Genomic DNA, 56,526 nt, shown 5'->3' with positions numbered 1-56,526 from the left:
CGCCGCGGGTGAAGCCCGCGGCAGCCGCGATCGCCTCGATGCTGGCGCCGCCGATGCCGTCCTCCTCGAACACGCGCGCGGCCGCCTCGAACAGTTTGTCGCGCGTGTCGTCCCTGGTCGGTCTCGTTCTCACCCTTGACATCGGCGCAGGTTAGGGCAGACTGCAACTCGATACAACAATGTATCGAGTTGATAATTTCAGGGATGGTTGCGCCAGGCAAATGGGGCAGCCTTGCGTGTGTCATGCGGCAACCGATCTGAGGTCACCATGAATGAGCACGTGCAAGGCGCCGGCGGACCGCTGTTCAACCCGCTCTCGCCGGATTTCATCCGCGATCCCTATCCGCACTATGAACGACTGCGCACCCTCGACCCGATCCATGTGACGCCGTTCGGCCAGTTCGTCACCAGCCGTCATGCCGAGGTGAGTCTCGTGATGCGTGACAAGCGCTTCGGCAAGGATTTCGTCGAACGCACCACGCGCCGCTACGGTCCGAACATCATGGAGGAGCCGGTCTTCCGGAATTTGGGCCACACGATGCTCCAGGCCGATCCGCCCGATCACACTCGCCTGCGCGGTCTCGTGGTGAAGGCCTTCACCGCCCGCCGCGTCGAGGACATGCGGCCGCGGATCCAGGAAATCGTCGATCAGACGCTCAACGCGATGATGGATCGCGGCAAGATGGACCTGATCGGGGATTTCGCCTTCCGTCTGCCGGTCACCATCATCTGCGACATGCTTGGCATCCCGGAAGAGCACCGCGAGGGATTTCACAAGGGCTCGAGCGATGGCGTGCGAATCCTGGATCCCGTCCCCTTGACGCCGGACGAAATCAAGCAGAGCAACGCGCGCAACTTGATGGCGCAGATGTACTTCCAGCAATTGTTCGAACTGCGCCGCCGCTATCCGGGAGACGACCTCACGACCCAGCTGGTGCTGGCCGAGGAAGACGGCAAGAAGCTCACCAATGAGGAATTGACCGCGAACATCATGTTGCTGTTCGTGGCCGGCCATGAGACCACCGTCAATCTGATCGGCAACGGCCTCCTGGCTCTGCACCGCAATCCGGACCAGCTCGCGCTGCTCAAGGCGCGGCCTGAGCTGATGGTGGGCGCGATCGAGGAATTCCTGCGCTACGATTCCTCGGTGCAGATGACCGGGCGCGTCACACTGGAGGATATCGACGATCTCGGCGGCGTGAAGATTCCCAAGGGCGAGACCGTGCTGTGCCTGCTCGGCTCGGCCAACCGCGATCCCGCGGTCTATCCTGATCGGCCCGACCGGCTGGACGTCACCCGGGCGAACGTCAAGCCGCTGTCGTTCGGCGGCGGCATCCATTTCTGCCTGGGCGCCCAGCTGGCGCGCATCGAGGCCGAGATTGCCATCGCCACGCTGCTGCGGCGGCTGCCGGACTTGCGCATCGATGACGCCGAAAACCCGGAATGGCGGTCGACCTTCGTGCTGCGCGGGCTGAAGCGGCTGCCGGCGAGCTGGTGAGGGGCGCGCGTTAACCTCCGCGCGCAACAGTCGCTGTGACTTCGCCACACTTCCCCCTATATAAGGGGCTGTTCCGGCGCGCCTGAGGCCCTCAGGTTCGGCCCGGGCCGGTTTGGCCGAGGGGAGACCCGTGCAGACGACGCTGCTCGGATTGGCGATTGCCTTCATCATTGCGCTGCTGGCCGCGCTGATCGGGCCTTACTACATCGACTGGAACCAGTTCAGGCCCCAGTTCGAGGCGGAGGCCGGCAAGATCATCGGCGTGCCGGTGCGGGTGGCGGGTCAGCTCGACGCGCGGCTGTTGCCGACGCCGACGCTGCGGCTGCGCTCCGTCACCTTCGGCGGCAACAACGATCTCGGCCGCCTGCGCGCCGACAAGCTCGATGTCGAGTTCAGCCTGGGCTCCCTGATGCGCGGCGAATGGCGCGCCACCGAGCTTTCGGTGGGCGGCATGGCGCTGGATCTTGGCTTGGACGCGCGCGGGCGGGTCGATTTGCCGTCCACCGCGAGCGGCACCTTCAATCTGGCGTCCCTCGCCATCGAGCGGCTGAACCTCACCGGCCGCATCGCCTTGCACGACGCCGCCAGCCGCTCCACGCTGGAATTGAACGACATCGCCTTCTCCGGCGACGTGCGCTCGCTCGCAGGCTCGGTGCGGGGCGACGGCAGCTTCACCGCGAGCGGAGTGCGCTACCCATTCCGTGTCTCCTCCGGCCCCAGCGCCGACGGCAGCGCGACCCGTCTCCACCTCAACATCGATCCCGGCGAGCGCGCCATCCTCGCCGATCTCGAAGGCGTGCTCGCCTTCGACAATCGCCAGCCGAAATTCGAGGGCGCGCTGACGTTTGCTGTGCCCGCAACCAAGAAGGCGGGCGAGGTGGGGCCGACGCCCTGGAAGCTCGCGACCAGGTTCAAGGCCGATCCGGCCGGCGCGAAATTCGACCAGATCGATGCGAGCTTCGGCACGGAGGATACCGCGCTGAAGCTCGGCGGTGTCGGCGATCTCAGGTTCGGCAGCTCGCCGCTGCTGCGCGCGGTGCTGTCGGCGCGGCAGGTCGATGCCGACAGGCTGACCGCCAGGGACGATGCCGATCCGCAGCGCGTCATGCCGGCGCTACGCGCGGGGCTGGCGGCGATCCCGCAGGTGCCGATCCCGGCGCAGATCGAGTTCAATGCCGATCAGATCATGTTTGGTGGCCGTCCGCTCCAGAACATCGCGACCGAGCTTGCGACCGACGGCAGGTCCTGGACCTTCCGGCGGCTCGAGCTGCGCGCGCCTGGCATGACGCAGCTCTCGCTCAATGGCGCGGCTCCCGGCGCCGACAGTTTCAGCGGCCGGCTCAGCGTAGAGTCCTCGGACCCCGACACGCTGGTGGCCTGGCTGCAGGGCCGCAGCGAGATCAACCGCCGCAGCACGCGGCCGCTGCGCCTCGCCGGCGACGTGACGATCGCCGCCAATCATCTCGCCATCGACAGGCTGAAGGCCGATATCGAAGGCGGCGCGGTGGAGGGCCGCATCGCCTTCGTGCAGACAGGCGCGAGCAAGGGCTCGCGGATCGATGCGGAGCTTAGGGCCGACCGGCTCGATCTCGATGCCGCCGCGAGCTTCGTGCGCGCGCTCGCAGGGCCGCAAGGCGAGTGGCCGGAGGAAGCAAAGCTCTCGCTCGATATCGGCCGCGCGATCTCCGCCAGCCAGGAGCTGCGGCCGTTCGCAGCCAGGCTCGCATACAGCCCCGCATCGCTGTCGCTGGAGCAGTTGCGCTTCGGCCAGGCCGGCGGCGTGACCACGGAGGCGAGCGGCAGCTTCGACCGCACCAACGCCACCGGCAAGCTCGCGCTGAAATCCTCCGCCAATTCGTTGCGTGAGCTCACCGCGCTGATCGAGCCGTTTGCGCCCGCGGTGCGTGCGCGCGTCGACGCCATCCCGGCGTTGCCGGGCGCGACGCGGCTGAAGCTCGATCTCAGTCTCGACAAGAGCGCCGAGCATGCCGACCGCAGCAATGCCCGCGCCGTGCTCGACCTCGACGCACCGCAGCTCAAGGCGACCGCGAAGCTGGCTGCCCAGACGCCAGTGACCGCCGTCAGCGGCATCGACATCGACCGCCTGCGCAACAGCGACTTCACGCTCGACTCCAAAGTATCAACGCCGCAGGCCGGCGCGCTGCTGGCGCTGCTCGGTCTCGATCGCATGGTGGCGGCAGGCGAGGGCGCCTCGCAGTTCGAAGGCAAGGTGACCGGCACCTGGCAGAAGCCGCTGCAATTCAGCGCAAAGCTTTCGGGCGTCCTGGATGCGGAGGCCCAGGGCAACTTTGACGGGTCGGCATCCAAGGGCAGCGCAAGCCTGCGCGTCCGCAACGTCAATCTGGCGCCGCTGTTCGGGATCAGTGCGACCGACAAATCAGCGCAGAAGGTCAGCCTGTCCGCCCGCGTCGGGCTTTCAGGCAACCGCCTGACCTTCGACGATCTCGACAGCAACGCGGCCGGCTCGCATCTGCGCGGCCATCTGACGGTGGCACTCGATCAGGACAAGAGCATCGACGGTGAAGTCGGCCTCGATACGCTCGATCTTGCGCCGGCGCTCGCGATGGCGATCGGCGCGGCGGGGCACGATTCCGGCGAGCCGCTGAGCCCCGGGCTCGTTAGCGGCTGGCGTGGCCGCATCGTCTTCCAGGCGCTGCGCGGCACATTGCCGGGCGGCATCGAGCTGCGCCCCTTCGCGGGCACCATCCGGAGTGACGGCCAGTCGCTCGCGCTCGATGCGCTCAAGGGCGGCATCGGCGGCGGGGAGATGTCTGCGAGCCTCGACGCGCGCAATGGCGCGGGCGGTCTTGCACTGAACGCGCGCGTCGAGCTCAGCAAAGTCGAGGCGGCGGCGCTGCGCTATCGCGACCTCGCGCTGCCCAAGGGGCGGGCTTCGGTGCAGATGGCGCTGACCAGCCAGGGCCGCAGCGTCGCGGCCTTGACCGGCGCGCTCGCCGGCAACGGCACGGTGACGCTCGAGTCAGCCGAGATCGCCGGCCTTAATCCCCGCGCGTTCGAGATCGCCATCCGCGCCAGCGACGGCGGCCAGGTCAATGACGACAACCGGCTGCGGCAGCTCGTCGAGCCCGCGCTGGCGGCGGGTCCCATTGCGGTGGCCTCGGCGCAGATCCCGTTCACGATCCGCGACGGTCGCCTGCGCGTCGGCGCAACGCCGCTGGAAGCGAAGAACGCCCGCGCCATCGTCTCCGGCGGCTACGACATTCCCGCCGACCAGGCCGACATCCGCGCCAGCCTGACGCCGATCATGACCGGGCTCTCCGGCGCCCCGCCGGAGATCCAGCTGTTCGCGGCAGGCCCTCCCGACAGGCTGAGCCGCACCATCGACCTCGCGCCGCTGTCGTCATGGCTTGCGGTGCGCACGATCGATCGCGAGACGCGACGGTTAGACGCCATCGAGCGCGGCGAGCCGCCGCCGGCAACGGCCGCGCTTCCGACGCTGGTCTCGCCCGATCCGGAGCCGCCGCTGCTCGATGTGCCGCTGCCCGGCCGTGATCCGCGCCGCGCGCCGGCAAAGCCGAAGGTCGAGAAGGCCGCGCCGACGCCGAAGGCGCCGCAAGCAGCTCCCGCCGCGCCAAGCCCTCCACTCACAAGCCCGCCGCTCGCAAGCCAGCAGGCCGCGCCGCTGCCGCCGCCGATCGACGTGAAGCCCGCCCCCGGCCCGCCGCCTCCCAAGCCCAGGCCGAAGCCGCCGCTGGTGCTGACGCCGCAGAATCCGTAGGGCGAACTTGGACTGGAGAGATCTGTCCGCGGGCTCCCTGCACCTCTCCCGCTTGCGGGAGAGGTCGGCATAGGCGGCCTCTGGCCGCCGTTCTGTAAGACGCCGATGCTTCGCATCGGCTATGGCGCCGGGTGAGGGTTCTCTCCATGTAGGGAATCTCTCTGTTGAGACAGCCCTCTCCCCAACCCGCTCCCGCAAGCGGGAGAGGGCGCGCACCGTCTTCCTTCTCCCGCAGTAAACCCATTCCCTCGCATTTTACTGAATTTTCGTCGGCAAAACTGATTTGCCGATTTTACTGAATTCTCGCGTTTCATCTCTAGCGTCGGTCCCCAGAGGAATTTGGCGTCTGGCCGCAAGCTGCGCGGCACGGTTCGCCAAAGGGCTACCAAGAACTGGGGTGATCGAGATGAACGGGGCGAAATCGCTTCTACAGGATCTGGACGACGCGATCGCGCGCGGCACGGACGAAAGCAGGGCGAAAGCGTTGTGGCATGCGACCGATATTCTGATCACCGGCCGCTACAGCGACGATGAGATCAGCATGTTCGGCGAGGTCATCGGCCGGCTCGCCGATGAGATCGAGGTTGCTGCGCGCGCGCAGCTCTCTGAAGTCATGTCGGCGTGCGATCATGCCCCGCTCAATGTGATCGAGAAGCTCGCCCTCGACGATGAGATCGAGGTCGCAGGCCCTGTGCTGCGCGACTCCAATCGCATCGACGAGAAGATGCTGGTCGAGAGCGCCATGACCAAGGGCCAGGCGCATCTGCTCGCGATTTCCCAGCGCCAGTCGCTCGGCGAAGCGGTGACCGACGTGCTGGTCAAGCGCGGCAACCAGGAGGTCGTGACGTCGGTGGCCAAGAACGAGGGCGCGCGCTTCTCCGGATCTGGCCTGTTGCACATGGTCCGCCGCGCCGAGGGCGATTCGATTCTCGCCGAGCAGCTCGGCCTGCGCAAGGACGTGCCGCGCCACATCTTCCAGCAGCTGATCGCGAAGGCGTCGGAAGACGTCCGCCGCCGGCTCGAGACCGAGCGGCCCGAGATGATGGCGCAGATCCAGAGCTCGGTGACCGAGGTCACCGGCGATCTCCAGTCCAAGTTCGGCCCGTCCTCGCGCAGCTATTTCGTCGCCAAGCGCGTGGTGACGACGCAGTACCGGCAGGGCAACCTCAATCAGGACTCCATCTCGAACTATGCGCGCCAGCACCGCTTCGACGAGGTGCAGATCGGCCTGTCGCTGCTCTCGTCACTGCCTGTCGACGTGATCGAGCGCGCGCTGATGGATCGCAACCGCGAGATGATCCTGGTCTTGTGCAAGGCGCTCGACTTCTCCTGGGACACGACGATGTCGCTCCTGTTCCTCGGCGCCAAGGATCATCTGATCACGGCGCGCGACCTCCAGGACAACGAGCGCGAGTTCGGCCGGCTCAAGATCGAGACCTCGCGCAGCATCTTGAAGTTCTACCAGTCGCGCAAGAACAGCGCGGGTGCCGAAACCGCTACGGGCCGTCAGCCCGAGCTCCAAATACACTGAGCGGGTTCACTCAGCGGGAATCGAGAGGGGAGTATCTGCAATGTTGCCTCAATTCGGCACCGCCGTTCGCAAGAAGAATCTCAGCAATGCCGTCACCGCCGATCTTCCCGGCGCAGCGCCGGACAAGGCCTCGGTGGACGCCGCCTGGCTGGTGCTGGAAGCCGCCAACGACCTCGGCGACCACGCCGCGGTGGACGCCTGCCGCCGCGTCATCGACGCCGAGCTGAACGGCACGGTGGCCCGCAGCGCGGATGTAGATCTCGTGCTGGGGTATTTCAGGTGAGCCTCGACCGTAGCGTCTCTAGCGGCTGCTTCTACGCCGTCGTTGCTCACCGTCTGATGCGGTAGATCGCGACGTCTTCGCCGTGACGTATCGTGCTCCGCCCGAGGAGATAGTTTGATCTCTCCAGCACGCGGCGGGATGCACCATTCGCGACATTCACGATGCCGATCAGGGACGGCAGCGCGAGCTGTGACAGCCCGATGTCCGTCAGCGCAGTCGCGATCTCGCTTGCAAATCCCTGGCCCCAGAATTCGCGTTGGAACGCGTAGGCAATCTCGACCTCGTCGACATCATCCACGAGAATGTGCCGGATGCCCGCACGTCCCGCGAAGGCCCCATCTTTCGTTCGCAGCGTCCAGAGTCCGAAGCCGTGCTGGTCCCAATGGGCCATGTTGGTGGCGAGATAGGCCTTCGTGACCTCGGGCGTCCGCACCCCGCCGAGATAACGGGAGACCTCGGCATCGCGATGCAATGCAACGAGATCGGCGAGGTGGTCCTCGCGTAGCCGTTCGGCCGTCAGTCTGTCGGTGCTGAAATGGTTCATGGAGACAGATCGCCGCTTCCGTGGCGTGTCGTCATTCATGCTGCTATCGCTGCGGGCTGATGATGACATCATGCCCCTGTTTTGCCCGACGGGTCAACGGGGCAGAGTTCGTAGCCCCGATGATCTTTGCACTCGCGTAAGCCGTTGATTTCACAACCCCCGTCTACTGTGCATGGGGTTGTTTTCGCGTTTTCGATTTGGCGAGGGCTATCCCGCCCCCAGCGCGACGGCGACGTTGTACGTCACGAGGCTCGCCGCATAGGCCAGCACCAGCATGTAGGCGAAGGTCACGCCCATCCATCGCCAGCTTCCGGTCTCGCGCCGGATCACGGCGAGCGTCGAGGCGCATTGCGGGGCGAAGATGTACCAGGCCAGCATCGACAGCGCGGTTGCGAGCGACCATTTCGTCGCCAGCACCTGTCCGATCTGCTCGGCCGCTTCCTTGCCGCCTTCGATCGCGTAGACGGTGCCGAGGGCTGCGACCGCGACCTCGCGCGCCGCCATACCGGGGATCAGCGCCACTGCGATCTGCCAGTTGAACCCGACCGGCGCGAGCAGCGGCTCGAGCGCCTTGCCGATCATCGCCGCCAGGCTGAAGTCGATGGCAGGCTCGGTGCTGCCTGCCGGCGGCTGCGGGAACGAGGCCAGGAACCAGATCAGCACCATCATCGAGAAGATCGTGGTGCCGGCGCGCTGCAAGAACATCTTGGCGCGGGTGTAGATGCCGATCGCGATCGACTTCAGCCGCGGCATCTTGTAGTCCGGCAGCTCCAGCATGAACGGCGCCGGCGCAAAGTCGCGCAGCATGAAGAACTTGATCAGGAACGAGACGACGAGCGCACTGGTGATGCCGGCCGCATAGAGGCCGAACATCACGAGGCCCTGGAGGTTGATGAAGCCCCAGACATCCCTGGCCGGAATGAAGGCGGAGATGATCAGCGTGTAGACCGGAATGCGCGCCGAGCAGGTCATCAGCGGCGCGATCAGGATCGTGGTCAGCCGGTCGCGCTTGTTGTCGATCACGCGCGTCGCCATGATGCCGGGAATGGCGCAGGCGAAGCTCGACAGCAACGGAATGAAGGCGCGGCCGTGCAGCCCAGCGCCGCCCATGATGCGGTCCATCAGGAACGCGGCGCGGGCCATGTAGCCGAAATCTTCCAGGAGCAGGATGAACAGGAAGATGATGATGATCTGCGGCAGGAACACGATCACGCTGCCGACGCCCGAGATCACGCCGTTCTGAAGGAAGCTCTGCAGGAGGCCGGCGGGCAGGGTGTTGTGGACGAGCTCGCCCAGCGCATCGAAGCCGGAGTTGAGCAGCTCCATCAGCGGCTGCGCCCAGGCGAACACCGCCTGGAACATCACGAACAGGATCAGCGCGAGCACGATGAGGCCGCCGACCGGATGCAGCACGATCGCGTCGATCCGCGCGGTCCAGGTATCGGGGCGAGCAGGCAGGCTGACGCAGTCGGCGATGATGCGGTCGGCCTCGCGCTGGGTCGCGCGCAATTCGCTGACGCTGAGTGCGCGCCAGCTGTTCTCCTGTGGCTCAGTGGCAAGCTTGACCGAGATCTCGTCGGTCAGAGTCAGCAGGTCGGCTGTGCCGCCCTTGCGCACCGCGATCGAGGTGACCACGGGCACGCCGAGCTCCTTGGCGAGCCGCTCGACGTCGACGGTGATACCGCGGCGGCTCGCGATGTCGAACATGTTGAGCACGAGGATCATCGGCCGTCCGGTGCGCTTGAGTTCGAGCAGCAGGCGGATGGTCAGGCGCAGATTGGTGGAATCGGCGACGCACAGCACGAGATCGGGCACGATCTCGCCAGTAGCCTTGCCGAGCACGAAGTCGCGGGTGATCTCCTCGTCCGGGCTGCGGCCGCGCAGCGAATAGGTGCCGGGCAGGTCGACCACCGAGACCTGGCGTCCCAAGGGGGTGACGAAGAAGCCTTCCTTGCGCTCGACGGTGACACCGGGATAGTTCGCGACCTTCTGCCGGCTGCCGGTCAGGGCGTTGAATAGCGAGGTCTTGCCGCTGTTTGGCGTACCCACCAGGGCGAGATGCAGCAGGGGTGGTTCCATGTGATCAAGGGCCCGGCAAACGGCTTTTAATGAGGCGTCCCGCCGCTGTCTAAGCGACGATGATGGCCATGGCTTCGCGACGGCGGACCGCGATGGTGATGCTGTCGACCCGCACGGCGATCGGGTCGCGCCCGACAAGCCCCTCATGCAAGATCTCGACCCGGGCGCCCTCGACGAAGCCGAGTTCGATCAGGCGGCTCTCCAGCTCGACGTCCGAGAGTGCCGAGCCCGCCTGCTTGGCGGCAAGGTGCTGGATGACGCCGGTATAGCCGCGCTGGGCCAGACCCAGCGGCATGTTCAAACGCGTGTCAGTGGTGTCGCTCATGCCCTGTATTTTCAACGCAGGGCATTGAGGTCAAGCGCGCGCGCCCGCCGAAGCTGCACCTTAGAGTGATTTTAAGGTGCAGGGGCCGGGGGCGCCATCAAGGGTGCCCCCGACGGCTACTGGGCCGGGACCTTGTCCGGCTGGGCGGCCATGGCGCGGCTCTTGAAGTAGTCGAGCACGAAGAGACGGATCGCCGACGACAGATTGCCCTGCTGGCGGTTGTTGTCGATCTCGCCGACCAGCTCGGACAGGGTCATGTTGCGCAGGCCGGAGATTTCCTTCATGCCGTTCCAGAACGCCTCTTCCAGGCTGACGCTGGTCTTGTGACCGGCGACGACGATCGACCGTTTCACGACCGGCGACTTCATGGCTGCTCCTCGCGATCGATCCGGTGCTGATCCAGATGCTCCTTGGCCTGGTCCGCCCGCTTCTCCTCCGCCGACCGTTCCGCCTTCGTGCGCCCGAATTTCGCCCGGTTGGCGTCCGCCTGCTTCGCCGAGGCTTCCCGCTCGGCGCGCTTCCTGAAACGATTCAGGTTGATGACGTTCCCCATGCCGCGTCTCCATCATCCGCTCCTCTTCAGGCAGGATGAAACATTCAGAAACAGGGTGCCGCATTGCGCCCTACAAGACTTGATCGCCATTCGCTCGTCCTCGTCAATCGGCCCCTTGGGCCATCAAACGATGATTTCGCCCGTCGAGGGCAGATGAGCTGCGTAACACGCCGCCCCGCCGCAACATTGACGGTAATCAAATCCCGCCCCCAAAGCCGCATATTTTTTGGGCGCCGAGCGTCCGTATCATTACGGAGGACGATCGGAATTCGGAATTTATCCCGGACTGGTCATCTTCTCGGGGCGTACCAGACGCTCGAACTCGTCGGCCGAGACGAAGCCGAGCCGCAGCGCCTCCTCCTTCAGCGTGGTGCCGTTGGCATGCGCCGTCTTGGCCACCTTGGCAGCGTTGTCATATCCGATCTTCGGGGCCAGCGCCGTCACCAGCATCAGCGAGCGCTCCATCAGCTCCTTGATGCGCTTTTCGTCGGCGCGGATGCCGCTGACGCAATGCTCGGTGAAAGAGCGTGCGGCATCCGCCATCAGACGGATCGAGTGCAGCATGTTGTAGGCCAGCACGGGCTTGTAGACGTTGAGCTCGAAATGGCCCTGGCTGCCGGCGATCGTGATGGCGGTGTGATTGCCGAACACCTGGCAGCACACCATGGTCATCGCCTCGCATTGGGTCGGATTGACCTTGCCCGGCATGATCGAGGAGCCGGGCTCGTTCTCCGGCAGGATCAATTCGCCGAGGCCCGAGCGCGGGCCCGATCCGAGCAGGCGGATATCATTGGCGATCTTGAACAGGCCGGTCGCGACCGAATTGAGGGCGCCGTGCGCCAGCACATAGGCTTCGTTCGAGGCCAGGGCCTCGAATTTGTTGGCGGCGCTGGTGAAGGGAAGCTTCGTGATCCCGGCGACGTGCTTGGCGAACAGCTTTGCAAAGCGCGGCTTCGAGTTGAGGCCGGTGCCGACGGCGGTGCCGCCTTGCGCCAGCGGATAGAGGTCCTTCACCGCGACCTTGAGCCGGGCGATGCCGCTTTCGACCTGCGCGGCATAGCCTGAAAATTCCTGACCCAACGTCAGGGGCGTCGCATCCTGGGTGTGGGTGCGGCCGATCTTGACGATCTTGGAAAACTCCTTCTCCTTCTTGCGCAGCGCGCGCAGCAATTCGCCGAGGGCAGGGACGAGATCGGCATTGATGCGGCTTGCCGCCGCGATGTGCATCGCGGTCGGGAAGGAGTCGTTCGACGACTGGCTCATGTTGACGTGATCGTTGGGATGCACCGGCTTCTTGGCGCCGAGCTCGCCGCCGAGCAGCTCGTTGGCGCGATTGGCGATCACCTCGTTGAGGTTCATGTTGCTCTGCGTGCCGGAGCCGGTCTGCCACACGACAAGCGGAAAATGATCGTCCAGCCTGCCTTCGATCACCTCGCGCGCGGCGCGGATGATGGCATTGGCGCGGCGCTGATCGAGCAGGCCGAGCTCGAGATTGGCCTGCGCGGCGGCGAGCTTGACCATGCCGAGCGCATGCACCAGCGAGATCGGCATGCGATCGGTGCCGATGCGAAAGTTCTGGCGTGAGCGCTCGGTCTGGGCCCCCCAATAGCGGTCGGCTGGGACTTCGATGGGACCGAAGCTGTCGGTTTCGATGCGGGTCGCGGAGCTTGAGGGGCGGGTCGTCTTCGAGCGGGAAGCTTTGGCCATGAGCACATCCATTCTGCCGCGCGGAACGCCGCACGGCCTCTTCATGTGCTTCTCTATACAGGCAGTTTGGCCGTGCGCGACGGGCGCGCGTCCAACCTAGATCATTTCTTGCGGAAACGATCGAGCCGCACGACTTCGGCGCCGCCCTGGCTCGGCGGGGGCGGTTCTTCTGCGGTCTCCGCCTTCTCGGCAGCGGCAGCAGGCACCGCTACGGCCGAAGGGGCAGGGGCGGCCGGCAAATTCTCCGGCGTCACCTCGGCGACGTCGGACGTATCGAACTGGAGGCCGAACTTCACGGACGGATCGAGGAAGCTCTTGATGGCGCTGAACGGCACCACCAGCCGCTCCGGAATGCCGCCAAAGGACAGGCCGACCTCGAAGCGGTCCTCGAGCACGGTCAGGTCCCAAAACTGGTGCTGGAGGATGATCGTCATCTCGTCCGGATATTGCGCCAGCAGTCGCGGCGACAGCTTCACGCCCTCGGCCTTCGATACGAAGGTGATGAAGAAATGGTGCTCGCCCGGCAGGCCATGGGCCGCGGCATCGGTCAGCACCTTCCGCAGCACGCCGCGCAGCGCGTCGCGGGCCAGCACATCGTATCGGATATGATCGGTCGCCATGGTGGTCCTGTTGCATCCCCGAAGCCGGACCCCGCCGGTCCGACTCGCCAAGCGGCAATAGTACCGCGCCTGACGGGTGAGCAGGAGTCCCCGCCGGGGAAGAAATCAAAGAGGTAAGTGGAGGCTTCTGTTGCCAGGTGCCTCCGAACCCCGCCTAACGGAGCTTAACCCGTTAGGACTTTAAGATGGTCTTTCAAACTGCGTTACGCAGCCTGAGCAACCGGAGCAAAGTTGTCGTTGGCAACTATTGCAGTAGCCCGATAACGGCGGAACAATACCGGGAAAAAGCACGCCCTTTACGCCCTCGTCGATCCTATTTCGCCCCCGCCAAAGCTCAGCTTCGGGTTCGCCCGATGGTGGGCTTTGGTGGAGGCGCCGGGTACCGCCCCCGGGTCCGAATGGTTTATTGCGACGACCGTTTATTTCCATAGCCGGCGAACCGGCACTCCCAATATAGGGGGCAAAGCTCCAAAAAAACAGAGGGTTGGAAGGGCGATCCTGCGGTTCCCTCTGGATAGGTTCCGAACCGTCTTTGCCGCTGAGCGAGCCTCGTTCTAAGCTCCTGACATGTCCTCGGATTCAGCACCGGCGGTCGAAGAGCCGGATCTCGCCACCGCACCGCCGGGCCTGGTCACGCTGTTTCTGGCCTTCGCCAGGATGTCGCTGGCCGGTTTCGGCGGGGTCCTGGTGTTTGCCCGCCGCGCGATCGTCGAGCAGCACCGCTGGATGACGGCGGACGAGTTCAATGAGACCTTTGCGCTCTGCCACTTCCTGCCCGGGCCCAATATCGTCAATCTGTCGATGGTGTTCGGATCGCGGCTGCGCGGCATCGCCGGCGGCGTTGCCGCCTTTGCCGGGCTGTTGCTGCCGCCGACGCTGATCATGACGATGCTCGCGATCGCCTATGCCCATTTCGGCGACCTCGCTGTGCTGCGCCGAATCCTTGCCGGCATCTCCTGCGCGGCGGTCGGCCTCTTGATTGCGGTGGTCTTTCGCATGATGACGCCGCTGCTCAAACGGACGGATCCCCTCGCGGTGATCCTGATGCTCGGCGTGTTCCTCGCCATCGGCGTGTTTCGCCTGCCGCTTCCGGCGGTACTGCTGGTCGCGATCCCCGTCAGTGTCGGCGTCACTTATTTCCTGCGGCGGAAAGTAGCAGCATGACCGGCCACAGCCCGATCTGGGCGCTGATCTCCACCTTCGGTCTGATGTCGCTGTTCGCCGTCGGCGGAGCCGCGGCGGCGGTGCCCGAGATGCACCGCATCGCGGTCGAGGTGAATCGCTGGATGACCGACAAGCAGTTCACCGACGCCTATGCGATCGCGCAGCTCTCGCCGGGTCCGAACGTGCTCATCGTGACGTTCATCGGCTATGCCGTCGCGGGCATCCCCGGCGCGCTGGCGGCCACGCTGGCGATGTGCCTGCCGACGGCGCTGCTTGCCTATTATGTCAACCGGCTCCTGAACCGCCCGAGCCAATCGCGCTGGCCTGGCCTGATCCAGGCTGCGCTGGTTCCGCTCTCGATCGGTCTGATGGCGGCGAGCGCTCTAATCCTGGCCCAAGCAACCGATCGCACAATTGCTGCACTGCTTCTGACCGCAATGGTTGCGGCGATCGCCTCGGTCTCGCGCATCAATCCACTCTGGCTCCTGCTCGCCGGAGGCGTGTTGGGTTTTGCTGGCATTGTGTGATGAAAATCGCTAGGCAGTGATCCGGGCGGGGATCCCTTTCCAGCCGATTTAGAACAACAGTGCTCGTGACTTACGGGTCGCGGAGGAGACAGGCATGGCCGACACGATGGGCCACTCAGCGACAGCCACCCGAAACACCAAGGTGGCGCTCGGCTTTTGTCTGCTGGCGATTGCGCCGCAGATTTTCGAATTGATCTGGTCGATCGGGACGATCTTCGGCTGGGGCACCGGCCGCGGCCCAGCGGCGGTCGTCACCAGCCACGCGACGGCGCTGCTCGCCGGCGCGCCCAGTGCCATATTCGGTTCGTTCGGTGGCGGCACCAAGAAAGCGTCGTCCGAGGTGCTTCTGGTGCTGATCTATTCCTACCCGCTGTTTGTGGTGGCGATCCTCACGCTGTTCATGACCATCAGGTCGGCCCAGGACTATGTCGGCGGCGTCGTCCTGATGGCCGTCGCCCTGTTCGCGCTGTGGGCGTCAAGCGACCTGCAGGGCATGCGTGGCTTCTCCTTCGGTGCGGGCACCGCGCCGCGCATGTTCGGCGGGCTGCTGGTCGCCTTGTCCGCCGGCATCGCCTTGACCGGTCTTCTGACCAATGGGCAGGCGATGGCCCATTATTCCTGGCGAGGACCGCTGTTCGTGGTGGCCGCGATCCTCTTCTTCGCGCTGTCAATCCGGTCCCTCGGCCTCGTGGTCACCGCCTTCGCGAGCTTCATGATCTCGGCGACGGGCTCGCACGAAACGCGCTGGCTGGAAGCGGCCATCGTCGGCGCCTGCCTGACGCTAGGCTGCGCAATCCTGTTCCCGTACGTGCTCGGGCTGCCGATGCCGATGTTTCCGCGTTTCCTGATCCAGTGAGGGCGTGATGGATATCTTTGCCAACCTCGCTCACGGCTTCGCCGTCGCGTTCTCCCCGATCAACCTCCTGATGTGCCTGATCGGCGCCCTCGTCGGCACGCTGGTCGGCGTTCTCCCGGGCATCGGCACCATCGCGACCGTCGCGATGCTGCTGCCGATCACCTTCGGACTGCCGCCGGTCGGCGCACTGATCATGCTCGCCGGCATCTATTACGGCGCCCAATATGGCGGCTCGACCACGTCGATCCTGGTCAACATACCCGGTGAGGCGACGTCGGTCGTCACCGCCATCGACGGTCACCAGATGGCGAAGCAGGGCCGCGCCGGCCCGGCGTTGGCGATCGCCGCGATCGGCTCGTTCTTCGCCGGCTGCGTCGCGACCGTCTTGATTGCCATCCTCGGCGCGCCGCTCACGAAACTCGCGCTGGCGTTCGGCCCGGCCGAGTATTTCTCGCTGATGGTGCTCGGCCTGATCTTCGCGGTCGTGCTGGCCAAGGGCTCGGTGCTGAAGGCGATCGCGATGATCGTGTTCGGCCTCTTGCTGTCGATGGTCGGCTCGGACATCGAGACCGGCGCCTCGCGCATGGCCTTCAACATTCCCGAGCTCGCCGACGGTCTCGGCTTTGCGACGGTGGCGATGGGCGTGTTCGGTTTTGCCGAGATCATCCGCAATCTCGACCATGGCGCCGGGATGAACCGCGATCTCGTGCAGCAGAAGATTACCGGCCTGATGCCGACCAGGAAGGACCTGGCGGACTCGACGCCGCCGATCCTTCGCGGCACCGTGCTGGGCTCGATCCTCGGCATTCTGCCGGGCGGCGGGGCGGTGATTGCGTCGTTCGCGGCCTATACGCTCGAGAAGAAGCTCTCCAAGAACCCGTCGCGGTTTGGCCGGGGCGCGATCGAGGGCGTGGCGGGGCCGGAGAGTGCCAACAATGCGGCGGCGCAGACCTCGTTCATCCCACTGCTCACCCTCGGCATCCCGCCGAACGCGGTGATGGCGCTGATGGTGGGCGCGATGACCATCCACGGCATCGTGCCCGGTCCGCAGGTGATGCAGAAGCAGCCGGATCTCGTCTGGGGCATGATCGCCTCGATGTGGATCGGCAATCTGATGCTGATCATCATCAACCTGCCGCTGGTGGGAATCTGGGTGCGGCTCTTGCGCGTGCCGTACCGGCTGATGTTCCCGTCAATCGTGATCTTCTGCGCGATCGGCATCTATTCGGTGAACAACGCGCCGGTCGACGTCATCCTTGCCGGTGTGTTCGGCCTCGTCGGCTATTGGCTGATCAAGCACGATTTCGAGCCGGCGCCACTGCTGCTCGGCATGGTGCTCGGACCGCTGATGGAAGAGAACCTGCGCCGGGCGCTGCTGATCTCGCGCGGCGACTGGAGCGTGTTCCTGACGCGTCCGTTGTCGGCGGTGTTGCTGGCGGTCGCGGCGAGCCTGCTTGTCCTTACGGTGCTACCAGTGTTGCGTGCCAAGCGCGAAGAGGTGTTCACCGAGTCCGAGAACTGAGGTCGTCTGCGCCTTGCGTCGGCGCTGCGCCCTGCGTCGGCGCGCCGCATTCGGAAGTCGAATCGACTTGAATGACGGCTTCGTGAAATGAAAATGCCGACCTTTGGGCCGGCATTTTGTTTGTGGCCCAAAGGACCGACAAAGGAATCGACATGACCTTCATTCGCGCGCTCACGGGCGCATGTGCCGTAGCGCTCGCCTCGCTGGGCGCCTTTGTTGCACCGGCTGAGGCGCAGACCTATCCGACGCGCAGCGTCACCATGATCGTGCCGTTTGCGGCCGGCGGCCCGACCGACGTCGTCGCGCGCATCGTCACCGCGCACATGGCGCAGACGCTGGGGCAGAGCATCATCATCGAGAACGTCGTCGGTGCCGGCGGCACCACCGCGACGACGCGCGCTGCGCGCGCTGCCAATGACGGCTATACACTGATCACCGGCCACATGGGCACCCATGCGGCATCGGTGCCGCTCTATCCGAAGCTCGCCTATCATCCCGAGAAGGATTTCGAGCCGATCGCGCTGCTCGCGGGTACGCCGATCCTGATCCTCGCGCGCAAGGATTTTCCACCGAAAGACCTGACGGAGTTCATCGCCTATGTGAAGGCGAACGCAGAGAAGGTGAATGCCGCGCATGCCGGTGTCGGCTCGGTCTCGCACGCCTCCTGCGAGCTTCTGCACTCGATCCTCGACATCAAGCCGGTCGGCGTGCCCTTCAACGGCACGGGCCCCGCGATGAATGCGCTGGTGGCGGGCCAGGTCGATTACATGTGCGACCAGATCGTCAACGCCGTGCCGCAGATCAACGCCGGCACAATCAAGGCCTATGCGATCGCAACACCGGAGCGCAATCCGTCGCTGCCGAACGTGCCGACGACAGCGGAGGCGGGCTTGCCGAAGTTCCAGGCCCAGGCCTGGAACGCGATATTCGCACCCAAGGGAACCTCGCCTGCGATCGTGGCGAGCTTGAACGCTGCGGCCGTCAAGGCGCTCGATGACGAGACCGTGCGCAAGCGCCTGCTCGAGCTCGGCAGCGTCATTCCGGCTCGTGCGGACCGGACGCCGGAGGCGCTGGCAACCTTGGTCAAGAACGAGATCGCGAAGTGGACCCCGGTGCTCAAGCCGGCAACTTAGGCAACGCAATCAAGCTGATAGGCGAAAGGGCGGGACGTCAGTTCCGCCCTTGTCGTTTGTGCCGGGAACACTCATTTTTCCGGGTATAATCGTTGGGACCAGCGAATCGCCGCTGTCGCAGCATGGGGGTGGGCGCTAAGTTCGCCGCCTCCCCAAGGCTGCCGTCTTCCTAAGGTTTTTGGCACATGCACCAGTATCAGGACCTGCTCGAGCGGATTCTTTCAGACGGCGCCGAGAAGACCGACCGGACCGGCACCGGCACGCTGTCGGTGTTCGGCCATCAGATGCGCTTCAACCTGTCGGCCGGCTTCCCGATGCTGACCACCAAGCGGCTGCCGCTGAAGGCGATCGTGCACGAGCTGCTCTGGTTCCTGAAGGGCGACACCAACATCAAATATCTGCGCGACAACGGCGTCACGATCTGGGACGAGTGGGCGGACGCCAATGGCGATCTCGGCCCGGTCTACGGCCATCAATGGCGCTCCTGGCCCACGGCCGACGGGCGCAGCATCGACCAGATCGCCAATGTCATCGACATGATCAAGCGCACCCCGGATTCCCGCCGGCTGATCGTCACCGCCTGGAATCCTGCCGACGTGGAGAAGATGGCGCTGCCGCCCTGCCACCTGTTGTTCCAGTTCTATGTCGCAGGCGGCAAGCTGTCGTGCCAGCTCTATCAGCGCTCGGCCGACGTCTTTCTCGGCGTGCCCTTCAACATCGCCTCCTATGCGCTGCTCACGATGATGGTCGCGCAGGTCACGGGCCTCAAGCCCGGCGACTTCGTGCACTCGCTCGGCGACACTCATCTCTACTCCAACCATCTGGAGCAGGCGCGGCTTCAGCTCACGCGCGCGCCGCGCGCGTTGCCGGTGATGCGGATCAATCCTGACGTGAAGGACATCTTCTCCTTCCGCTACGAGGACTTCGAGCTCGTCGGCTACGATCCGCATCCGCATATCAAGGCGGAAGTCGCGGTCTAGCGCCTATGTCGCTCAACATTCGTCGTGCGCAGCCTGGGGAAGCCGGGCTCGTACTGTCCTTCATCCGCGAGCTCGCCGAGTACGAAAAGCTCTCGCACGAGGTCGAGGCGACCGAGGCTGACATCGCCGACGCGCTGTTTGGCGAGAGGCCGCAGCTCTATTGCGCGATCGCGGAGTGGAACGGCGAGCCGGTCGGCTTCGCGGTGTGGTTTGCGAATTTCTCCACCTTCAGCGGCCGCCATGGCATCTACCTCGAAGATCTTTACGTGCGGCCGTCGCATCGGGGCAGGGGCGTCGGCAAGGCGCTGCTGGTCTATCTCGCCAGGGAATGCGTCGAGAACGGCTGGTCGCGCCTGCAATGGGCGGTGCTCGACTGGAACACACCCTCGATCGCATTCTACAAATCGCTCGGCGCGGTCATGATGGACGACTGGACGCTGTGCCGCGTCACCGGGCCTGCGCTGACGCGGCTTGCCGGGAGCGCGCCCTGATGGAGATCGTCTTCGTCGTCGCCATCGCGGAGAACGGGATCATCGGTGCCGGCAACGCGATCCCGTGGCGCTTGAAGTCCGACATGGCGCGCTTCAAGGCGCTCACGATCGGCAAGCCGGTGATCATGGGCCGCAAGACCTTCGAATCCCTGCCCCGCCGTCCCCTGCCGGGCCGCACCAACATCGTCATCACGCGCGATGCGGCCTATCGCGCCGCAGGTGCCATCGTCACGACGTCGGCGGTGGATGCGGATGCGGTTGCGCGCGGCGATGCCCTGCGGCGTTCGGTCACTGAGGTCGCGGTGATCGGCGGCGCCGAGATCTTTCGGCAATGGCTCGATCGCGCCGATCGCCTCGAAATCACCGAAGTGCATGCGCGGCCGGAAGGTGACACGCATTTCGACATTGACAAGGCCGCTTGGGAGGAGACGACGCGCATCCGTCATCCTGCAGGACCCGACGACAGCGCCGACTTCTCCTATGTGACATATCGTCGGCGGGCGGGCCATTAACCGCATCCGCCAATGTTTACATTGACTTTTTCGCGCCCGAGCATAGCTCGAAAGACGAGCCGGGCTGCGTTGTAAGGGACCTGCCTGTCCCCTATAAAGCCGGACCGGACAAAGCGGGCGGTGGCAATTCCACCCTGCCGAGGAGAGCATCGAATGCCGTGGAAGAATCAGGGCGGTGGCCCATGGGGCTCGGGTCCAAAGGGACCATGGGGCTCGGGCCCGCAACCGGTCGGGCCGCGGCCGCCGGATCTGGAAGACCTTCTGCGGCGCGGCCAGGACCGCCTCCAGCAGATCATGCCGGGTGGTTATTTCTCCGGCATCGGGATCACGCTGATCATCCTGCTCATCGTCGCATTCTGGCTGCTGTCGGGCTTCTTCCGCGTGCAGTCCGAAGAGCTCGGTGTCGTGCTGCGCTTCGGCAAGCATGTCCGCACCGTGCAGCCGGGCCTGAATTATCATCTGCCTTACCCGATCGAGACCGTGCTGCTGCCGAAGGCGCTGCGCGTCAACACCACCTCTATCGGCATGACGCTGATCGAGGATCCGGCGCGGCGCGGCCGCTCCATTCGGGACGTGCCCGAGGAGAGCCTGATGCTGACCGGCGACGAGAACATTGTCGACGTCGACTTCACCGTGCTCTGGCGCATCAAGCCGGACGGCGTCGGTGATTTCCTCTTCAACATCCAGAACCCCGAGGGCACCGTGAAGGCGGTCGCCGAGAGCGCGATGCGCGAGGTGATCGGCCGGTCCCAGATCCAGCCGATCCTGACCGGGGCGCGCAACGTCACCGAGCAGGGCGTGCAGGAGCTGATCCAGAGGACTTTGGACAGCTACGGCGCCGGCATTCAGGTCACCCAGGTGCAGATGCAGAAGGTCGACCCGCCGGCGCAGGTGATCGACGCCTTCCGCGACGTCCAGGCGGCCCGCGCCAATCAGGAGCAGTTGCAGAACGAAGCGCAGACCTACGCCAACCAGGTTGTTCCGCAGGCGCGTGGACGCGCGGCCAAGATCCTGCAGGATGCCGAAGGTTACAAGGAGCAGGCGGTCGCCGAGGCCAAGGGCCAAAGCGCGCGCTTCCTGAAGGTTTACGAGGAATACAAGAAGGCGCCCGACGTGACGCGTGAACGGATCTATCTGGAGACGATGGAGCGCGTGCTCGGCGGCGCGGACAAGCTCGTCTATGACGGCGGCCCCTCGGGCCAGGGCGTCGTGCCCTATCTGCCGCTTCCCGAACTGGCGCCCAAGCGAACGCCTATGACCGGTCCGCAGCCGAGCGGAGGCAGCCGATGAGGTCTCCGGCTACAGGTTTCGTCACGCTGCTCGGGCTACTTCTGATCCTGATCGTGGCCTACATGTCGCTGTTCACGGTGCAGCAGACCGAGCAGACGATCGTGCTCCAGTTCGGCAGGCCCGTCGACGTCGTCACCGCGCCCGGCCTGCATTTCAAGGCGCCGTGGAATTCGGTGATCAACATCGACAAGCGGATCCTCGACCTGGAGAACCCGTCGCAGGAAGCGATCGCGTCCGACCAGAAGCGGCTCGTGGTCGACGCCTTCGCGCGCTATCGCATCAAGGATGCGCTGCGCTTCTATCAGAGCGTCGGCTCGATCCAGGCCGCCAACATCCAGCTCACGACGCTCCTGAACGCGGCGCTGCGCCGCGTGCTCGGCGAAGTCACCTTCATCAACGTGGTGCGCGACGACCGCGAGAAGCTGATGCTGCGCATCCGCGACCAGCTCGACCGCGAGGCCGACGGCTACGGCATTCAGGTCGTCGACGTCCGGATCCGCCGCGCCGACCTGCCGGAGCAGAACAGTCAGGCGGTCTATCTGCGCATGAAGACCGAGCGTGAGCGCGAGGCCGCCGAGTTCCGTGCACAGGGTGGACAGAAGGCGCAGGAGATCAAGTCCAAGGCCGACCGCGAGGCGACCGTCATCATCGCGGAAGCCAATTCGCAGGGCGAGCAGACCCGCGGTGCGGGCGATGCCGAGCGCAACCGCCTGTTTGCGGAGGCCTACGGCAAGGACGCCGACTTCTTCGCCTTCTACCGGTCGATGACGGCCTATGAGAACGGGCTGCGTGCGAACGACACCCGCTTCCTGCTGCGGCCGGAGTCGGATTTCTTCCGGTACTTCAGTAACCCGTCCGGCAAGACGGCAACCGAGACGCCGGCGAAGCCGTAAGCTAGACAAGGGCGGCCGGTCTGGCCGCCCTTTGTCCAGACAAGAACAGCATAGCGGGAGGTTCCATTCCGATGAGGTCCATTGCGTTCGCCGACTTCCTCATCGGCCTAGGCATCCTGTTCGTGCTCGAAGGCTTGATGTTCGCCGCCAGTCCCAACTGGATGCGCAAAGCCATGAAGAGCGCCATCGCCACGCCGGACAACATCCTGCGGGCGGTCGGGATCGGCTCGGCCGTGGCCGGCTTGGTCCTGATCTGGGTTCTGCGGCGCCCGATTTAGGTATCAGGCCAACGCCAAAGTGAAGGCGCCAGACTGGTTTTCGCCCTATTGTCGGGCTCTTGAGGCCCGTTAAGCTCCGCGCTTGCGCCGTGCCCCCGTTCGAGCGCAGTCTGGCGCCCAATCCCTTTGTCTGGAGATCACAATGACCGCTGCCACCACTGCCCCGTCCCGCTCGCGCCGTTGCGTGCGACTTGGTGTGCGAATTGGGCTGGCCGCGCTCGCCGTCGGTGCTTTCTGCACGTTCGGCACGCCGGCCCATGCGCGCGGACCGGATGGCATCGCCGATGTCGCCGAGAAGGTGATCGACGCGGTCGTCAACATCTCGACCTCGCAGACGGTGGAGACCAAGGGCGGCGGCAGCAACACCATGCCGCAACTGCCGCCGGGCTCGCCGTTCGAGGAGTTCTTCGACGACTTCTTCAAGAACCGCCGGGGTCCCGGTGGTGGCAGCAAGGGCGGCGAGCGTGGCGACAACAACCCGCCGCGCAAGACCAACTCGCTCGGTTCCGGCTTCATCATCGACACATCAGGCGTCGTCGTCACCAACAACCACGTCATTGCGGATGCCGACGAGATCCACGTCATCCTCAACGACGGCACCAAGATCAAGGCCGAGCTGGTCGGCGTCGACAAGAAGACCGATCTCGCCGTGCTCAAGATCAAGCCGCCGAAGCCGCTGGTCGCGGTGAAGTTCGGCGACTCCGACAAGCTGCGCCTCGGCGACTGGGTGGTCGCGATCGGCAACCCCTTCAGCCTCGGGGGCACCGTGACCGCCGGCATCGTCTCGGCCAAGAACCGCGACATCTCCTCAGGGCCATACGACAGCTACATCCAGACCGACGCCTCCATCAATCGCGGCAATTCCGGCGGTCCGCTATTCAACCTCGACGGCGACGTCATCGGGGTCAACACGCTGATCATCTCCCCCTCCGGGGGCTCCATCGGCATCGGCTTCGCCGTGCCGTCGAAGACGGTGGTGGGCGTCGTCGATCAGCTCCGCCAGTTCGGCGAGCTGCGCCGTGGCTGGCTTGGCGTGCGCATTCAGAGTGTCACCGACGAGATCGCTGAAAGTCTCAACATCAAGCCCGCGCGCGGTGCGCTGGTCGCCGGCGTCGACGACAAGGGCCCGGCCAAGCCCGCCGGCATCGAGCCCGGCGACGTCGTCGTCAAGTTCGACGGCAAGGAGGTCAAGGACCCGAAGGACCTGTCCCGCGTCGTTGCCGACACGGCGGTCGGCAAGGAGGTCGATGTCGTCATCATCCGCAAGGGCCAGGAAGAAACCAAGAAGGTCACGCTCGGCCGCCTCCAGGATCCCGACAAGGTGCAGGCCGCGGTGAAGACCGACGAGCCAGCGCCGGAGAAGCCGGTGACTCAGAAGGCGCTTGGCCTTGATCTCGCAACGCTGAGCAAGGATCTGCGCACGCGCTACAAGATCAAGGACAGCGTCAAGGGCGTGGTCGTCACCAACGTCGACGCCAATTCGGACGCCGCCGAGAAGCGCCTGTCCGCCGGCGATGTCATCGTCGAGGTGGCGCAGGAGGCGGTGTCAAGCGGCGCCGACATCCAGAAGCGGGTCGATCAGCTCAAGAAGGACGGCAAGAAATCGGTGCTCCTGCTGGTCTCGAACGGCGAGGGCGAGCTGCGCTTCGTGGCGCTGAGCGTGCAGTAGGAGTGACCTGTCATTCCGGGTTCGATGCTTCGCATCGCCCCGGAATGACGGAAAGAAAAGTCTACCCCCCCACGAACTCGTCGCGCCGATACCCTTGCGCATACAGCAACGCGGTGAGATCGCCATGATCGATCCGCGCCGCCGCGGCAGCGGCGACCGCCGGCTTGGCGTGATACGCTACACCGAGCCCTGCCGCCTGGATCATCGCGAGATCATTGGCGCCGTCGCCGACCACGACCGAGTCGATGTCGTCGAGATCGAACGACTCCATCAAATCGACCAGCGTCGCGAGCTTTGCGGCGCGGCCGAGGATCGGCTCCTTCACCTCGCCGGTGAACTTGCCGTCGCGCACGACGAGCTCGTTGGCGCGGTTCTCCTGGAAGCCGAGCTTGGCGGCGACCGCGCTCGTGAACAGCGTAAAGCCGCCGGAGACGAGGCAGGTATAGGCGCCGTTCGCGCGCATGGTCTTGACCAGTGTGCTGCCGCCCGGCGTTAGTGTGATGTGCTTGGCCAGCACCTCGTCGACCGCGCTGGCGGGCAGGTCCTTGAGCAGCGCGACGCGCTCGCGCAGCGCCGGCTCGAACTCGATCTCGCCGCGCATCGCACGCTCGGTGATGGCGGCGACATGCGCCTTTACCCCGACGAAATCGGCGAGCTCGTCGATGCATTCCTGGCCGATCATGGTGGAATCCATGTCGGCGAGGAAAAGCTTCTTGCGCCGGAAGCCGACTGGCTGCACGACGATGTCGATGGGCAGGTCGCCGCGGAGCTCGCGCAACCGCTGCTCGATGGCGTGGCGGTCGCCTTCGAGGTTACTGTCGGCGCCGAAGGGGATGTCGACCGCAACCCCGTCGAACAGCCAATGCGCGGGAGCTGCCTGGGGCAGCACGGCGCGGGCGCCGTCGACGATGGTCGAGTCGAGTGCGGGATTGTCAGGGTTGCAGATCAGCGTGGCAACGAGGGACATTTGAGGTTTTCGTGAGCGAGGGGCATTCAAGCAAGGCCGTGCTTATCGCAGGCCCGACCGCCAGCGGCAAGTCGGCGCTGGCGCTCGAGCTTGCGCTCGCTACCGACGGTATCGTCATCAATGCCGATTCCATGCAGGTCTACCGCGACCTCCGCATCATCACGGCGCGGCCGACAGCGGCGGATGAGGCCCTCGTGCCGCATCGTCTCTATGGTCATGTCGATGCCGCCGTGAACTTCTCGGCTGGTGCCTGGATAAGCGACGCGGCGAAGGCGCTCGATGAAGCAAGGGCCCGGGGACGTCTGCCGATCTTCATCGGCGGCACCGGGCTTTACTTCAAGGCGCTGACGGCCGGTCTCTCCGCGGTGCCGCCGATCCCTGCCGAGGTGCGCGAGGATGTGCGCGCGCGGTTGGAACAGAACGGTGTCGAGGCGCTGCACGCGGAACTCGCGCGCCGCGACCCGCGCGCGGCCGAGCGATTGAACCTGCGCGACCGCACCCGGATTGCGCGCGCGCTCGAGGTGATGGAGGCAACCGGGCGTTCGCTGCTCGACTGGAACCGGGAGGGGCAGCCACCGCTGCTGCCGAAGGACAATTTTCGCGCGGTGTTTCTCGCCCCCGAACGCGACGAGCTGTATGCCCGCATCGATGCCCGCTTCGACGCCATGCTGGGAGCCGGCGCGTTGAGAGAAGTCGAGCGGCTCGCCGCCAGACACCTCGATCCGCTGCTGCCGGCGATGAAAGCCCATGGCGTGCCGGCTTTGATCCGGCACCTGCGCGGCGAGCTGAGCCTGGAGGAGGCAGCCGCAATCGGCCGGGCCGATACCCGCCATTATGCCAAGCGTCAGTTCACCTGGTTCCGGCACCAATTGCCGGAATTCGAATGGATGAGGCCGGATGAGGCGAGGGGATGGCTGGCCGCGATCGTGAGCGCGGAGTGACACGATTTTGCGCGCGGTTCCCGAATTTACCTCTCGCCGAACCCCGGTAACGCGGCTACACTGCCAAAATCGCGCGGGAACGGCCGCATTGCCTTGACATCCAAGGCTTGGCCGCTATGTTTCGCGCAACCTTTGGGAAGCCGAGCGCCTGCCATGCGTAACATTATTATCATCCTCCTTATCGCCGTCGTACCCAGGCACACCGCCGGGGGTGGCTAGCTGCCATCCACAAGACAGGCGGTGTGCGTGGGCCCTCTTCGGGGCCTTTTTTATTTCCCGAACCCGACACGAATGAAGCCGCTGGCAACAGCGCATCCGGAGCAAGCCAATGAGCGAGAAGAGCCACGATCCGAACCAGATGACCGGCGCCGCAATGATCGTCCGTGCGCTGATCGATCATGGCGTGACCGACATTTTCGGCTATCCCGGCGGCGCGGTGCTTCCGATTTATGACGAGATCTTCCAACAGAGCGAGGTCCAGCACATCCTGGTCCGCCACGAGCAGGGCGCGGGCCATGCTGCCGAGGGCTATGCACGTTCGACCGGCAAGCCCGGCGTCGCGCTGGTGACCTCCGGTCCCGGCGCCACCAACATGGTGACGCCGCTGACGGACGCGCTGATGGACTCGATCCCGCTGGTCTGCATCTCCGGCCAGGTGCCGACGCATCTGATCGGCAATGACGCCTTCCAGGAGTGCGACACGGTGGGCATCACGCGCCCCTGCACCAAGCACAACTGGCTGGTGCGCGACGTCAACGATCTCGCCAAGGTGCTGCACGAAGCCTTCTATGTCGCCACCTCGGGCCGGCCGGGCCCGGTGCTGGTCGACGTGCCCAAGGACGTGCAGTTCGCGACCGGTACCTATCATCCGCCGCGCAAGTCGGACGTGCACCGGTCCTACGCACCGCGCGTGAAAGGCGATGCCACGCAGATCCGCAAGGCCGTGGCACTGCTCGCGAACGCCAAGCGTCCCGTGATCTACAGCGGCGGCGGCGTGATCAATTCCGGCCCCGAGGCGACCAAGCTGCTGCGCGAGCTGGTCGAGGTCACCGGCTTTCCGATCACTTCGACGCTGATGGGCCTCGGCGCATACCCTGCGTCGGGCAAGAACTGGCTCGGCATGCTCGGCATGCACGGCACCTACGAGGCCAACATGACCATGCATGATTGCGACGTCATGCTGTGCGTCGGCGCGCGCTTCGACGACCGTATCACCGGCCGCGTCGATGCGTTCTCGCCGGGCTCGAAGAAGATCCACGTCGACATCGACCCGTCCTCGATCAACAAGAACATCCGCGTCGACGTGCCGATCATCGGCGACTGCGGCAACATCCTCGGCGACATCCTCCAGGTGTTCAAGGCGGAGGCGAAGAAGCCCGACATCAAGACGTGGTGGCAGCAGATCGCGCAGTGGCGCGCCCGCAATTCGCTCTACTACAAGAAGAGCAACGACGTCATCCTGCCGCAGCACGCGATCCAGAGCCTGTTCGAGGCGACGCGCGGCAAGGATACGTACATCACGACCGAGGTCGGCCAGCACCAGATGTGGGCGGCGCAGTTCTACGGCTTCGAGGAGCCGCACCGCTGGATGACGTCAGGCGGTCTCGGCACCATGGGCTACGGCCTGCCGGCCGCCGTCGGCGTGCAGGTTGCCCATCCCGATAGTCTCGTCATCGACATTGCGGGCGACGCCTCGGTGCAGATGACGATGCAGGAGATGTCGACGGCGGTGCAGTACGAGCTGCCGATCAAGATCTTCATCCTGAACAACCAGTACATGGGCATGGTGCGGCAGTGGCAGCAGCTGCTGCACGGCAATCGCCTGTCACATTCGTACTCGGAGGCGCTCCCGGATTTCGTCAAGCTCGCGGAAGCCTATGGCGCCGTCGGCCTCCAGGTACACAAGCCGGCCGATCTCGATGGCGCCATCAAGGAAATGATCTCGGTCAAGCGCCCGGTGCTGTTCGACTGCCGCGTCGCCGCCCTTGAAAACTGTTTCCCGATGATCCCCTCCGGCAAGGCGCATAACGAGATGCTGCTGCCGGAGCAGGCCAACGACGAAGCGACGGCCAAGGCGTTCGCCGCCGGCAAGGCGCTGGTGTGAGCGCGATAGCCACGAACTCCGCTGTCATCGCCCGGCTTGACCGGGCGATCCAGTATGCCGCGGCCTCTCGATCAATCTCGGGGGCCTCTGGAATACTGGATCCCCACCTTCGCGGGGAAGACGGCTGCCAGAGATGGTCGACGGAAGGGCTATCATGTTCGACCTGACGGAGCTCGAGCGCGCACATGCGATCGTGGGGCAGGCGGTGCCGGCAACGCCGGCGCATGCCTGGCCGCTACTCGCCCGTCGGCTCGGCACCGAGGTCGTGGTCAAGCACGAGAACCACACGCCGATCGGCGCCTTCAAGGTGCGCGGCGGCCTCGTCTATCTCGAACGGCTGAAGCGCGAACGGCCGAAGACATCAGGCATCATTTCGGCGACGCGCGGCAACCACGGCCAAAGTCTGGCCTTCGCGGCGGGGCGCCATGGCGTGCCGGCGGTGATCTATGTGCCGCGCGGCAACTCGGTCGAGAAGAACCGCGCGATGAAGGCTTTCGGCGCCGAGCTGGTCGAGCATGGCGAGGACTTTCAGGCGGCAGCCGAAGAGGCCCAGCGACGCGCCCAGTTTACCGGATTGCACATGGTGCCGTCGTTCCATCCCGATCTCGTGCTCGGCGTCGCCACCTATGCGCTCGAGTTGTTCAGGTCCGCCCCCGATCTCGACATCCTCTACGTGCCGATCGGGCAGGGCTCCGGCATCTGCGGCTGCATCATGGCTCGCGACCTGCTCGGCCTGAAGACCGAGATTGTCGGCGTGCAGTCGACGGAAGCGCCGTCCTATGCGCTGTCGTTCGCGGCCGGCAAGATCGCGACGACCGAGACCAGCAACACGCTCGCCGACGGCATGGCGACGCGCATTCCGGACGCGGATGCGTTCGCACTGATCCGCAAGGGCGCCTCGCACATCGTAAAGGTCACCGACGACGAGGTCGCGGCCGCAATCCGCGCCTACTGGACCGATACGCACAATCTGGCCGAAGGCGCCGGCGCCGCCGCGCTCGCTGCGGCACTTCAGGAGAAGACAAAGCTGTCGGGCAAGCGCGTCGGTCTCGTGCTCAGCGGCGGCAATATCGATTTCGATCTGTTCCGCCGTTGGGTCGGGACGGACGCGCCAGCGATGGCGTGACGGAGAGACAAGAGGGGACGACAATGAACCAGCCCGCATCCGCCTATTTCATCGAGGACCGTCACGATCCCAACGAGACGCACACGCTCGCGGTGCTCGTGCAGAACGAGCCGGGCGTGCTTGCGCGCGTCATCGGCCTGTTCTCGGGCCGCGGTTACAACATCGAGAGCCTCACGGTCTCGGAGACCGAGGCCCAGAAGCATCTGTCGCGCATCACCATCGTCACCACGGGCACGCCGATGGTGATCGAGCAGATCAAGCACCAGCTCGACCGCATGATCCCGGTCTACCAGGTCGTCGACATGACCCAGACCAAGCGCTCGATCGAGCGCGAGCTCGCGATGGTGAAGGTGCGCGGGCAGGGCGAGCATCGGGTCGAGGCGCTCAGGCTGGCGGACGCGTTCCGCGCCCGGGTGATCGATGCCACCACCGAGAGCTTTGTGTTCGAGATCACAGGCAATACGGACAAGATCAATCAATTTATCGACTTGATGCGCCCGCTCGGCCTTGTCGAGGTGTCGCGCACCGGCGTTGCCGCGATCGGTCGCGGGCCCGAAGGGATGTGAACCATGCTGGCGCGCGACTGGTACTATAACGAGCGGAACCGGATGGGGATCGAGCCCGCTGTGGCGTCGATCTACGACAACCATGACGATGCCGATCTGCGGGCGCGCGCCGCGCTGAAGGTGCTCGGTGTGCAGCGCGGCTGGCGTATCGCCGATATCGGCTGCGGCAACGGCGTGCTGGCGACCGAAGCCGCGCTGATGGGCGCCGAGGTCGATGCCATCGACATCTCACCCGCGATGCTGGCGCTCGCCGAGATCTATGCCCGCGATCGCAAGGCGCCCGTGCGCACGCAATCAGCCGGGCTGCTCAGCTTCGCCTATCGCCCGGCGTCCTACGACCTGATCGTCAGCGAGTTCACCCTGCACCATCTGCCGGATTTCTGGAAGGCGGTGGCGATGTCGCGGATCTATCGCGCGCTGAAGCCGGGCGCGAGCTTTTATCTGCGCGATATCGTCTACACCGCGATGCCTGACGCGGTCGAGCGCGATGTCGAGCAATGGGCCGACTTCCAGATCAAGAACCACGATTTCTCGCGCGAGGGCGTGGTGACGCATATGCGCGACGAATATTCCACCTTCGGCTGGGTCATGGAGCGGATGCTGACCGACGTCGGCTTCACGCTTGTCTCGGCCGACTACCACGCGCCGATGCACGGCACGTATCTGCTGCGGAAACCGAAAGCCGGCGAGCAAGGCTAGACAAGAACAACAAACAGGGCTGCACGACAAGGCAGAACCGGAACAACAATGAAGCCGGCCGACATCCTCATCGCCATGATGGTGGCGATTATCTGGGGGCTTGCCTTCGTGGCGAGCCGGATCGCGCTCGACGAGCTGTCGCCGGAGCTGATGACGGCCTTGCGATTTACGATCGCCGCGGTGCCGTGCCTGTTCATTCCCAAGCCGAAAGTCGCCTGGTCGCTGCTGCTGGCGATCAGCTTCACGCTGTTCCTCGGTCAGTTCCTGTCGCAGGCCTACGGCATCGCCCACGGCGTGCCGGTGGGCCTGACCTCTGTCGTGGTGCAGAGCCAGGCGCTGTTCACGATCGGCTTTGCCGCGATCGCGTTTGGTGAGCGGCCGACGCCGATGCAGACGCTGGGCATCGTCATTGCTGCGGCCGGCCTTTTGATGATTTGCGGCACCGTCGGCTATGATTTCAGCGTTGCCGCCTTTGCGGTGCTGATGATCTCGCCGCTCAGCTTTGCCGTCGGCAATCTCCTGCTGCGCGGCGCGCGCGGCGTGCCGATGTTCGACCTGTTTGCCTGGCTGTGCCTCGCTTCGGCCGTGCCGCTGTTCGTGCTGGCACTGATCACCAATGGGCCGGCGCCGACCTGGACATCGCTGGCGCACATGTCGCTGACGTCGGCTCTCTGCATGCTGATGCTCGGCGGCATCTCCACCAGCATCGCCTATTGGCTGTGGGGCCGCCTGCTGCGCGACTATCCCGCCGCGCAAGTGGTGCCGTTCGCGCTGCTGGTGCCGTTCGTCGGCTCGGCTGCCTCCAGCATCGTGTTCGGCGAACGGTTCGGCCCGCTGCGCCTCGCCGGCATGCTGACCGTGATCGGTGGTATCGCCGTGATGGTGCTGGCGAAGCGCCCGCAAGTCCTGCCGAAGACCGCATGAGGTGAGCATGTCCCAATCGCTGTTCTATGCCTTCCTCATCTTCATGGTCGTGATGTACTTCACGCCCGGCCCGAACAACATCATGCTGCTGTCCTCGGGCCTGACCTACGGTTTCCGCCGTACCATTCCTCATATCGTCGGAATCGTCATCGGCTTTGCCTTCATGGTGGCTGCGGTCGGCCTCGGGCTCGGCACCGTGTTCCTGGCCTATCCGATCCTCCAGACCATCCTGAAATATGCCGGCGCTGCTTACCTGATTTACCTGGCCGCCATGATCGCTATGGCCGGTCCGGCCAAGCCGGGCGAGGAAGAAGGTCGCGGCCCGATGACCTTCTGGGGCGCGGCCATGTTCCAGTGGATCAATGCCAAGGGCTGGGTGATCGTGATCGGTACCATCACCGCCTATGCTGCGATCGCTCAATTCCCGATCAACATCGCCATCCAGACCGTGATCAGCCTCATCGTAGGCACGGTCTCGACCGTGGTCTGGGCCCTGTTCGGCACTGCACTACGACCGGTACTGACCTCCGAGCGGCTGGTGCGCGCCTTCAATATCCTGATGGCGATCCTGCTGCTCGCTTCCCTCTACCCCGTTTTCATGGATGCATGATGTCGCGGATTTCCATGCAGAAACGGGTTTCCCTCGGGGCTAAAAATGCTCTAGACAGCCCCCGAAATCCGCAAATTTCACCCTTCGGACATTGACCATTGGCCGATTTTCGGCCCTGAACGAGGAAACGACTATGCGTGTTTATTACGATCGCGACGCCGACCTGAACCTGATCAAGGGCAAGAAGGTCGCCATCGTCGGCTATGGCAGCCAGGGCCACGCCCATGCGCTCAACCTGAAGGATTCCGGCGTCAAGGAAGTCGCCATTGCACTGCGCAAGGGCTCGGCCTCGGCCAAGAAGGCGGAAGCTGCCGGCTTCAAGGTGCTGGAAGTTGCGGAAGCCGCCAAATGGGCCGACCTCGTCATGATGCTGACCCCCGACGAGCTGCAGGGCGATATCTATCGCGAGCACCTGCACGACAACATGAAGAAGGGCGCCGCCCTCGTGTTCGCGCACGGCCTCAACGTCCATTTCAACCTGCTCGATCCGCGCGCCGACCTCGACGTACTGATGATCGCGCCGAAGGGCCCCGGCCACACCGTGCGCTCGGAGTATCAGCGCGGCGGCGGCGTGCCCTGCCTGATCGCGATCGCCAAGGACGTCTCGGGCAACGCTCATGACCTCGGTCTGTCCTATGCTTCCGCCATCGGCGGCGGCCGCGCCGGCATCATCGAGACCACCTTCAAGGAAGAGTGCGAGACCGACCTGTTCGGCGAGCAGGTGGTGCTCTGCGGCGGCCTGGTCGAACTGATCAAGGGCGGCTACGAGACCCTGGTCGAAGCCGGCTACGCGCCGGAGATGGCCTATTTCGAGTGCCTGCACGAAGTGAAGCTGATCGTCGACCTGATCTATGAAGGCGGCATCGCCAACATGAACTACTCGATCTCCAACACCGCCGAGTACGGCGAGTACGTCACCGGTCCGCGCATCATCACCGACGAGACCAAGAAGGAGATGCGCAAGGTTCTGGCCGACATCCAGGGCGGCAAGTTCGCCCGCGACTGGATGCTCGAGAACAAGGTCAACCAGACCTCGTTCAAGGCGACCCGCGCCAAGCTCGCCGCGCACCCGATCGAGGAAGTCGGCGCCAAGCTGCGCGACATGATGCCCTGGATCAAGAAGGGCGCGCTGGTCGACAAGAGCAAGAACTAAGTCGCGCTCCCCGGACGCAGTGCAGCACGCAAGTGGTGCGCTGCCGAGCCGGGGCCCATTGCGGCTGGGTCCCGGCTCTGCGCTTCGCTTCGCTTGTCCGGACACGAGCGAAAACACGAGCTTCGCTCGTCAAACCAAATCTTAAACCTTCGCAATTACTGTTGAGCGAGATCGCAAACGGCGGTCTCGCTCTTTCATTCTCCCACGAAGCATTGCTGCTTCATTCAAATTCTTCGCGAGCTGAAGCATATCCTGAACGCGAAGGACTGACGCTTAAACCATTTTCTTGAATTCGCGTCGCTTCTCAGGCTCTCTCGCGGCCTTTCCAGCGCCAAAACGTCTGCGTCTTCAGGGGCACGCATTCGGCTCTTCATCCGCAATCTCATCACGCGTATCGCGAGCCACGTGCCATTGCGTCCTGGCACCTTTCTCCTACATGATCGCCGGAACTGGAGGGGAGGACCATGCGGTCTGTCGTCGTCACCGGCGTGTCCACGGGCATCGGTTGGGCCGTGGCCAAGGTTCTGATCGGGCGCGGCTACCGCGTCTTCGGCAGCGTCCGCAAGCAGGCGGACGCCGACCGGCTCAAGGATGAGTTCGGCGCCAGTTTCACACCCCTGCTGTTCGACGTCACCGACGAGGCCGCGGTCCTCGCAGCCGCGCGAACAATCCGGGAGGCGCTGGGCGGTGAGACGCTGGCCGGCCTCGTCAACAATGCCGGCATCGCGGTCGCCGGTCCCGTGCTCGAGTTGTCAGCGGATGATTTCCGCCGCCAGATGGACGTCAACGTCATCGGCCCGGTCATCGCGACACAGGCGTTTGGGCCGCTGCTCGGCGCGGACCCGTCGCTGAAGGGGCCGAAGGGACGGATCGTGATGATCAGCTCGGTGGCCGGCAAGAACGGCAATCCGCTGTCGGCGCCTTACTGTACCTCCAAGCACGCCATCGAGGGACTGTCGGAAAGCCTGCGCCGCGAGCTGATGCTGTTCGGGATCGACGTCATCATCATCGCGCCCGGCGCGGTCAAGACGCCGATCTGGAGCAAGGCCGAACAGATTGATCTCTCCGTCTACCAGAACTCGCCCTATCTGCCGGCGCTCAACAAGGTCATGGCGTTCATGATGGAGCTCGGCGCCAAGGGCCTGCCGGCCGAGCGCATCGCCGAAATCGTACTCGACGCACTGACCGCGGCAAGCCCCAAGGTGCGCTACCAGATCACGCCGGACCCGCTGCGCCATCTGATCGGCGCCCTGCTGCCGAAACGGACGCTCGACCGCATCATTGCCAAGCGGCTCGGCTTGCTGCCGCAATAACACAGTTGCTTCAGCCCGCCGCAACGGTTCGCCCGCGCGGATGGCGAGCCATCGCGATCATGCGCAGCGCCATCACGATCAGGAGCGGAAGGAGGAAGACGGCATAGAGCGGCATCGCGGGCACGCGCTTGCCGAACGAAACCATGAACTGGAGCCAGAGATAATAGCCGCCGGCAAGATGCAGCATACGCCAGGCGCGGGGCCCGATGAGCGCGGCGGCGCGGTCGAACGAGGTCGCGCTCATGGCAATAATGACGGCATAGCCCACTCCGCCGAAAATGTACGAAGCGGGCGAGGTGGCCTCCGCGAAGCCGGCTGGATCCATCCTGGCGAAGGCGATGATCGCGACCGCATGGATGGCGTGGGACGCGGCAAAGCTCAGGCCGAGATAGCGGCGGTTGCGGCGTTGCCAGCGCGTCCAGCCATTGCGCCAAAGCCGCGCCAGCGCCGCGGCGCTGAAGGCGAGGCAGAACAGCAGCAGCGAGCTGCGTGCGGTAAACCGGATAACCATCCGCACGCCCTCGACCTCGAATTGCCTCATCGAGGCGATCCACAGGCTGAGGACGACCAGACTAAGGGTGAGGGCGGCAAGCAGCCGCCGGCCTTCGAACCAGCCTTGACGTTGCGGCATGCTGACTTCCTCCCTTATGTAATCGCTGATTACATTTCGGTGTCGCGCCTCGGTCAACAGTGTAATCGCTGCTTACATTCACGTTCGGGTGATGCTAGGACGTGCCATGCCCGCCCGACAGCCGTCCAAGCCGCGCGCCCGCCGCGGCGCCGCCCAAGCCAGGTCGTATCATCACGGCGACCTCCGCCGCGTCCTGATCGATGCTGCGCTGCAGCTCGCGGCGGAGGGAGCGGAGGTCTCTGTCCGTGAGGCCGCGCGCCGCGCCGCGGTGTCGCCCGGTGCGCCGTTCCGACACTTTCCGAACCGCGATGCCCTCATGGCTGCAGTGGCGGAGGAGGCGCAGCGGCGTTTTCGTGCCGAGATCGAGGCGGCGCTGCGCGAGGCTCCGGCCGCCGGCCCGCTCGCCCGTTTCCGCGCCTTCGGGCTCGCTTACCTGCGCTGGGCGATGCGCAATCCCGCTCATTTCGAAATCATCTCCACCGGGCGCTATTTCGTCCATGGCAGCTCCGCCGAGCTGACCCGCGACAATGCCGAGCTGATCGCGCTGACGGAGCAGATGCTGGCTGACGCGGCTGCGCAGGGCCTGCTGCGGACGGCCGACCTCAAGCGCATCCAGATCGCCGGCCGCGCCCTGGTCTACGGTTTTGCCCGGATGAATCTCGACGGCCATTTTCCGCGTTGGGGCGTCGAGGAGGGTGAGATCGAACGGATGGCGGAAGAGGTGATCGATCTTTTCATCTCCGGGATCGCAAGGCCCTAGCGGGCGAGCGGCTCCGGCCGATGCCGTGCGGTGCAGCCCACTAACATTAAGCGAAGATCGGACCGCACCGCGCGTTGCCTGTCCTTGACCGTTCCGTTACAGTTTTATGACACGGTGCAGGCTTCCGGCTGCCCCGGACGCCCTGGCCGTTTTCAGGCTGGCCAGACGGCTTGGCATCACCGCGCCGGACCAGAGTTGCGTGTCGTTGATGGCGTCCGCGCCCAATCCAGGTCCTTCTGCCACGACTGCCGTGCTGGCGAGCGTCGCCGCGCTCGGCATCTGGCGGCTGCTCGCCGTTGCAGCGCCGCATCTGGCAGCGCTCGCCCTGATGTACGAGACCGAGATCGATTTCGGCTCGCGCCTGTCCTTCGCATTGGCCTGGGGCATCCTCAACTTCTTCTGGATCACGCTGCTGCGGCGGCCGGCGCTGTCGGGCGCGTTGTCGCTGACCATGGTCGTGGTGCTGGTGCTGCTGTCGCGGCTCAAGCACGATGTCGTGCAGATGACGGTCAACTTCATCGACCTGATGATGATCGACCGCGACACCGTGGCGTTCTTGTTCACGATCTTCCCGAATTTGCGCTGGTCGGTGATCCTGGCCGGCCTCGTCACGCTGCCGCTGATGTATGCGCTGTGGTGGCTCGATCCGTTCCGCATCCGCCGCCTGCCGGCACTGGCCTGCAAGCTCGCCTGTCTCGCCGCGCTGGTCGGCTATTCACTCTACCATCCGGACGAGGCCTGGCGCGGCTATTACGACGACGGCTATCTGTCGAAGTTCTTCCGCTCCGGCGTGACTGCGGTCTCCGACTTCGTCCAATACGGTTTCATGGAGGCTGCTGCCGCGAACAGCGAGCGGCTCAACATGCCGCTGGTCGATGCCTGTCATCCCGCGGGTCGCCGGCCCAACATCATCATGATCCATGATGAATCGAGCTTCGACATCCGCGCCGCGCAGGGCATCAAGGTGCCCCAGGGCTACGGCAGCCATTTCAAGTCGTGGGACGGCAAGCAGCGCTCGTTCCTCGCCGAGAGCAACGGCGGGCCGAGCTGGTTCACCGAATACAATGTGCTCGCGGGGCTCTCCTCGCGCTCGTTCGGTCGCTTCGCCTATTTCGTGACGCGCATCGCCTCCAACCGGGTCGAGCGTGGCCTGCCGCTCGCGCTGCGCCGTTGCGGCTACGACACGCTATCGCTCTATCCTGCCCACGGCGGCTTCATGGGCGCGCGCAGCTTCCAGATGACGACCGGCATCGAGCGCTTCCTCGATTCCAAGGACCTCGGCGCCAAGGATGTCGAGCCCGACAGCTTCTTCTACGACAAGGCGCTTCAGCTGATGGGGCAGCAGCCGCCGAACAGGCCGCTGTTCACCTTCATCTATCTCGGTGCCAATCATTTTCCCTGGAAGACCCGCTTCCGTCCCGACCTGCTGCCGAACTGGCGCGCGCCGGGCAATGCGCCGTCCATCGACGAATATCTGCGCCGGCAGGCCATGAGCGCCGAGCAGTACAAGGCCTTCGTCGCGGGCCTGAAGAAGACCTTTCCGGGTGAACCCTTCCTGATCGTGCGCTATGGCGATCATCAGCCGGAATTCGCGCCTGCTATCCTCGAGCCCGGGCTCGACGAGGGCGCTCTCGGCAGGAAGCTCGATGCCTACGATCCGCGCCTCTACGCGACCTATTACGCCATCGACGCCGTCAACTTCGAGCCGGTGAAGAGTGAAGCCGTGATGGACACAATCGACGGCCCCTATCTGCCGCTGGTCATCCAGGAGGCCGCCGGCATTCCGCTCGATCCGTCCTTCGCCGTGCAGAAAGAGATCATGCTCCGCTGCAAGGGCATCTTCTACGGCTGCAAGGACGGCGCCGAGGCGCGGCGGCTGAACCGGCTGCTGATCGACGCGGGGATGATCCGGGGGCTTTAGCTGGCTTGCTTGCCACAAGCGATACTCTTGACCGTCACCCTGAGGTGGCCGCTTCTTCAGCGGCCCTCGAAGGGCGACAGTCCGGCTGCATCTGCATCGGGGCCGTGCATCCTTCGAGGCTCCCGATGGGGCGCTCTGCGCCCCATTACTCGCGCCTCAGGATGACGGAGCTCAAGCCAAGCTGGCCGGACCTATCGTCCGCCCACTTTCCCCCACAGCCATCTCGCCACCGCATCGGGCGACGAGTTCGCGTCATTGCCGCTGGCGCGTAAGTTCGCTTCGCGCATGGTCTCGATGTCGATCTTGCCGAGCAGCGATTGCAGCGCCGTCTTGAGCCGCTCGTCACCTGCGCGCTTCGGCGCCAGCAGCAGGATGGCGTCGTAGGGCGGGATCGCGTGCTTGGGATCGTCAAGCGTGATGAGATCGTATTTCGCGATCAAACCGTCGCTGGTGTAGCCGGCGATGACGTCGACCTCGCCGCTGGCGACGGCCGCATACATGAAATCTGGCTGCATCTGGCGCTGGGCGCGGAACGAAAGACCGTAGGCCTTTTGCAGCGCCGCCCATTCGGGACGCGAGAAGAACTCGTAGTCGCCGGCAATCGACAGCGTCGAGGCATGTGCGCTGAGATCGGCGATGCTGCGGATGCCTAGCGCCTCGGCGCGCCGTCTCGGCATCACTAGCGCATAGGCATTCTCGAAGCCGAGCTCGCCGAGCAGGGTGATGTTGTCCTTGGCGAGCGTCGTCTTCAGCTCGGCGACCAGCTCGGGGCGCGGCTTGGTGTCGGTGCGATGGAGCTGGTTGGCCCAGAGCGTGCCGGAATAATCGACATAGAGATCGATATCGCCGGCCTTCAGTGCCTCGAAGATCACGCTGGAGCCGAGGCCGGAGCGCGCCGTGGCCGAGAGGCTCGCCGCCTGGAGGCGGTCCCTCATCAACGCCGACAGCACATATTGCTCCGCGAAGGTTTTTGCGCCGACCACGTAGCCTGACGATGAACGTCCCATGGTCGGCACCAGCGTAGCGGCGACGAGGGCCGCGATCCCGACGCAGCCGAGCGCTGCGCGCAAGCGGCTGCGGCGGCGCAGGCCGCTCTCGATCTGGCCGAGCAGCTGATCGACCGCGAGCGCGAGCAGGGCCGAGGCCAGACAGCCGAACAGCACGAATACCCAGTTCTGGGTCTGAAGCCCGGCGAAGATGTAATTGCCGAGGCTGGTCTGGCCGATCGGCGTTGAGAGCGTCGCGGTGCCGATCACCCACACTGCGGCGGTGCGAATGCCGGCCATCATCACCGGCAGTGCCAGCGGCAGCTCGACCATGAGAAGCGACTGCCGTGCGGTCATGCCGACGCCCTTGGCTGCCTCGATCAACGATGGATCGATGCCGTTGAGCCCGGTGATGCCGTTGCGCAGAACCGGCAGCATCGAATAGAGCGCCAGCGCCAGCATCGCCGGCAGGAAGCCGAACGCGGAGAAGGAAAGGCCGAACCAGGCCAGCGTGACGGAAGCAGCTAGCAGCAGCAGCGGATAAAACAGCGCAAGCAGCGCCAGCCCAGGTACGGTTTGCACGATGCTGGCGAACGCGAGCAGGATGCCGCGCGGCGCCGGACGGTTGCGCGTCAGGATCGCCAGCGGCAGGCTCACGGCGAGGCCGAGCGCCAGCGCGGCGAGACTCACCCGCACATGGTTGCCGAGATAGTCGGGCAGGTGTGCCAACGCCTCGCCCCAGCGCGGATCGGTGAAGAGGCTCATGCCGCACCGCTCTGCGGCAGCAGCGCATTCAGCCGCTCGACCTGGCGCCGCGGCGTGCGCAACAGCTCCAGCACATAGGCGTCTCCGCTCCTGGCGAGCTCATTGGGCGTGCCTTGCGCGAGCAGATGTCCACTGCGCATCACCGCGATGCGGTCGGCGAGCAGAATCGCCTCCGTCATGTCATGGGTGATCATCACGGTGGTCAGGCCGAGCTTGCGATGCAGCGAACGATAGTCGTCGCCGAGTGCGTCGCGGGTGAGGGGATCGAGCGCGCCGAAGGGCTCGTCCATCAACACGATGCGAGGCCTTGCCGCGAGCGCCCGCGCCACGCCGACGCGCTGGCATTGACCGCCCGAGAGCGCCCCCGGAAGACGGTCGCGATGCGCAGCGCGGTCGAGCTGCACGAGCTCCAGCAGCTCGTCGACACGCACCGCGATATCCGCCGCCGACATGCCCAGCAGTTTCGGTGTGATCCCGATATTGTCGGCGACGTTCAAATGCGGAAACAGCCCGCCGCTCTGGAAGACATAGCCGATCCGCCGCCGCAGCGCGACCGGATCGACATTCCGCACGTCCTCGTTCTCGACGCTGATGGTGCCGCCGTCGACCTCGATCAACCGGTTGGCGAGCCGCAGCAGCGTGGTCTTGCCCGAGCCGGAGCCGCCGACGATCGCCACAAACTCGCCCTCGGCGACGTCGAGCGACACATCGTCCACAGCCCTAAGGGAGCCGAAGCTCTTGGTGACCTCTTGGTAGCTGATCGCCAGCTTGGAAGGCATCGCGGGGGCTCGCTTTTCTCTTATCCTCCCCTGGAAGGGGAGGGTCGCTCGCGCGAAGCGCGGGCGCGGTGGGGTGATCTATCCGCGCGGGCACCGATTCTGTGGAGAGACTGTCACCCCACCCCGTCTCACACTTCGCTGCGCTCAATGTGAGCCGACCCTCCCCCTCCAGGGGAGGGTAAGAGAGCGGCGGCACTGCATGCGTAGCACGCTTGGCGGCTTGATTGAACTTGGTCGCGCGAGAGGCTAAGGCATCGGCCTGAGTTCGGAGAAAACATATGACAACGCCCACGGCAGTGGCGCTGGAAGATGCCAAGGTCGCGTTCCGGCTGGGGGACGGCCGGGTCTATACGGCGGTGGAGAAGGCGCATCTTGCGGTCGCGCAGGGCGAGTTCGTCGCCATCGTCGGCCCGACCGGCTGTGGGAAATCGACGCTGCTCAACGTCGCGGCCGGCCTGCTCAAGCCGGCGGCGGGCAGCGTCAGGATATTCGACCGGCCGCTGACGGGGCTGAACCAGGATGCCGGCTACCTGTTCCAGGCCGACGCGCTGTTCCCCTGGAAGACCGCGCTCGACAATGTCGCGATCGGGCTCGAGATCAAGGGCACGCCGCGCGGTGACGCACTGCCGCAGGCGCGGAAATGGCTGACCTCCGTCGGCCTCGGCGCCTTTGCGGGCCGCTACCCGCACATGCTCTCGGGCGGCCAGCGCAAACGCGTGGCGCTGGCGCAGGTGTTGATCCGCGATCCCAAGATCCTCTTGATGGACGAGCCGTTCGGCCCGCTCGATGCGCAGACGCGCCAAGTCATGGGCAACCTGCTGCTCGACTTGTGGAACGCCGACCGCAAGGCCGTGCTGTTCGTGACTCATGATCTGGAAGAAGCGATCGCGCTCGCCGACCGCGTGGTGATCATGTCGGCCGGGCCGTCCTCGCGCATCATCGGCGACTGGCGCGTGAGCTTGCCGCGCCCGCGCGACATCTTCGAGGTGCGGCTGGACAAGGAGTTCCACGCGCTCCATCGCGAGATCTGGAGCGTGCTGAAGGACGAGGTGATGAAGGGTTACGTGCAATCCACTCACGCGGTGGGGGCGGTCTGATGTCGCGCCCGACGCTGTTTGCGCTGCAGGTCCTGGTCGCGGTCATCTGTATCGTGCTGTGGCAAGTGCTGTCGACCGTCCCCGTGTTCGGCAAGATCCTGCTGCCGCCGTTCTTCTTCTCCAACCCGTTCGACGTGTTCAGCCAGATCGTGAAATGGTTCGCCTCGGGCGTGATTTGGAAGCATCTCGGGATCACGCTGGCGGAATCGATCCTCGCCTTCGTGATCGGATCGCTCGGCGGCGTTCTGGTCGGCTTCTGGTTCGCACGCCAGCCGCTGGTCGCCGCGGTGTTCGATCCTTACGTGAAGATGGTCAACGCATTGCCGCGCGTAGTGCTGGCGCCGATCTTCGCGCTGTGGCTCGGGCTTGGCATCTGGTCCAAGGTTGCGCTCGGCGTCACCCTGGTGTTCTTCATCGTATTCTTCAACGTCTATCAGGGTGTGAAGGAAGTCAGCCGTACCGTGCTCGACAATGGCCGCATGCTCGGCATGAGCGAGCGGCAGTTGATGCAGCACGTCTATTGGCCGTCGGCGCTGTCCTGGATGTTCTCCTCGCTGCACACCTCGGTCGGCTTCGCCGTCGTCGGCGCGGTCGTCGGCGAATATCTGGGATCGGCGGCGGGGCTCGGCTATCTGATTCAGCAGGCCGAGGGCGTGTTCGACGTCGCCGGCGTGTTCGCCGGCATGTTCGTGCTCTCGGCCTTCGTCATCCTGATCGACTTCGCCGTGACACTGGTGGAGCGGCGGCTGCTGGTGTGGCGGCCGACCGCGTCGGATGGGCGCGGGTAGGGCGCGAGTTCAGCTCTCCCGCAAGCGGGAGGGCTGAAGGGGTCAATCCAGCAGCTTGACCTCGCCGGGCGCCTGCGGCGGCGTCTTGATCGCGCTGGCCTTGACCTGGCCGCTGATCGGCTTGGTACCGCCGTGCGCCGTGCCCTTGGGGATGATGACGAGGTCGCCCGGCTTGACCGTGGGCAGCCCGCTCAGGCGGTGCTTCTCAAGCCAGCTCCGCTGCACTATGGTGCCGCCGGCCGAACGGAGGAAACCAATGAAGAAGACGATTGCCAGGCTCGCCGGCGCGTTGCTCGCGCTGACGCTCACCACCGCGCTTGCCGCGGCGCAAAGCAAGGTCACCATCGCGGTCGGCGGCGGTTCCTGCCTGTGCTATCTGCCAACAGTGCTGGCCAAGCAGCTCGGCGAGTACGACAAGGCCGGTCTCAATGTCGAGCTGGTCGACCTCAAGGGTGGCTCGGATGCGCTGAAAGCCGTGCTTGGCGGCAGCGCCGATGTGGTCTCCGGCTATTTCGACCATTGCGTCAATCTCGCGGCCAAGAAGCAGGAGCTGCAGTCCTTCGTGGTCTATGACCGGTATCCCGGCCTCGTGCTGGTGGTCGCGCCCTCGCGCACCAATGACATCAAGTCGGTCAAGGACCTTGCCGGCAAGAAGGTCGGCGTGAGTGCACCCGGCTCCTCCACCGACTTCTTCCTCAAATATATGCTCAAGAAGAACGGGCTCGATCCCACCAGTGCCGCCGTGATCGGCGTCGGCCTCGGCGCCACCGCGGTCGCCGCCATGGAGCAGGGCCAGATCGATGCGGCCGTGATGCTCGATCCTTCGGTGACCGTGCTTCAGGGCAGCCACAAGGATCTGCGCATCCTTTCGGACACCCGCACCCAGAAGGATACGCTCGAGACGTTTGGCGGTGAATATCCGGGCGGCGCGCTTTACTCGACCGCGGCCTGGGTCAATGGCCACGAGAAGGAAGCGCAGGGGCTCACCAATGCGATCCTCGCCACGCTCGCCTGGATCCATTCGCATTCGCCCGAGGAGATCATGGCGAAGATGCCGGAGGAGACGGTCGGCAAGAACAAGGATCTCTATCTTGCCGCACTGAAGAACACGATCCCGATGTATTCCGAGACCGGCAAGATGGACCCGAAGGGCGCCGATGCCGTGCTCGCGGTGTTCAGCGTCGGTTCGCCCGACGTGGCGAATGCCAAGATCGACGTCAGCAAGACCTTCACCAACAAATTCGTCGACCAGGCCAAGAAGACCACGGGGAACGCCAAATAGCTGACGCGAAGGCGTAGTAACCAGGCGTCATGACATCCCCGGTCATTCATCGCGTCACGACGCTTGATCTTGCCGTGCGGCCGATCGCTTGGCCGTTCGCCGAGGAGCGCCGCGCCGAGATCGCGGCGCATTTCGCCGAGAAGCAGCGCGAGCGGCCGAAGATCTGGAACGGTCGCGTCCTGCTCGGGTGCGATGCCGTGTTCGCGGGCGGCCATTTCACCGCGACCTATTTCGAGACCGATTTCGCCAGCTTCCTCGCCTGGCGCGACTGGGGCTTTCCCGATCCGGCCGTGTTCAACGGTTTCGGCATGGGCGCGCTGCGCACCTCCGACGGCGCCTTCGTGATGGGCGAGATGGCGCAGCATACCGCCAATGCGGGCCGCATCTATTTCCCTTCGGGCACGCCCGACCTCGACGACGTCAGGGATGGCGCCCTCGACGTTCCCGGCAGCGTCGTCCGCGAGATCGCGGAGGAGACCGGGCTGACCGCCGACGACTACGCGGCGGAGGCGGACTGGCATTGCGTCGTCTCCGGCCGCGCGATTGCGATGATTCGGGTCCTCAACCTGGACATGCGGGGCGATGAAGCCCGCGCCCGGATCGAAGCCAATCTCGCGCGCGAGGCGGAGCCCGAATTGTCGGCCATTCATCTCGTGCGCGGGATGGGCGATCTTACGCCGACCATGCCGCGATTTGTCACGGCCTTTATTGCGCAGCAGTTCGCCTCTCGCTGACGCGCGAGGCTTGACATCGCTTCGCGCAGCCCATGTGATGGGCGAAAAAGCAAGAGCAACAAGAATGCGATGCACAATCGTCCAGGGAGGTTTAGATGCGCCTGCGCATGGTTGCCCGTTTGGTACGTGGGCTGTTGGTCGCGATATCAGCGACGGGCTTGGCGGTGTCCGCCGAGGCCCAAGAGAAGAAGCTCAAGATCGGCGTCATCTATGATCTGACCGGCCCGCTCGCCGGCGGCGGTTCGGAGCTGCAATATACCGGCGCGAGGATCATGCTGGATCAGTACAGCGCGAAGAACGTCGAGGGCTACAAGATCGAGGCGATCTATGCCGATGCTCAGAGCAAGCCGGATGTCGCCATCAATGAAGCGATCCGTTTGATCGAGCAGGAAAAGGTCGACATGCTGCTCGGCTTCTTTTCCTCGGCGCAGTGCGTGCCGGTGGCAGCGCGCGTCGAGCAGCTGAAGAAGTTCATGTGGATCACGACCTGCATTTCTTCCGCGGTGCTGGAGAACAAGAACTACAAATACGTGTTTCGTCCGCAGGCCTCCGGCGATCAGTTCGGCATGATGACGATGGACTTCATCGCGCAGAACACGAAGGAAAAATTAGGCAAGGATCCGAAGGACCTGCGGGTCGCCATCATCCATGAGGACGGCGCCTACGGCGTCGACGTTGCCAAAGGCAATGAGGCCGGCGCCAAGAAGGCCGGTTTCAACATCGTGCTCAGGGAGGGCTATTCGGCGACGGCCCCGGATCTGTCTGCGCTGGTCACCAAGCTGAAGCGGGCCAAGCCGGACGTGATCTTCCACACCGGCTACAATCCCGATATCACCCTGTTGCTCCGGCAAGCCCGCGAACAGGGGCTGAAGTTCGGCGCATTGGTTGGACATGGCGCCGGCTACGGGGTCTATGAGAAGCTGAAGGAAGGCCTGGGCGCCGATGTAAACTACGTCTTCAACACCGATCCGATCTCGATCTGGCTCGCCAACCAGAAGAGCATGGATCCGAAGCTGCCGCCGATCATCAAGGCGGTTGGCGAGGAGTTCGACAAGCGCAAGCCGGGCGTCGCCATCCGTTCGGCCCATGTCGGCATGGCTGCGTCCAACACCTACTTGTTCCTGACCGACGTGCTGCCGCGAGCGATCAAGAAATACGGCGGCGTAGATCCCGACGCCCTGCGCAAGGCAGCGCTCGACACCGACATACCCGAAGGCGGCACCATGCTCGGCTTCGGCGTCAAATTCCACGGCGAGGGTTCGCCAATGGCCGGCCAGAACGAGCGCTCGTTCCCCGTCGTGATCCAGTACGTCGACGACAAGTCCTATGTGGTGTGGCCCAAGAGTCAGGCGCAGCGCGAGGCCGTGCTGCCGCTGCCCAAGGGCACCACCTACAGCAACCAGTAGCGTCGGAGAGCTTTGGTGTTGGAAGTCAGCGGGCTGGTGAAGCGGTTTGGCGGCTTCACCGCCGTGAACAACGTGTCGTTCAGGGTCGATCAGGGCGAGATCCTCGGCCTGATCGGGCCCAACGGCTCGGGCAAGAGCACGATCTTCAACATGCTCTCCGGCACGCTGGCGCCGACCTCCGGATCGATCCTGTTCGCCGGGCACGAGATCGCAGGCCTCGCGCCGCACCGGATCATCAACCGCGGCATTGGCCGCACCTTCCAGATTCCGCGTCCCTTCCGCCGCCTGAGCATCTTCGAGAACGTCGCGCTCGCCGGCTTCTACGGCCAGGGCCGCCACAGTCGCATCAAGGCCGAAGAAGCGGCCGAGCGGTCGCTGGCGATGGTCGGCCTGCCGACCGACCGCCACGCCAGCGTCGATGGCCTCGGCGCTGCCGGCCTCAAGAAGCTCGAGCTTGCCAAGGCGCTCGCCACCGCGCCGAAGCTGCTGCTCGCCGACGAGAGCCTCGGCGGTCTCGACGAGGCCGAGATGGACCAGGCGGCGGACATGCTGCGTAACATCCGCGACGAGCTCGGCATCACCATCATCTGGGTCGAGCACATCATGGGTGTGCTGATGCGTGTCGTCGATCGCGTCATGGTGCTCGATCACGGCGAGAAGATCTCCGAGGGGCTTCCCAGTGCCGTTGCCGGCGACCCACGCGTGATCGAGGTCTATCTCGGCACCGATGCCGAGACCACGCAGGCCGCGGCCGCCGAAGCGCGCCGCCGGGCGGGAGGCCAATGATGCTGGAGCTTCGCGGCGTCAATGCCGGCTACGGCACGTTCCAAGCGCTGTTCGACGTCAATCTCGAGGTGAAGGCCGGCGAGGCCGTCGGCGTCATCGGCCCCAACGGCGCCGGCAAGACCACCCTGATGCGCGTCATCTCCGGCCTGATCCGTCCCTCGCGCGGCGCGGTCAAGATGGAAGGCGTCGATGTCGTCGCGACCCCGGCGCACAAGATCGTCAGCCTCGGCATTGCGCATGTGCCGGAGAACCGCCGGCTGTTTCCGCAGCTCACGGTCGACGACAATCTCAAGATGGGCGCCTTCATGAAGGAGGCGCGGGGGCACTATGCCCAGCAGCTCGAGGTCGTGTTCGACCTGTTTCCGCGCCTGAAGGAGCGCCGCCATCAGATGGCCGGCACGATGTCCGGCGGCGAGCAGCAGATGTGCGCGATCGGCCGCGCAATGATGTCCAATCCAAAGCTGCTGCTGCTTGACGAGCCGTCGGCGGGCCTCGCGCCGGTCGTGGTGCAGCAGGTATTCGAGCTGGTGAAGCGGATCCGCGCCAGCGGCCTGACGGTGCTGATCGTCGAGCAGAACGTGCAGCAGGTGCTGAAAGTGGTCGATCGCGCCTATCTGATCGAGGCGGGCACGATCCGTGCGTCCGGCACCTCGGCCGAGATGCTGGCAAGCGACACGGTCAAGGAAGCGTATCTCGGGGTGTGAGGGGGCATGCAGGCATTTCTGGACGTCTTTGACATCTACCTGCTGGAGGCCGTCATCAACGGCATCCTGCTGGGCGGCGTGCTGGCGCTGCTTGCGCTCGGCCTCAACCTGATCTTCGGCGTCATCGACGTGACCTGGATCTGCTATGCCGAGCTTGTAATGATCGGCATGTATGCCATGTATTTCATAGTGCAGTATTATGGCGTCAGCTATTTCGTTGCCGCTCCGCTCACCATCCTGCTGGTCGCCTTGCTCGGCGCGGCGCTGCACTACCTCGTGATCGCGCCGCTACTGACCGCACCTCCGATCAACCAGCTGCTCGCGACCGGCGGCGTGCTGTTCGTGCTGCAGAGCTTTGCCACCGTCGCCTTCGGCATCGACTTCCGCAACCTCGGCATCCGCCTGCCGGTGCTCGCCTTCGGCGACATGAATTTCAGCTACGCGCGGCTGCTGTCCTTCGTTGCCGCGCTGGTCGGCATGGTCGCGGTCTATCTGTTCATGACGCGCACCTTCACCGGCACCGCGATCCGCGCCATCGCGCAGGATCGGCAGATCATGGCGCTGATGGGTGTCGATACCAAGCGTATCTATCTCATCACCTCCGCGCTCGGCGGTGCGCTGGCCGGGCTCGCGGCCTGCCTCCTGGTGCTGCAATATGACGTGCATCCCTTCGTGGGCCTCTCCTTCGGGCCGATCACCTTCCTGATCTGCGTGCTCGGGGGCCTCGGCAATTTCATCGGCGGCTTCATCGCCTCCTTCCTGTTCGCGGAGATCATCTCGCTCGGTGGCCTGTTCTCCGACCTCGAATGGGGCTATGTGCTCGCCTTTGCCTTTTTCATCGTCATGATGTTCATCCGGCCCGCGGGCCTGCTCGCGAGGCGCCGATGATGGGGCAGGGGCGGCTTACGGCATGGGGCCTGGGGTTGGCGGCACTGGTCGTGCTGCCCTTTGTCTATCGCGATCCATATCACCTGCACATTCTGGTGCTGATCCTGATCTGGTCGTTCGCCTACACCTCCTGGTCGATGATGGGCCGGTTTGGCCTCGTTTCGCTCGGCCATGGCGGCTTCATGGGGATCGGCGCCTATGTCACCGCCTTGCTGTGGAATCATCTTGGTCTGTCGCCCTGGATCGGCATTCCCATCAGCATGATCGCGGCCGGAGCACTGGCGCTGATCGTCGGCTATCCCTGCTTCCGCTTCCGCATCACCGGGCACTATTTCGTGCTGGTGACGCTGGCGCTGTCAGGCATCGTGCTCCAGGTCATCACCGCGACGCGCGACTACACCGGCGGCTCGCTCGGCTACACGCCGAACCGGACCTCGGGCAGCAAGCTGCTCGCGCTGCAATTCGATGACAAGACGACCTGGTACCTCATCGCGCTTGCGGTCTGGCTGTTCGGCATCGTGGTCTGGCACTGGGTCGACCGCAGCATGGCGCGCTATGCGCTGGAGGCGATCTCGGAGGACGAGGACGCCGCCGCCGCGGCCGGTGTCGACGTCACCGCCGAGAAGCTGAAGATCACGCTGCTCAGTGCCCTGATGACGGCGCTGGCCGGCGCGATCTACTGCCAGTACCAGATGTTCATCACGCCCGACACCGTCAGCGGCATCGCGGTGTCGCTGCAGATGGTGTTCGCTGCCATCGTGGGCGGCCTGTTCGTCTCGCTCGGCCCGACCGTCGGCGCCATCATCACGATTCTGCTCGCGGAGACCCTGCGCATCGGCTTCGGCACCAAGGCGGTCGGCTGGGACAACCTCGTCTACGGCGTGCTGCTCGTGCTTTTCATCATATTCCTTCCCAAGGGCATCCTTGGTAGCGTCCTCGACCGACTGAAGCCGCAACGCAAGGTGCCCCGCGCTCATGAGCAAGAAGCCGTCCAAATCGCTCGCCCAGGAGCTTGACCGCTACATCACGCCATTCCGCTACGATGGCTCGGGCAAGTTTCATCTCAAGGACCATAAGACCAACGAGAAGGGCGACCTCGACAAGGAGAAGGCGCAGGCGCTTCTCGACGCCAACAAGAAGCGGCTGATCGAGTTTCAGGAGAAGCTCTACGCCCAGGACCGCTGGTCCGTGCTGATCGTATTCCAGGCGATGGATGCCGGCGGCAAGGACAGCGCGATCAAGGCGATCTTCGAGGGCATCAATCCGCAGGGCTGCGAAGTCACGGCCTTCAAGGCGCCGAGCAGCAAGGAGCTCGATCATGATTTCCTCTGGCGTCATGTCGTCGCGCTGCCCGAGCGCGGCCATATCGGCATCTTCAACCGTTCCCATTACGAGGAATGCCTGGTGACGCGCGTGCACCCGGAGATCCTCGCCAAGGAGAAGCTGCCGCAACGGCTTGTCACCAAGAACATCTGGAAGGAGCGCTTCGAAGACATCTCCGCCTTCGAACGCTATCTCTGCCGCAACGGCACCGTGGTGCTGAAGTTCTTCCTCAACGTCTCCAAGGACGAGCAGCGCGAGCGCTTCCTCGACCGGCTGGAGGATCCGGCCAAGCAGTGGAAGTTCTCCATGGACGACATCAAGGAGCGCGCGCTGTGGCCGCGCTACCAGGCGGTCTACCAGGACATCGTCCGCCACACCGCGACCTCCCATGCGCCGTGGTACGTCGTGCCCGCCGATCACAAATGGTTCGCCCGCGTCGTGATCGGCTCGGTGATCAATGCAGCGCTCGAAAAGCTCGACCTGCGCTTCCCCCGCGCCGACAAGGCCTCGCTGGAGGAGTTCGAGCAAGTGCGCAAGGCACTGGAGAAAGAGGGGACGGGAGGCAAGAAGCAAGCCAAGTGACAGCCGACCGGATCGCCGACCGCAAGACCGTCAACTTCGCGCTCCAGGGCGGCGGCGCGCACGGCGCCTTCGTCTGGGGCGTACTCGACCAGGTGCTCGAAGATGGCAGGCTCGCGATCGAGGCGATCAGCGCGACCAGTGCCGGTGCCATGAATGCGGTGGCGGTGGCCTCCGGCATGGCGCAGGGAGGTGCGGAGGCCGCGCGGGAGAGCCTGCACGCATTCTGGTACGAAGTGTCGCGCATGGACATGGCGTACGACTTGATGTCGCCGCTGAACCAGTGGATCCAGGCCTTGAGGCTGCCGCCGGAATATCATCCGGTCCACGCCGTCATCCATACGCTGACGCACACGCTGCCGCCGAACCTGCTCAATCCCTTCAATTTCAATCCGCTCCGCGCGCTGCTGCAGCGCGTGGTCGATTTCGACCGGCTCAATTCCTCACCCGAGGCGCCGCAGCTGTTTCTCAACGCCACCAACGTCCGCACCGGAAAGATCAAGGTGTTCCAGAGCCCGCTTCTCACGGCGGAAACCGTGCTCGCCTCCGCCTGCCTGCCGCCTTACTTCCAGGCCGTCGAGATCGACGGCGAGCATTATTGGGACGGCGGCTATCTCGGCAATCCCGCGATCTATCCGTTGATCTACCGCAAGGGCAGTCATGACGTCATCATTGTGCAGGTCACGGCGATCCGGCGCAACGAGCTGCCGACCAGTGCAGCCGATGTCCTCCACCGCATCAACGAGATCAGCTTCAATTCGTCGTTGATGCGGGAGATGCGCGCGATCGCCTTCGCCACCCGGCTGATCGACGACGGCGAGCTCGACAGCGACAAGCATAGCCGCATGTACATGCATTGGATCGGCAACGATCTGCTGATGTCGCAGCTCGGCACGGCCACGCAGTTCCACCCCGAATGGAGCCTGTTGTGCCGCCTGCGCGATGAGGGCCGCGAGGCGGCGCGAAGCTGGCTGGCGCGAAACTTCGACCAGATCGGAAAGTCCTCGACGGTCGACCTGGCGGACATGTTTCTCTAGGCGGCCGAGCCGGCCCTGGACAAAAACCGCGAAAACAACCCCATGCACAGTAGCCGGGCATAGCGAAATCAATGGCTTGCAGGTCCGTCATTGTTGCTGCGGATTTTACGAAGCTCGTTTGACTCGTCGGGCAAAACAGGGGCATGATGTCACCATGCCCGCTGCCCCCGAACAGTTGCGACCCCACGCGGAAGCGCCTGCCATCGGCGGCTTGCTTCCAAGGAACTCGCGCCTTCAAATGTGATCTTTAGATCGTTGATCTTGCTTGACAGTTTTGTGTCCTAGGTGGAGCATCGCTAAGGTCGCAAACAAGCGACGCGCAACGTCCATCTCATGAGCAAGGGGAGGTCTATGACGCCACCTCCGCAAATCCAGCCGCTAAGTGCGATGGAGCTCGTTCGGACTATCGCATAGCGGCAAAACCGCGAACGGCACGCCGGGACAAGGTTTAGCGGGCTGCATCAGTGAGGCAAAGCCCCTACCGTCCCGGCGCTGTAATTTGCATCACACCGAGCGTGTCGGACGGCCGTGACGAGGCTGCCGCAACGAATTTCCCTAACATCCTGCTGTCCCCCTTTCTCCTCGCCGCCGTTCCGCAATGGCGTGGGAAATCTTTGGCGCATCACAGCATTTCGGTGATGCCGCCACGATCCTGCATTGCGGCAAATGCCAAGAGAATGTCGCCTCAAAGGCCAACTTCCGACACAGGCTAGGGGCGAATAACGGCCATCCGACATGACGCATGCGCTTCGGCGGTAACGGTCTCGACACCGCCGGCGCATGCATTTTTTTCAGGGACCCCTCGTGTCGCTTAAGCTTGCCGCGGCGCTCCTCGCCGCTCTCTTCCTCGCGATCGTCTCGTTCTCCGGCGTTCGCGCCGAGCCGGCTCGGCCGGCGACGAACAGTGCTGCCGCACTGTCGCCTGACGAGGCGAAGCGCGCGCTGGAAACCCTTCAGGACGACAAGAAGCGCGCGCAGATGATCGATACGCTCCGCGCGATTGCCAACGTGTCCGGTCCGCAGCAAGCGGCGCCCGAGCCAAAATCGCCGATCCCGCTCTCGGCCGACGGCCTCGGTGCGCAGCTCTTGCTCACGGTGTCGGAGGAAATCGCCGAGATCTCGAGCGAGATCGCCGGCATGGCGCGGACGCTCACGCACTTCCCGGCGTTCTATTACTGGATCATGCGGACCGCGAACGATCCCGCGGCCTATAACCTTCTGATCGAGATCGCCTGGAAGCTGGCGCTGGTGCTCGGGTGCGCCCTTGCAGCCGAGTGGGTGATCTTTCGCCTGATCCGCCGTCCGGTCGCGTTCCTGGAAGGACGCGTGCCGCAAACCGCGCACCTGCCGGCGCAGGTGCTGCCCATGGCCGATCCGCCGTCATCGGTGGCAGACGTCACTCCCGCACCCGAATTGAACAAGCGCCGTCACAGCCTCGCGCGGGTGTGGCAGGTCCTGTCTCGGCTGCCCTTCGTGCTGGGACGCCTCGTGCTCGAGCTGCTGCCGGTGGTCGTCTTCGTCGGCCTTGCCACGGCCCTGCTCGGGACGGAGATCGGCGAGCCCACGACCGTCCGCCTCGTGATCCTCGCGGTCGTCAACGCCTATGCGTTCTCGCGCGGTCTGATCTGCCTGATCCGTGCGCTGGCGGGACCGTTCGGCCTGTTTCCGGTGCGGGCCGAAACTGCGGCCTATGTCGAGATCTGGGCGCGCCGCATCGTCGGTGTCGGCGTCACCGGCATCGCCTTCGCCAATGTGGCGCTGCTGCTCGGCCTGCACCGCGCCGGCTATGCCGCCCTGCTGCGCATGGTGATGCTGGTCGTGCACCTCTTCATCGTCGTCATCATCCTGCAATGCCGCCGCCAGGTGGCCGACGCCATCCGGGCGCCGGCCGAGCGGCAGGGGATTGCAGCCCGTTTGCGTAACCGCATCGCCGGCGGCTGGCATTATCTTGCCATCTCGCTCGACCTAGCCCTGTGGGCGGTGTGGGCCCTCAACATCCGCAACGGTTATTCGCTGTTGCTGCAATATTTCGTCGGCACCATCGCGGTGGCGCTGGTCACGCGTGTCGTCACCATGGTGACGCTGAGCCTGATCGACCGCGGCTTCCGCATCAGGCCGGAGATCCTGCAGCGCTTTCCGGGCCTCGAGATCCGCGCCAACCGCTATCTGCCGCTGTTGCGCAGGATCGTGTCCAGCGTGATCGCCTTCATCGGCTTCGTGGCCGTGCTCGAAGTCTGGGGTGTCGACGCGATCGTCTGGTTCTATGGCGGCCAGATCGGCAGCCGCCTGATCTCGGCCGTGGTGACGATCGGCCTCGCCGCGTTCATCGCAGCCGCGATCTGGGAGGCCAGCAATGCGTTCCTGGATCGCCAGATCAATACGCTGTCCCGGGACGGCCATTATGCCCGTGCCGCGCGTCTGCGCACGTTCCAGCCGATGCTGCGCACGGCGCTGCTCTGCCTGATCGCAACCGTCGTCGGCCTCACCGCGCTGAGCGAGATCGGCGTCAATGTCGCGCCGCTGCTCGCGGGGGCCGGCATCGTCGGCATCGCGATCGGCTTCGGCTCGCAAAAGCTGGTGCAGGACCTCATCACCGGCCTGTTCCTGCTGCTGGAGAACACGGTCCAGGTCGGCGACAATGTCAGCGTGTCGGGGCTCTCCGGCGTCGTCGAGAACGTCTCGATCCGCACCATCCGCCTGCGCGCCGGCGACGGCGCCGTGCACATCGTGCCGTTCAGCGCGGTCACGACCATCACCAATGCCAGCCGCGGCGCCGGCAACGCCTCGGTCAGCGTCAACGTCGCCTACAAGGAAGACACCGACCGCGCCGGCCAGATTCTCAAGGACATCGTCGACGAGATGCGGCGCGAACCGGAATTCCGCGCACTGATCCGCGGCGACCTCGAGCTGTGGGGCGTCGACAAGGTGGACGGCGCAATGGTGTCGATCGTCGGCCAGATCCGTTGCACCGAGGCCGGGCGCTGGCCGGTCCAGCGCGAATTCAACCGGCGCATGAAGCTGCGCTTCCAGCAGAACGGTATCGAGGTCGCATCCGCCACCCAGACCATCTTGATGCACGTCGCGGCACCGGCGGATAGCGCCGCCAATCTGACGCCGCGGCGGGTGGCTGGATAGCGGCTCGGCAATCTTCCGTTTGCCTCGGCGCCCCCGGCTGCCCTAAAGGCGTTCCTGAAAATTGTGAGGCTCTTTCGTCATTCCGGGGCGCGATGAAGTCGCGAGCTATGGCGCGCGCCCCGGAATGACGAGGGGGAGAGAAAGGTCCGCTCCCACTCGCTCATGATGAGGAGCGAGAGCTTTGCGGCGCTAAGCTCTTGAACGACGGCGCTAGCACGACAATCTCGCTGCGGTGCGAGATCACAATCGCTGCACGAGTCCAACGTCCTTGATCTCCGGGGAGCGGTGGCCGACAATGGCTGCGGTTCAATGAGAAGCTTCTTGGGGGAATTCGTGAATAGACCTGCCCGGGTCATTGCCCAATCGACGTCGTCCAATACGCAGCAAGGCATGACGCTGCTGCGCGACCCCTTGCTCAACAAGGGGACTGCCTTCACGGAAGCGGAGCGCGAGACGCTCGGCCTGCGCGGCTTGTTGCCGCCCTGCGTGCTGACGATGGAGACGCAAGCCCAGCGTGTGCTCACCAATCTGCGCGCGCTGCCGACGGACCTCGAAAAATATGTCGCGTTGAACGCGCTGCATGACCGCAACGAGGCGTTGTTCTTCCGCGTCGTCGTCGACAATATCGACGAGATCCAGCCGATCATCTACACGCCGACGGTCGGCCTCGCCTGCCAGAAGTACGGCCTGATCTTCCAGCGGCCGCGCGGCATGTTCATCTCCTCGCGCGATCGCGGCCAGATCGCGGAGATCCTGAAGAACTGGCCTTATCCGGCCAAGCTGATCGTCGTCACCGACGGCGAGCGCATTCTTGGTCTCGGCGATCTCGGCGCCAACGGCATGGGCATTCCGGTCGGAAAACTCTCGCTCTATTCGGCCTGTGCCGGCATGCATCCGGAAGCGTGCCTGCCTGTTGTGCTCGATGTCGGCACCAATAACGAAGAGCTGTTGAACGATCCCTATTATGTCGGCCTGCGCGAGCGGCGGCTGACCGGGGAGGCCTATGACAGCTTCGTCGACGAGTTCATGCAAGCCGCGCGAAAAACGTTCCCGGGCGTGCTGATCCAGTTCGAGGATTTCGCCAACCATTCGGCGTTCAAGCTGCTGCACAAGTACCGGGATGAAGCCTGCGTCTTCAACGACGACATCCAGGGCACCGCGGCCGTTGCGCTCGCCGGACTGTTCTCGGCCTTGCGCGTTGGCGGCGGCAAGCTGAAGGACCAGAAGATCCTGTTCCTCGGGGCGGGCGAGGCGGCGACCGGCATCGCCGACCTCGTGGTCTCCGCCATGATGGCGGAAGGGACTTCCGAGGCGGAGGCGCTCCGGCGCAACTGGCTGGTGGATTCCCGCGGTCTCGTCGTCAGCGGCCGTGAAGGCCTCTCCGGCCACAAGCTCCGCTATGCCCACACCGACCAGGCGCCGATCGCCGACTTCCTCACCGCGATCAAGACGCTGAAGCCGACGGCGATCATCGGCGTCGCTGCGGTCGGCGGCGCTTTCACGCCCGAGGTGCTCAAGACGATGGCCGAGCTCAACGAGCAGCCGATCGTGTTTGCGCTCTCCAATCCGACCTCGAAGGCCGAGTGCTCGGCGGAGGATGCCTATCGCTACACCGAGGGCCGCGCGCTGTTCGCCTGCGGCAGCCCGTACGATCCGGTCACGCTCAGCGGCCGCAGCTTCGTGCCGCGCCAGGGCAATAACTCCTACATCTTCCCCGGTGTCGGTCTCGGCGTCATCGCCAGCGGCTCGCGCCTCGTGACCGACGAGATGTTCATGGCGGCGGCCCATACGCTCGCCGATTGCGTCGGCAAGGAGGACCTCGCACAAGGCAGCCTCTACCCGGCACTGCCGCGCATCCGCGAGGTCTCGATCCGCATCGCGGCGGCCGTTGCGGACGTTGCCTACCAACGTGGGCTCGCGGACGGGCCCGCACCCAACGACGTGAAGGCCCTGGTCCAATCCCAGATGTACGAGCCGCATTACTGAGCTACCAGGCCGATAGTTGATCGGCGCTAGAACGAAAATCCGGTCAGGCGCTCTCCAAGCTTCTGGTGGAGCGCCTGAATTTTCGTTGCCCCCGGGCTGGTTAGGGGACCGCCTGTCCCGATTCGGAACACGACACACTGTGGTGGAATCGTCACAGCTGATGCGAAAAGGCCGCGGCCCCAGAGCCGCTTTTGTTCCGACAAGGTTCTGCCCTCATTGCCCACCGAAAATCCGTCCCGTTCGGAGGGCGTACCATGTCTCGCATTGCACGTGCCGAAACTGCCCGGATTTCCCTCGCAACCTCGTGCCGGCTGCTGCTCG

54 protein-coding genes and 1 other RNA gene (2 of these 55 running past the window's edge) are annotated in these 56,526 nt (G+C 64.8%); 41 read left to right on the top strand and 14 right to left on the bottom strand.

The window, feature by feature from the left end; all coding sequences use genetic code 11:
• On the bottom strand, nt 1–142 hold the 5' end (the start) of the coding sequence (locus tag ACVIIV_RS37115) for a TetR/AcrR family transcriptional regulator (protein WP_456748625.1). It extends 470 nt beyond the left edge of the window; only the first 142 of its 612 coding nucleotides appear in the window; it begins with the start codon at nt 140–142; its stop codon lies beyond the left edge, outside the window.
• 126 nt (nt 143–268) lie between these two features.
• On the opposite strand from ACVIIV_RS37115, the gene ACVIIV_RS37110 reads away from it, so the two are divergent.
• The 4 genes from ACVIIV_RS37110 (at nt 269) to ACVIIV_RS37095 (ending at nt 7,072) form a co-directional block, all read left to right on the top strand.
• Complete coding sequence (locus tag ACVIIV_RS37110; RefSeq protein WP_456748624.1) at nt 269–1,498, top strand: cytochrome P450; 1,230 nt, start codon at nt 269–271, stop codon at nt 1,496–1,498.
• A gap of 130 nt (nt 1,499–1,628) precedes the next feature.
• Nucleotides 1,629–5,258 (top strand): AsmA family protein, encoded by a 3,630-nt coding sequence (locus tag ACVIIV_RS37105; protein ID WP_456748623.1) that lies wholly within the window; start codon nt 1,629–1,631, stop codon nt 5,256–5,258.
• Nucleotides 5,259–5,664: 406 nt separating this feature from the next.
• On the top strand, nt 5,665–6,789 hold the full coding sequence (locus ACVIIV_RS37100; protein ID WP_456748622.1) for a DUF2336 domain-containing protein: 1,125 nt from the start codon (nt 5,665–5,667) through the stop codon (nt 6,787–6,789).
• A gap of 40 nt (nt 6,790–6,829) precedes the next feature.
• A complete protein-coding gene (locus ACVIIV_RS37095) occupies nt 6,830–7,072 on the top strand; it encodes a hypothetical protein (RefSeq protein WP_456748621.1) in 243 nt (80 codons plus the stop codon).
• A gap of 46 nt (nt 7,073–7,118) precedes the next feature.
• Here the strand turns inward: ACVIIV_RS37095 and ACVIIV_RS37090 are convergent, their stop codons facing one another.
• The 8 genes from ACVIIV_RS37090 to ssrA form a co-directional block, all read right to left on the bottom strand.
• Entirely contained in the window at nt 7,119–7,616 is a 498-nt protein-coding gene (locus tag ACVIIV_RS37090) for a GNAT family N-acetyltransferase (protein ID WP_456748620.1), read from the bottom strand.
• A gap of 207 nt (nt 7,617–7,823) precedes the next feature.
• The gene (gene feoB / locus ACVIIV_RS37085; protein ID WP_456748619.1) at nt 7,824–9,695 is read right to left on the bottom strand and encodes a ferrous iron transporter B; all 1,872 of its coding nucleotides are present in this window, start codon (nt 9,693–9,695) and stop codon (nt 7,824–7,826) included.
• 49 nt (nt 9,696–9,744) lie between these two features.
• Nucleotides 9,745–10,020 carry a FeoA family protein gene (locus ACVIIV_RS37080; RefSeq protein ID WP_456748618.1) on the bottom strand — a complete coding sequence of 92 codons (276 nt, stop codon included), beginning with the start codon at nt 10,018–10,020 and terminating at the stop codon, nt 9,745–9,747.
• Between the two features lie 116 nt (nt 10,021–10,136).
• Entirely contained in the window at nt 10,137–10,388 is a 252-nt protein-coding gene (locus ACVIIV_RS37075) for a ribbon-helix-helix domain-containing protein (protein WP_025038043.1), read from the bottom strand.
• Nucleotides 10,385–10,573, bottom strand: a complete 189-nt coding sequence (locus ACVIIV_RS37070) for a DUF4169 family protein (protein WP_027572510.1) — start codon at nt 10,571–10,573, stop codon at nt 10,385–10,387. Before ACVIIV_RS37070 ends, ACVIIV_RS37075 begins: the two co-directional genes overlap by 4 nt.
• A 276-nt stretch (nt 10,574–10,849) precedes the next feature.
• A complete protein-coding gene (gene fumC, locus ACVIIV_RS37065; protein WP_456748921.1) occupies nt 10,850–12,292 on the bottom strand; it encodes a class II fumarate hydratase in 1,443 nt (480 codons plus the stop codon).
• An 89-nt stretch (nt 12,293–12,381) separates the two neighbouring features.
• A complete protein-coding gene (locus ACVIIV_RS37060; protein WP_456748617.1) occupies nt 12,382–12,900 on the bottom strand; it encodes an SspB family protein in 519 nt (172 codons plus the stop codon).
• A 116-nt stretch (nt 12,901–13,016) separates the two neighbouring features.
• Nucleotides 13,017–13,383: a transfer-messenger RNA gene (gene ssrA, locus ACVIIV_RS37055) on the bottom strand.
• Between the two features lie 84 nt (nt 13,384–13,467).
• Between ssrA and ACVIIV_RS37050 the strand changes: the two genes are divergently transcribed.
• From ACVIIV_RS37050 to ACVIIV_RS36995, 12 genes are all read left to right on the top strand, one after another.
• Nucleotides 13,468–14,064 (top strand): chromate transporter, encoded by a 597-nt coding sequence (locus ACVIIV_RS37050; protein ID WP_456748616.1) that lies wholly within the window; start codon nt 13,468–13,470, stop codon nt 14,062–14,064.
• Nucleotides 14,061–14,591, top strand: coding sequence for a chromate transporter (locus tag ACVIIV_RS37045; protein ID WP_456748615.1), 531 nt, complete (start codon nt 14,061–14,063; stop codon nt 14,589–14,591). Before ACVIIV_RS37050 ends, ACVIIV_RS37045 begins: the two co-directional genes overlap by 4 nt.
• A 94-nt stretch (nt 14,592–14,685) precedes the next feature.
• Nucleotides 14,686–15,447: a tripartite tricarboxylate transporter TctB family protein gene (locus tag ACVIIV_RS37040; RefSeq protein WP_456748614.1), complete on the top strand. Its 762-nt coding sequence runs from the start codon at nt 14,686–14,688 to the stop codon at nt 15,445–15,447.
• 7 nt (nt 15,448–15,454) lie between these two features.
• Nucleotides 15,455–16,969: a tripartite tricarboxylate transporter permease gene (locus ACVIIV_RS37035; protein WP_456748613.1), complete on the top strand. Its 1,515-nt coding sequence runs from the start codon at nt 15,455–15,457 to the stop codon at nt 16,967–16,969.
• A gap of 152 nt (nt 16,970–17,121) precedes the next feature.
• A complete protein-coding gene (locus tag ACVIIV_RS37030; RefSeq protein WP_456748612.1) occupies nt 17,122–18,102 on the top strand; it encodes a tripartite tricarboxylate transporter substrate binding protein BugD in 981 nt (326 codons plus the stop codon).
• Between the two features lie 185 nt (nt 18,103–18,287).
• Nucleotides 18,288–19,082, top strand: a complete 795-nt coding sequence (locus ACVIIV_RS37025; RefSeq protein ID WP_456748611.1) for a thymidylate synthase — start codon at nt 18,288–18,290, stop codon at nt 19,080–19,082.
• Nucleotides 19,083–19,087: 5 nt separating this feature from the next.
• Complete coding sequence (locus ACVIIV_RS37020; protein WP_456748610.1) at nt 19,088–19,573, top strand: N-acetyltransferase family protein; 486 nt, start codon at nt 19,088–19,090, stop codon at nt 19,571–19,573.
• Nucleotides 19,573–20,085: a dihydrofolate reductase gene (locus tag ACVIIV_RS37015; protein WP_456748609.1), complete on the top strand. Its 513-nt coding sequence runs from the start codon at nt 19,573–19,575 to the stop codon at nt 20,083–20,085. Before ACVIIV_RS37020 ends, ACVIIV_RS37015 begins: the two co-directional genes overlap by 1 nt.
• A 153-nt stretch (nt 20,086–20,238) precedes the next feature.
• Nucleotides 20,239–21,375 carry an FtsH protease activity modulator HflK gene (gene hflK / locus ACVIIV_RS37010; RefSeq protein WP_456748608.1) on the top strand — a complete coding sequence of 379 codons (1,137 nt, stop codon included), beginning with the start codon at nt 20,239–20,241 and terminating at the stop codon, nt 21,373–21,375.
• The gene (gene hflC, locus ACVIIV_RS37005; protein WP_456748607.1) at nt 21,372–22,268 is read left to right on the top strand and encodes a protease modulator HflC; all 897 of its coding nucleotides are present in this window, start codon (nt 21,372–21,374) and stop codon (nt 22,266–22,268) included. Before hflK ends, hflC begins: the two co-directional genes overlap by 4 nt.
• Before the next feature lie 71 nt (nt 22,269–22,339).
• On the top strand, nt 22,340–22,546 hold the full coding sequence (locus ACVIIV_RS37000) for a DUF2065 domain-containing protein (RefSeq protein ID WP_456748606.1): 207 nt from the start codon (nt 22,340–22,342) through the stop codon (nt 22,544–22,546).
• A 142-nt stretch (nt 22,547–22,688) separates the two neighbouring features.
• Nucleotides 22,689–24,215: a Do family serine endopeptidase gene (locus ACVIIV_RS36995; RefSeq protein WP_456748605.1), complete on the top strand. Its 1,527-nt coding sequence runs from the start codon at nt 22,689–22,691 to the stop codon at nt 24,213–24,215.
• A gap of 61 nt (nt 24,216–24,276) precedes the next feature.
• Here ACVIIV_RS36995 and serB read toward each other — a convergent pair whose 3' ends face one another.
• On the bottom strand, nt 24,277–25,182 hold the full coding sequence (gene serB, locus ACVIIV_RS36990; RefSeq protein ID WP_456748604.1) for a phosphoserine phosphatase SerB: 906 nt from the start codon (nt 25,180–25,182) through the stop codon (nt 24,277–24,279).
• Nucleotides 25,183–25,193: 11 nt separating this feature from the next.
• Between serB and miaA the strand changes: the two genes are divergently transcribed.
• From miaA to ACVIIV_RS36945, 9 genes are all read left to right on the top strand, one after another.
• On the top strand, nt 25,194–26,123 hold the full coding sequence (gene miaA, locus ACVIIV_RS36985) for a tRNA (adenosine(37)-N6)-dimethylallyltransferase MiaA (protein WP_456748603.1): 930 nt from the start codon (nt 25,194–25,196) through the stop codon (nt 26,121–26,123).
• A 328-nt stretch (nt 26,124–26,451) separates the two neighbouring features.
• Nucleotides 26,452–28,227 carry an acetolactate synthase 3 large subunit gene (locus ACVIIV_RS36980; RefSeq protein WP_456748602.1) on the top strand — a complete coding sequence of 592 codons (1,776 nt, stop codon included), beginning with the start codon at nt 26,452–26,454 and terminating at the stop codon, nt 28,225–28,227.
• 154 nt (nt 28,228–28,381) lie between these two features.
• Nucleotides 28,382–29,353, top strand: coding sequence for a threonine dehydratase (locus ACVIIV_RS36975; RefSeq protein WP_456748601.1), 972 nt, complete (start codon nt 28,382–28,384; stop codon nt 29,351–29,353).
• A 23-nt stretch (nt 29,354–29,376) separates the two neighbouring features.
• Complete coding sequence (gene ilvN / locus ACVIIV_RS36970) at nt 29,377–29,919, top strand: acetolactate synthase small subunit (protein ID WP_195802995.1); 543 nt, start codon at nt 29,377–29,379, stop codon at nt 29,917–29,919.
• Between the two features lie 3 nt (nt 29,920–29,922).
• The gene (locus tag ACVIIV_RS36965) at nt 29,923–30,618 is read left to right on the top strand and encodes a class I SAM-dependent methyltransferase (RefSeq protein WP_456748600.1); all 696 of its coding nucleotides are present in this window, start codon (nt 29,923–29,925) and stop codon (nt 30,616–30,618) included.
• A 48-nt stretch (nt 30,619–30,666) separates the two neighbouring features.
• Nucleotides 30,667–31,542 carry an EamA family transporter gene (locus ACVIIV_RS36960; protein WP_456748599.1) on the top strand — a complete coding sequence of 292 codons (876 nt, stop codon included), beginning with the start codon at nt 30,667–30,669 and terminating at the stop codon, nt 31,540–31,542.
• 7 nt (nt 31,543–31,549) lie between these two features.
• A complete protein-coding gene (locus tag ACVIIV_RS36955) occupies nt 31,550–32,152 on the top strand; it encodes a LysE family translocator (protein ID WP_456748598.1) in 603 nt (200 codons plus the stop codon).
• A gap of 133 nt (nt 32,153–32,285) precedes the next feature.
• On the top strand, nt 32,286–33,305 hold the full coding sequence (ilvC, locus tag ACVIIV_RS36950) for a ketol-acid reductoisomerase (protein WP_027577255.1): 1,020 nt from the start codon (nt 32,286–32,288) through the stop codon (nt 33,303–33,305).
• 464 nt (nt 33,306–33,769) lie between these two features.
• A complete protein-coding gene (locus ACVIIV_RS36945) occupies nt 33,770–34,618 on the top strand; it encodes an SDR family oxidoreductase (RefSeq protein WP_456748597.1) in 849 nt (282 codons plus the stop codon).
• A 10-nt stretch (nt 34,619–34,628) separates the two neighbouring features.
• On the opposite strand, the gene ACVIIV_RS36940 is transcribed toward ACVIIV_RS36945, so the two are convergent.
• Nucleotides 34,629–35,249, bottom strand: coding sequence for a hypothetical protein (locus tag ACVIIV_RS36940; RefSeq protein WP_456748596.1), 621 nt, complete (start codon nt 35,247–35,249; stop codon nt 34,629–34,631).
• Nucleotides 35,250–35,355: 106 nt separating this feature from the next.
• Between ACVIIV_RS36940 and ACVIIV_RS36935 the strand changes: the two genes are divergently transcribed.
• Both ACVIIV_RS36935 and ACVIIV_RS36930 read left to right on the top strand, forming a co-directional pair.
• Entirely contained in the window at nt 35,356–36,009 is a 654-nt protein-coding gene (locus tag ACVIIV_RS36935) for a TetR/AcrR family transcriptional regulator (RefSeq protein WP_456748595.1), read from the top strand.
• 208 nt (nt 36,010–36,217) lie between these two features.
• A complete protein-coding gene (locus ACVIIV_RS36930) occupies nt 36,218–37,930 on the top strand; it encodes a sulfatase-like hydrolase/transferase (protein ID WP_456748594.1) in 1,713 nt (570 codons plus the stop codon).
• Nucleotides 37,931–38,121: 191 nt separating this feature from the next.
• Here the strand turns inward: ACVIIV_RS36930 and ACVIIV_RS36925 are convergent, their stop codons facing one another.
• Nucleotides 38,122–39,681, bottom strand: coding sequence for a glycine betaine ABC transporter substrate-binding protein (locus ACVIIV_RS36925; RefSeq protein ID WP_456748593.1), 1,560 nt, complete (start codon nt 39,679–39,681; stop codon nt 38,122–38,124).
• Nucleotides 39,678–40,460: an ATP-binding cassette domain-containing protein gene (locus tag ACVIIV_RS36920; protein WP_456748592.1), complete on the bottom strand. Its 783-nt coding sequence runs from the start codon at nt 40,458–40,460 to the stop codon at nt 39,678–39,680. The genes ACVIIV_RS36925 and ACVIIV_RS36920 overlap by 4 nt, the downstream gene beginning before the upstream one ends.
• Before the next feature lie 278 nt (nt 40,461–40,738).
• Between ACVIIV_RS36920 and ACVIIV_RS36915 the strand changes: the two genes are divergently transcribed.
• Nucleotides 40,739–41,557, top strand: a complete 819-nt coding sequence (locus ACVIIV_RS36915; protein WP_456748591.1) for an ABC transporter ATP-binding protein — start codon at nt 40,739–40,741, stop codon at nt 41,555–41,557.
• Nucleotides 41,557–42,345: an ABC transporter permease gene (locus tag ACVIIV_RS36910; RefSeq protein WP_456748590.1), complete on the top strand. Its 789-nt coding sequence runs from the start codon at nt 41,557–41,559 to the stop codon at nt 42,343–42,345. The genes ACVIIV_RS36915 and ACVIIV_RS36910 overlap by 1 nt, the downstream gene beginning before the upstream one ends.
• A 42-nt stretch (nt 42,346–42,387) precedes the next feature.
• Here the strand turns inward: ACVIIV_RS36910 and ACVIIV_RS36905 are convergent, their stop codons facing one another.
• Nucleotides 42,388–42,570: a hypothetical protein gene (locus tag ACVIIV_RS36905; protein WP_456748589.1), complete on the bottom strand. Its 183-nt coding sequence runs from the start codon at nt 42,568–42,570 to the stop codon at nt 42,388–42,390.
• Between the two features lie 31 nt (nt 42,571–42,601).
• On the opposite strand from ACVIIV_RS36905, the gene ACVIIV_RS36900 reads away from it, so the two are divergent.
• The 12 genes from ACVIIV_RS36900 to ACVIIV_RS36845 form a co-directional block, all read left to right on the top strand.
• Complete coding sequence (locus ACVIIV_RS36900; protein WP_456748588.1) at nt 42,602–43,627, top strand: ABC transporter substrate-binding protein; 1,026 nt, start codon at nt 42,602–42,604, stop codon at nt 43,625–43,627.
• Between the two features lie 29 nt (nt 43,628–43,656).
• Nucleotides 43,657–44,361: an NUDIX hydrolase gene (locus tag ACVIIV_RS36895; RefSeq protein WP_456748587.1), complete on the top strand. Its 705-nt coding sequence runs from the start codon at nt 43,657–43,659 to the stop codon at nt 44,359–44,361.
• A gap of 95 nt (nt 44,362–44,456) precedes the next feature.
• Nucleotides 44,457–45,767, top strand: coding sequence for an ABC transporter substrate-binding protein (locus ACVIIV_RS36890; protein WP_456748586.1), 1,311 nt, complete (start codon nt 44,457–44,459; stop codon nt 45,765–45,767).
• Between the two features lie 15 nt (nt 45,768–45,782).
• On the top strand, nt 45,783–46,553 hold the full coding sequence (locus tag ACVIIV_RS36885; RefSeq protein ID WP_456748585.1) for an ABC transporter ATP-binding protein: 771 nt from the start codon (nt 45,783–45,785) through the stop codon (nt 46,551–46,553).
• On the top strand, nt 46,553–47,257 hold the full coding sequence (locus ACVIIV_RS36880; protein WP_456748584.1) for an ABC transporter ATP-binding protein: 705 nt from the start codon (nt 46,553–46,555) through the stop codon (nt 47,255–47,257). The genes ACVIIV_RS36885 and ACVIIV_RS36880 overlap by 1 nt, the downstream gene beginning before the upstream one ends.
• 6 nt (nt 47,258–47,263) lie before the next feature.
• Nucleotides 47,264–48,145: a branched-chain amino acid ABC transporter permease gene (locus ACVIIV_RS36875; protein WP_456748583.1), complete on the top strand. Its 882-nt coding sequence runs from the start codon at nt 47,264–47,266 to the stop codon at nt 48,143–48,145.
• Nucleotides 48,142–49,161 (top strand): branched-chain amino acid ABC transporter permease, encoded by a 1,020-nt coding sequence (locus ACVIIV_RS36870; protein WP_456748582.1) that lies wholly within the window; start codon nt 48,142–48,144, stop codon nt 49,159–49,161. The genes ACVIIV_RS36875 and ACVIIV_RS36870 overlap by 4 nt, the downstream gene beginning before the upstream one ends.
• Nucleotides 49,121–50,050 (top strand): polyphosphate kinase 2 family protein, encoded by a 930-nt coding sequence (locus ACVIIV_RS36865; protein ID WP_456748581.1) that lies wholly within the window; start codon nt 49,121–49,123, stop codon nt 50,048–50,050. Before ACVIIV_RS36870 ends, ACVIIV_RS36865 begins: the two co-directional genes overlap by 41 nt.
• A complete protein-coding gene (locus ACVIIV_RS36860; protein ID WP_456748580.1) occupies nt 50,047–51,084 on the top strand; it encodes a patatin-like phospholipase family protein in 1,038 nt (345 codons plus the stop codon). Before ACVIIV_RS36865 ends, ACVIIV_RS36860 begins: the two co-directional genes overlap by 4 nt.
• Before the next feature lie 804 nt (nt 51,085–51,888).
• Nucleotides 51,889–54,219, top strand: coding sequence for a mechanosensitive ion channel domain-containing protein (locus ACVIIV_RS36855; RefSeq protein ID WP_456748579.1), 2,331 nt, complete (start codon nt 51,889–51,891; stop codon nt 54,217–54,219).
• Between the two features lie 333 nt (nt 54,220–54,552).
• Nucleotides 54,553–56,205, top strand: coding sequence for an NAD-dependent malic enzyme (locus ACVIIV_RS36850; RefSeq protein ID WP_456748578.1), 1,653 nt, complete (start codon nt 54,553–54,555; stop codon nt 56,203–56,205).
• 254 nt (nt 56,206–56,459) lie between these two features.
• On the top strand, nt 56,460–56,526 hold the 5' portion of the coding sequence (locus ACVIIV_RS36845; RefSeq protein ID WP_456748577.1) for a septal ring lytic transglycosylase RlpA family protein. 452 nt of this gene lie beyond the right edge of the window; the window shows 67 of its 519 coding nt (coding positions 1–67); the start codon lies at nt 56,460–56,462; its stop codon lies off the right edge, out of view.

It is taken from the genome of Bradyrhizobium sp. USDA 4354 (genome assembly GCF_054060315.1).
This window is presented reverse-complemented; position numbering and strand designations above follow the sequence as displayed.

Excerpts from the sequence above, each read along its gene's own strand:
- ACVIIV_RS36960 (WP_456748599.1), top strand. The coding sequence starts at position 30,667 with ATGAAGCCGGCCGACATCCTCATCGCCATGATGGTGGCGATTATCTGG.
- ACVIIV_RS36920 (WP_456748592.1), bottom strand. The coding sequence starts at position 40,460 with ATGCCTTCCAAGCTGGCGATCAGCTACCAAGAGGTCACCAAGAGCTTC.
- ACVIIV_RS36935 (WP_456748595.1), top strand. The coding sequence starts at position 35,356 with ATGCCCGCCCGACAGCCGTCCAAGCCGCGCGCCCGCCGCGGCGCCGCC.
- hflK (WP_456748608.1), top strand. The coding sequence starts at position 20,239 with ATGCCGTGGAAGAATCAGGGCGGTGGCCCATGGGGCTCGGGTCCAAAG.
- ACVIIV_RS37050 (WP_456748616.1), top strand. The coding sequence starts at position 13,468 with ATGTCCTCGGATTCAGCACCGGCGGTCGAAGAGCCGGATCTCGCCACC.
- ACVIIV_RS36925 (WP_456748593.1), bottom strand. The coding sequence starts at position 39,681 with ATGAGCCTCTTCACCGATCCGCGCTGGGGCGAGGCGTTGGCACACCTG.
- ilvN (WP_195802995.1), top strand. The coding sequence starts at position 29,377 with ATGAACCAGCCCGCATCCGCCTATTTCATCGAGGACCGTCACGATCCC.
- fumC (WP_456748921.1), bottom strand. The coding sequence starts at position 12,292 with ATGGATGTGCTCATGGCCAAAGCTTCCCGCTCGAAGACGACCCGCCCC.
- ACVIIV_RS36915 (WP_456748591.1), top strand. The coding sequence starts at position 40,739 with ATGACAACGCCCACGGCAGTGGCGCTGGAAGATGCCAAGGTCGCGTTC.
- ACVIIV_RS37100 (WP_456748622.1), top strand. The coding sequence starts at position 5,665 with ATGAACGGGGCGAAATCGCTTCTACAGGATCTGGACGACGCGATCGCG.
- ACVIIV_RS36895 (WP_456748587.1), top strand. The coding sequence starts at position 43,657 with ATGACATCCCCGGTCATTCATCGCGTCACGACGCTTGATCTTGCCGTG.
- ACVIIV_RS36890 (WP_456748586.1), top strand. The coding sequence starts at position 44,457 with ATGCGCCTGCGCATGGTTGCCCGTTTGGTACGTGGGCTGTTGGTCGCG.
- ACVIIV_RS37095 (WP_456748621.1), top strand. The coding sequence starts at position 6,830 with ATGTTGCCTCAATTCGGCACCGCCGTTCGCAAGAAGAATCTCAGCAAT.
- ACVIIV_RS37030 (WP_456748612.1), top strand. The coding sequence starts at position 17,122 with ATGACCTTCATTCGCGCGCTCACGGGCGCATGTGCCGTAGCGCTCGCC.
- ACVIIV_RS37090 (WP_456748620.1), bottom strand. The coding sequence starts at position 7,616 with ATGAACCATTTCAGCACCGACAGACTGACGGCCGAACGGCTACGCGAG.
- ACVIIV_RS37060 (WP_456748617.1), bottom strand. The coding sequence starts at position 12,900 with ATGGCGACCGATCATATCCGATACGATGTGCTGGCCCGCGACGCGCTG.
- ACVIIV_RS36865 (WP_456748581.1), top strand. The coding sequence starts at position 49,121 with ATGAGCAAGAAGCCGTCCAAATCGCTCGCCCAGGAGCTTGACCGCTAC.
- serB (WP_456748604.1), bottom strand. The coding sequence starts at position 25,182 with ATGTCCCTCGTTGCCACGCTGATCTGCAACCCTGACAATCCCGCACTC.
- ACVIIV_RS37020 (WP_456748610.1), top strand. The coding sequence starts at position 19,088 with ATGTCGCTCAACATTCGTCGTGCGCAGCCTGGGGAAGCCGGGCTCGTA.
- ACVIIV_RS36995 (WP_456748605.1), top strand. The coding sequence starts at position 22,689 with ATGACCGCTGCCACCACTGCCCCGTCCCGCTCGCGCCGTTGCGTGCGA.
- hflC (WP_456748607.1), top strand. The coding sequence starts at position 21,372 with ATGAGGTCTCCGGCTACAGGTTTCGTCACGCTGCTCGGGCTACTTCTG.
- ACVIIV_RS36980 (WP_456748602.1), top strand. The coding sequence starts at position 26,452 with ATGAGCGAGAAGAGCCACGATCCGAACCAGATGACCGGCGCCGCAATG.
- ACVIIV_RS37080 (WP_456748618.1), bottom strand. The coding sequence starts at position 10,020 with ATGAGCGACACCACTGACACGCGTTTGAACATGCCGCTGGGTCTGGCC.
- ACVIIV_RS37070 (WP_027572510.1), bottom strand. The coding sequence starts at position 10,573 with ATGGGGAACGTCATCAACCTGAATCGTTTCAGGAAGCGCGCCGAGCGG.
- ilvC (WP_027577255.1), top strand. The coding sequence starts at position 32,286 with ATGCGTGTTTATTACGATCGCGACGCCGACCTGAACCTGATCAAGGGC.
- ACVIIV_RS37045 (WP_456748615.1), top strand. The coding sequence starts at position 14,061 with ATGACCGGCCACAGCCCGATCTGGGCGCTGATCTCCACCTTCGGTCTG.
- ACVIIV_RS36875 (WP_456748583.1), top strand. The coding sequence starts at position 47,264 with ATGCAGGCATTTCTGGACGTCTTTGACATCTACCTGCTGGAGGCCGTC.
- ACVIIV_RS37075 (WP_025038043.1), bottom strand. The coding sequence starts at position 10,388 with ATGAAGTCGCCGGTCGTGAAACGGTCGATCGTCGTCGCCGGTCACAAG.
- ACVIIV_RS36940 (WP_456748596.1), bottom strand. The coding sequence starts at position 35,249 with ATGCCGCAACGTCAAGGCTGGTTCGAAGGCCGGCGGCTGCTTGCCGCC.
- ACVIIV_RS36880 (WP_456748584.1), top strand. The coding sequence starts at position 46,553 with ATGCTGGAGCTTCGCGGCGTCAATGCCGGCTACGGCACGTTCCAAGCG.
- ACVIIV_RS36910 (WP_456748590.1), top strand. The coding sequence starts at position 41,557 with ATGTCGCGCCCGACGCTGTTTGCGCTGCAGGTCCTGGTCGCGGTCATC.
- ACVIIV_RS37015 (WP_456748609.1), top strand. The coding sequence starts at position 19,573 with ATGGAGATCGTCTTCGTCGTCGCCATCGCGGAGAACGGGATCATCGGT.
- ACVIIV_RS36955 (WP_456748598.1), top strand. The coding sequence starts at position 31,550 with ATGTCCCAATCGCTGTTCTATGCCTTCCTCATCTTCATGGTCGTGATG.
- ACVIIV_RS36930 (WP_456748594.1), top strand. The coding sequence starts at position 36,218 with ATGGCGTCCGCGCCCAATCCAGGTCCTTCTGCCACGACTGCCGTGCTG.
- ACVIIV_RS37025 (WP_456748611.1), top strand. The coding sequence starts at position 18,288 with ATGCACCAGTATCAGGACCTGCTCGAGCGGATTCTTTCAGACGGCGCC.
- ACVIIV_RS36870 (WP_456748582.1), top strand. The coding sequence starts at position 48,142 with ATGATGGGGCAGGGGCGGCTTACGGCATGGGGCCTGGGGTTGGCGGCA.
- ACVIIV_RS36975 (WP_456748601.1), top strand. The coding sequence starts at position 28,382 with ATGTTCGACCTGACGGAGCTCGAGCGCGCACATGCGATCGTGGGGCAG.
- ACVIIV_RS37110 (WP_456748624.1), top strand. The coding sequence starts at position 269 with ATGAATGAGCACGTGCAAGGCGCCGGCGGACCGCTGTTCAACCCGCTC.
- ACVIIV_RS36900 (WP_456748588.1), top strand. The coding sequence starts at position 42,602 with ATGAAGAAGACGATTGCCAGGCTCGCCGGCGCGTTGCTCGCGCTGACG.
- ACVIIV_RS37035 (WP_456748613.1), top strand. The coding sequence starts at position 15,455 with ATGGATATCTTTGCCAACCTCGCTCACGGCTTCGCCGTCGCGTTCTCC.
- ACVIIV_RS37040 (WP_456748614.1), top strand. The coding sequence starts at position 14,686 with ATGGCCGACACGATGGGCCACTCAGCGACAGCCACCCGAAACACCAAG.
- ACVIIV_RS36945 (WP_456748597.1), top strand. The coding sequence starts at position 33,770 with ATGCGGTCTGTCGTCGTCACCGGCGTGTCCACGGGCATCGGTTGGGCC.
- ACVIIV_RS36965 (WP_456748600.1), top strand. The coding sequence starts at position 29,923 with ATGCTGGCGCGCGACTGGTACTATAACGAGCGGAACCGGATGGGGATC.
- ACVIIV_RS37000 (WP_456748606.1), top strand. The coding sequence starts at position 22,340 with ATGAGGTCCATTGCGTTCGCCGACTTCCTCATCGGCCTAGGCATCCTG.
- feoB (WP_456748619.1), bottom strand. The coding sequence starts at position 9,695 with ATGGAACCACCCCTGCTGCATCTCGCCCTGGTGGGTACGCCAAACAGC.